The organism is Pseudomaricurvus alkylphenolicus (genome assembly GCF_011683955.1).
GTDB lineage: Bacteria > Pseudomonadota > Gammaproteobacteria > Pseudomonadales > Cellvibrionaceae > Pseudomaricurvus > Pseudomaricurvus alkylphenolicus.
The window spans coordinates 1-56,695 of sequence record NZ_JAAQPI010000016.1; the positions used below are offsets into that span (position 1 = coordinate 1).

Below are 56,695 nucleotides of genomic sequence, written 5' to 3' on the forward strand. Positions count from 1 at the left end.
GTTGTTTATGCGTAGGGCGGATTAGGCGCTTGCGCCGTAATCCGCCGGTTCTGCCGGAGATGTTCGTTGGCTGCGGCCCGGTTTTTAACACCCTTGAATGTGCCTGCAACAGGTGATTTGTACACGGCCGCCGCCAATTTAAACCTTCGGCGGATCGGTGGATTACGAAGCGCAAAGCGCTTCTAATCCACCCTACGTCGTGCGGCCGTTGCGGACATTATCGAACGCCCATGGTGCCCTGAACCAGGATTATGAACTTCCGGTTATGGCACACAGCTGCCAGATTAGGTCAGATAGTCGCAGCCAGACGGGTCCCCTGATCAATTGCACGTTTGGCATCCAGCTCAGCCGCCAGGTCAGCACCGCCAATCAGGTGGTGGGGTTTATTCAGACCTTCAACCAGATCACGCTTGGATTCCTGGCCAGCACAGAGGATGACGTTATCGACGTCGAGCACGCGGGTTTCTTCACCCACTTTGATGTGCAGCCCATCGTCATCGATTTTCAGGTATTCGCAACCGGGAATCATTTTGACACCCTTGTTGATCAGGCCTGTGCGGTGAATCCAGCCAGTGGTTTTGCCAAGGCCACCACCGACTTTGGAGGTCTTGCGTTGCAACAGGAAGACTTCGCGAGGTGATTTCGCCACCTGCGGGGCAACACCCTCAATGCCGCCGCGAGCCTGCAGGCTCATGTCAACGCCCCATTCTTTCATAAAGGCTTCGATATTCTGGCTGGTGGCTTCGCCACTGTGAGTCAGGTATTCGGAGACGTCGAAACCAATACCGCCGGCCCCGATAACGGCGACTTTTTTACCGACGGCTTTTTTGTCTTTCAGTACATCCAGGTATCCAAGGACTTTGTCGTGTTCTACGCCGGGGATCGGTGGTACACGGGGATTGATACCGGTGGCCAGGATGATTTCGTCAAATTCGCTGTTGTTGAGGTCTTCAACGCTGACCGGCGTGTTGAGTTTGACTTCGACTCCTGTCAGTTCGATTTGACGCTGGAAGTAGCGCAGGGTTTCGTAGAATTCTTCTTTGCCCGGCACTTGTTTGGCGACGTTAAATTGACCACCAATTTCGCTGGCGGCGTCAAACAGGGTGACCTGATGACCGCGCTCCGCGGCAGAAGTGGCAAAGGCCAGACCAGCAGGGCCGGCGCCAATGACGGCCAGTTTCTTGATGTTGGTGGTGGGTACCAGATTGAGTTCGGTTTCGTGACAGGCCCGGGGGTTCACCAGACAGCTGGTCATTTTGCCGCTGAAAATGTGATCCAGGCAGGCCTGATTGCAGCCGATACAGGTGTTGATTTCATCGCTCTTGCCTTCGGCGGCTTTGTTGACGAAGTCCGGGTCGGCCAGGAAGGGGCGCGCCATGGAGATCATATCGGCATCGCCACGTTGCAGGACCTCTTCCGCCACTTCGGGTGTGTTGATGCGGTTGGAGGTTACCACCGGGATACTCAGGTCTCGCTTGAACTTGGCGGTTACCCAGGTAAAGGCAGCACGGGGCACTTTGGTGGCGATGGTGGGGATGCGAGCTTCGTGCCAGCCGATGCCGGTGTTGATAATGGTGGCGCCGGCTGTTTCGATGGCCTTGCCAAGTGTGATGATTTCTTCATAGTCGCTGCCGCCTTCCACCAGGTCGAGCATAGACAGGCGATAGATAATGATAAAGTTTTCGCCCACGGCTTCGCGTACGCGGCGAACCACTTCTACTGGCAGGCGCATGCGGTTTTCGTAGGCGCCGCCCCAGTCGTCGTCTCGTTTGTTGGTGCGCTCTGCCAGAAACTGATTGAGGAAGTAACCCTCAGAGCCCATGATCTCAACGCCGTCGTAGCCGGATTTTTGCGCCAGTACGGAGGTGCGAACGAAGTCTTCGATCTGTTGTTCGATTTCTTCTTCGGTAGCGGCCTGGGGCTTGAAGGGATTGATTGGCGCCTGTACTGCTGAGGGTGCGATGGGGTTTTCGTTAAAGGCGTAGCGACCCGTGTGCAGGATCTGCATGGCAATCTTGCCGCCGGCTTCGTGCACGGCGTCGGTGATGATGCGGTGATCAGCACAGTCTTCTTCAGTCCACAGCATCTTGGTGTGCTCGTGGGTGGCGGCACGTTTGTTGGGGCCGAAACCACCGGTGACGATCAGGCCAACGCCGCCGCGGGCGCGCTCTGCAAAGAAGGCTGCCATACGCTCATGGCCGTTGGGGGCTTCTTCCAGGCCGGTGTGCATAGACCCCATCAGGGTACGGTTTCTCAGAGTGGTGAATCCGAGATCCAGGGGCTCGAGCAGTTTGCTGTATTGGCTCATGTGTTTGTCTCCGTTCGCAGGCTAGTGCGTGGTTGTTTCTCTAATTGTCTTTGTGTTTATCGAGTGACTGGATGGTGGTCAATCTTTAGGTATAAATCCGGCGTCCTGCAGGCGGTGGGTCATTTCTGCAAACACCAGGTTAAGGGCATTGAGTGGGCGCAGCATCACTTCGAAGTGGACAATTTGTCCCTGTTCATTCCAGCGAATCAGGTCGATGCCTTTCAGGCTTTTACCTTGGACTTCGGCAGAAAATTCCAGGGCAAAACTGTCGCCGTCCATCCACTCGCGGTGGTAAGTGAAGTTCTCGAAGATGTCTGAGATCATAGAAAGGATGTAATGAACAATCTCTCTGCCCTGTTTGGGTTGCCAAACCGTGGGAGAGTGGAATTCCACATCTTTGTGCAGCAACTCTGCCAAAAGGTCCATGTCTTTTTCCAGCACTGCGCGGTGCCAGCGTTCCAGGTTGTTTGCATTCACAGTCATCGATCCTTTTATTTGATGGGGGCGTCGATGGCGCAGAGTTCGTCAAACTGAGGTTCACGCTTTTCCAGTTTGGCGGTAAAGGTTTCAGCCATGTCAACCTGGGGCTGAAACATGCCGGTTTGCCAAAGCGCCATGGCGTTGAGACCGTCGGCTACGCTGTGGTCGCGGGCGTAGTTGATCATCTCTTTGCAGCCAGTTACCGCCAGGGGAGAACGGCTGGCAATTTCTGCGGCGATCTCCATAACGCCGTCGAGCAGGGCTTGCTGATCGGAGTAAACGCGGTTCACCAGGCCAAATTCCTTGGCTTCGATGGCTTGCATACGGCGGCCGGTGTAGGCCAGTTCCCGCATAAGCCCCTGGGGAATCAGGTGGGGCAGTCGCTGCAAGGTTCCGAGGTCGGCGGTCATGCCCAGTTTGGTTTCTTCGATACTGAAGAAGGCGTCTTCGGTGCAGTAGCGACTGTCGCAGGCAGAGACCATGTCCACGGCGCCGCCGATGCAACCGCCCTGGATGGCCGCCAGCACTGGCATGCGGGCACGTTCCAGGCGGTTAAAAACGTCTTGCAGCTGCAACACAGTGTGGCGCAGGAGCTCGTGTTTGCGTCCGATCTCTACGTCATTGTTGGTCACGTTACCTTCCGTAAATACGGCCAGATCCATGCCGGCACAGAAGTGTTTACCGGTGGAGGAGAGCACAATCACCCGGGCGGCTGCTTCCTGATTGATCTGGTCGACCACCACCGGCAGTTCACGCCAGAAGTCAGGGTTCATGGAGTTGTATTGATTCGGGCGGTTGAGTTGGATATGGGCAATTTTGTCCTGAATATCCAGTTTCAGGCTGTTGTAGCTCATTGGGCTCTGTGCCTCCTTTTTGTCTTCTTCACCGTGCGGTCGCACGCTCAAACTAGACACTGTCAAGTTGGTGTGAGGCTAAGGTATCGTTGTATTTTGACAGTGTCAAGATGGATTGGTACATTGGCTCCCATGACTGATCAGACACTTTCCAACAAGAAGACATATCACCACGGTGATCTGCGAAAAACGCTGCTGGACGAAGCGGCCAAGATGATTTGCGAGGAGGGGGAGGATGCCCTGTCGATGCGCAAGCTGGCGGCGCGGGCGGGTGTGTCTCGTACCGCGCCTTACCATCATTTCGCTGACAAACAGACGTTGTTGTGTGCAATTGCGGAAGAGGGGTTCAGGCTTTTCTCCGAGATGATGCGACGGTCCAGCATCCCTGAAGAGGGGCCCGTCAGTTGTGAAGGTTTGCAGCATTATGTGAATAATTATGTGGGCTTTGCGGTTGAGCATCATCAGTATTATGACTTGATGTTTGGTGGCCGCTTGTGGCGGGATCAGGGGCTGACGGATTCGCTTAAGAGGGTCGCTCATGGGTCGTTTAGGGGATATGTGGAGCGAATTCGGAGTCTGCAGGAGAAGGGTTTGGTGGCCAGGGAAATGGATGCGCTACGCTTTTCGCAGGTGAGCTGGAGTACGATGCATGGTATCAGCCGTCTGATGATTGATGGTATTTATGTGGATTCGGCAGCGATCAAGCCGATTTGTGACAACGCAGGCGCAATGTTTTGGGCGGAGTTGACCGGGGGGCGTTGATTTCGTTTTTGATCGGGATCAACTGAAGGCTAGGTAGTTGGCCTGCTGTGACACACGGGGCGCGGGGGTTGACCGAGATCAAGGTTAGCGTCCGGGCCGGGATTTATCGTATCACTGAATTTTAGAGAAGCCGTTAAGCCAGCGGCTGTAAACACTTAACAGTGAATGATAAGGAAGGTGTGTGATGTATCTCGATAGCTATGTGGTTTCCGGTCTGGTGATTGTCGCGTTGACTTGTGTGGTGTTGGGTTATGTGGGCTACTACGGCTTTCGTCACATTAAGCAGGATATGGCGAAGTCTGAGAAGAAGTAATACTTCTCAATCCGATAGCTTCATGCGGCCCGGAACTGCCTGCGGGCACAGTGGCCGTTTTCGACAGATTGGTCCGTCGTGTTTTGTGCCCTGAAAGGCGGTAACGAATAGGCAAGTTCGGGAAATGGCGGACCGGACGGGACTCGAACCCGCGACCTCCGGCGTGACAGGCCGGCATTCTAACCAACTGAACTACCGGTCCAACGGTAGGATTATCCAAAGATAATCTAAGCTTTGGGCAATTTGCCCAAAAGGGCGTTTCAGTAAAACGCTAGGGAAAAATGGCGGACCGGACGGGACTCGAACCCGCGACCTCCGGCGTGACAGGCCGGCATTCTAACCAACTGAACTACCGGTCCGCTGTACTGACGCTTCACAAAACCTCTCATCACGCTCTGAGGAATTGGTGGGTGGTGAGGGGATCGAACCCCCGACCCTCGCCTTGTAAGGGCGATGCTCTCCCAGCTGAGCTAACCACCCCCGCTGTCAGTGGCGCGTATAATACGGATTAATTTGGCTCCGTCAACGATTTTTTCTAGAAAATTCAAAAAGCTACTGTCATTGTCTGGTTTGTCCTCAAAAAGGTTTCACGCAGGGGACGGGGTTCTAGTGGCGGCCCTGGGCGGTTGTTATAATCCGCGTCATTATTGTTGGAGCGCTCTATCGCTATGGTAAAAATTCCGGGGGCTAAACGCTTGGCCAAATTAGCCGTTTTGTGGCTACCACTGACATTCCTGCTGGCAATGCCCGGGCAGGCGGTTATTGATGCCTATGAGTTTGAAGACGAGGTGATGCGTCAGCGTTATCTGGCCTTTATTGAGGAGATGCGTTGCCCCAAGTGTCAGAATCAGAATCTGGCCGGTTCTGATTCTCCGATCGCTTCCGATCTGCGGCGGGAGTTGCACCGTCTGTTGATGGACGGCAGGAGCGATAAGGAGATCGTCGATTTTATGGTTGATCGATACGGAGACTATGTTCTCTACCGTCCCAAAGTGCAGCGCAATACCCTGGTTCTCTGGGGCTTGCCTTTGTTGTTGCTGGTGTTTGGGGGGCTGCTGGTGGCAGTGACTTTACGGCAGCGGCGCCGGTCCGCGTTGGGTGCCGAGGGGCAGCCTCAGGATGAAAGCCAGCAGGAGGCTCAACAGCAGCGACTGCAGGAGCTGCTGGAACAGGCGCGTCAGCGTGATCAAGAGCAGTCTGACAAGGACTCACAGAATTAAAGCTGCACCTTAATAGATGTAGCTGTCTCAAGTATCTGGAATTTTAATCATGACAATGGAATTTTGGGCTCCTGTAGCTCTGATGGTGCTGCTGGCGCTGGTGTTTCTCGGTTGGCCGTTGTGGCGTCGACAGAAGTTGGTCGGGGAGAGCCGGGACCAGCTGGTGCTGGATCTGTTTAATGAGCATCTTCATAGTCTGGAGGCACAGCGGGCTCAGGGTGAGCTGGATGAGGATCAGTTTGTTCAGCTGAAACAAGAGCTGGAACTGTCTTTGTTGGAGGATGCTCCGGAAGCGGTCAATTCCGGATCTGATCACAGCCGTTGGCCACTCTATCTGCTTTTGCTATGTCTGCCACTGGCATCGGTCATCTTCTATTTTGAGCGCGGCTCTGTGGAAGACATTAAAATTCTCGAGTTGCGCCAGCGTTATTTCGAGCTGCAGGTGCGTGCGGGTGACAATTCCGTGGAAGAGGAGGCTGCTCTGGCTGAGTTGGTCACCCGCCTGGAACAGCGTTTGGAACACAAGCCGGATAACATCGGTAACCGTTATTTGTTGGCTCGTTCATTGATGCAGCAGGGCCTGTTTGTGAAGGCGGTCGCTCAGTACAGTGTTCTGGTGCAGCAGAATGATCCCAACGAAGTCCCTGCCAATATCCTTTCTGAACTGGCCCAGGCTGTGTTCCTGGCGGCGGACAATCGCATTACGCCAGAGGTGGTATTGCTGGTGGAACGGGCGCTGACCAAGGATCCGAACGATACCACGGCATTGGGATTGGCCGGCATTGCTTCGTTTGAGCAATCAGATTATACGGCTGCCATTGAGCACTGGCAGCGGGCAGTGCAGTTGATGGGGCCGATGAGCCCGGGTGCGGGGTCTCTGCAGGCGGGTATTGCCCGCGCGCGGCAGTTGCTGGCGGAGTCGGGTGGTGCGGTGTCTGCCCCGGAATCGCAATCGAACGCAAGCCGCATAGATGTAGAGGTTTCCCTGGCGGATGGCCTGGATGTTCCCGCCGATGCTGTTGTCTTTATATACGCCCGTGCCTGGCAGGGCCCGAAAGCGCCGCTGGCTATTACTCGGTTAAGCGCAGATCAGCTGCCCAGCCGGGTAAGTCTGGATGAATCTATGGCGATGGCACCCAATATGACCATCACCAGTTTTCCCCAGCTGGAATTAGTGGCGAGAGTTTCTCTGAGCGGCCAGCCCGCGCCCAGCAGTGGCGATTGGCAAGTGACCAAAGGTCCGTTGAAATTGGCCGACATTCAGGCTCCAATCTCTCTGGTGGTGGAGCAGCAGTTACCATAGGTGGTTACGGCTGCGGCTTTGATATCCGGGCTAGTTTTGAGCACTTTTTGATCAGTTGGTTGCCATTCAACCAATAGGTCAAAGAGGATGCTTTCCGGCCGCCAATGGGTGTAGAATCCCTGCTTTGGTTTATCCGTTGAGTAGCGGGCAGGATGCCTCAGGTACTCCAAGTAAATTATAAGAAAATCAAACTATTAGGTCTGAGTGAAGCAGTTGTATGCGGCTAAAATGTATTAAGCTGGCGGGGTTCAAATCCTTTGTTGATCCAACCACGGTCAATTTTCCAAGCAACCTCGGCGCGGTGGTAGGGCCGAACGGCTGCGGCAAGTCCAATATCATCGACGCCGTGCGCTGGGTGATGGGGGAATCGTCCGCCAAGAACCTCCGTGGTGAGTCCATGACGGACGTTATTTTTAACGGATCCGGTGGGCGCAAACCCGTAGGGCAGGCCTCTATCGAGCTGGTGTTTGACAACAGTGATGGCTCCTTGGTGGGCGAATACGCCGCGTTTTCGGAGATTTCCGTCAAGCGCAAGGTGACCCGCGACGCGCAGAACAGCTATTACCTTAACGGTTCCAAATGCCGTCGCCGCGATATTACCGATATCTTCCTGGGCACGGGGCTGGGGCCTCGCAGTTATGCGATTATCGAACAGGGCATGATTTCGCGTCTGATCGAAGCCAAACCCGAAGAGCTGCGGGTGTATATTGAAGAGGCGGCGGGCATCTCCAAATATAAGGAGCGCCGCCGCGATACTGAAAACCGTATGCGCCGCACCCATGAAAACCTGGAGCGTCTGACCGATATCCGCGAAGAGCTTGAGCGTCAGCTGTCGCGTTTGCAGCGTCAGGCCCAATCCGCCGAGAAATACACCGAATTCAAGAAAGAAGAGCGCCAGCTGAAGGCCCAGCTGCAGGCGCTGCGCTATCGAATCCTGGACGAAAAATCTACCGCCAAGAAAGCCACGATCAGTGAGTTTGAACTCAAGGTGGAATCCTTTGTTACCGACCAGGTCACCAAAGACACAGCGATCGAAAAATATCGCACGCAGTACACTGAACTCGGCGACAAGTTCAATGATGTTCAGGGCCGTTACTACTCTCTGGGGGCCGATATTGCCCGCATTGAGCAAACTATCCAGCACGCCCAGGAGCGTGGTCGCCAGCTACAGACAGATTTGGACCAGACCGAACGGGACTGGAAGGAATCTGAAGAACATCTGGTCGCCGATCGCGAAAAGTCGGAGCAGTTTGAAACCGAACTGATGGAACTGGAACCCGAGCTGGAAATGGTCAGGGCCGCGGAGGAGGGCTCCGGCGATGAACTGCTGGGCGCCGAAGAGGCCATGCAGGCCTGGCAACAGGATTGGGACAATTTTAACCAGACGGCTGCCGAACCGCGCCAGCGTGCTGAAGTGCAGCAGTCCCGCATCCAGCATTTGGAGACGGTACAGACCCGCTTGCTGGATCGCATCCGCAAGCTGGAGGACGAAAAAACCGATCTGATTCCGGACGCGGGCGAAGACGAAATCGAAGAGCTCACCGAACAGCTGGCCGAGCTGGATATGGGGGTCAGCGAAAAGCGCGAGCGTACCGAAGAGCTGAGCGAACAGGTGGACCAACAGCGCGAGCGCAATAACCAGCTGAGTGACCAACTCAGCGAAGCCCGTGGCGAAGTGCAGACCCTGCGTGGTCGTCACGCCTCCCTGGAGGCCCTGCAACAGGCCGCCATGGGCGAGCAGAGCGGCGCCGTCAGCACCTGGCTGCAGGAACAGAGCCTGAGCGCCAATCCGCGTCTGGCCGAGGGTATCAATGTTCAGGACGGCTGGGACAAGGCGGTTGAGACGGTGTTGGGTGACACCCTGCAGGCCGTTTGCGTCGACAGCCTGGATGCCGTCAGTGATATGGTTTCCAAGCTGACTCAGGGTGAACTGGTGCTGCTCGATTCCAATGCCCAGGTGTCCGCCAATGAGGCGCAAGCGGGGCCGCGCTTGCAGGACAAAATCGATTCCAACGTCAATGTCAGTGGTCTGCTGGGTTCTGTTTATGCGGCTGAAGATCTGGCCGCCGCACTGGCACTGCGTGGTTCACTGCAGGCTCACGAATCCGTCGTTACCCGAGACGGCCTGTGGCTGGGGCCAAACTGGCTGCGGGTTGCCCGCGACAGTGATGCCACCTCCGGTGTGATTGCCCGTCGCCAGGAGCTTGAGGAACTCACCGAAACCCTGGAGCAAACCGAAGCTCGGGTTGAAGAGCTGACCGGACAATTGGAGCGGGGCCGGGAAACGGTCAAATCTCTGGAGCAACAGCGCGAGCAATTGCGCCGCGAAGTCGAAGAGCAGAACCGCCGTCACGGTGAATTGCGCTCCCAGTTGACCGCCAAACAGGTCAAGGTGGAGCAAATAACCGCCCGTCGTGATCGGGTGGACAATGAAATCGCTGACGCCCGCGAGCAGATGGACCAGGAAAGTGAGGCGTTGTCTGAAGCCCGCATGATCCTGGAAGAAGCCATTGAGGCGATGGAGCGGGACACCGAAGCGCGGGAGGCGCTGTTGGCCCGTCGCGACGACATCCGCTCAAAGCTGGACGATGCCCGTCAGCGGGCTCGCCACGACAAGGATCGTGGGCATCAGTTGGCGATGCGTCACCAGGCGTTGAAAACCCAGGTAGACGCCATTCGCGCCGGGCTGGGGCGCCTGCAGGAGCAAACCCAGCGCCTGCAGGAGCGTCGTCAGCAGTTGCGTGAGCAGTTGGAGGATTCGCGGGATCCGGCCGAGGAGCACCAGCTGGAACTGGAAGCACTGCTGGAGAAGCGTCTCTCCGTTGAGGAAGAGCTCAATAAAGCCCGCCAGGCGGTGGAGCAGGTGGAAGTGGACCTGCGCCAGGCGGAGCAGGATCGCAATCGCACCGAACAAGATGTGCAGGCGGTCCGTGCCAAGCTGGAACAGGCTCGCCTGGAAGCCCAGACATTGGAGGTTCAGCGCAAAACCCTGCAGGACCAGCTGACGGAAGACAACTTCCATCTGCCGACATTGATCGAAGCACTGCCCGAAGACGCCACCGAGCAGCCAATGGAGGAAGAGCTGGAGCGCATTGCTGCGCGTATCACCCGTCTCGGCCCCATTAACCTGGCGGCTATTGACGAATATAAAACCGAAGCGGAGCGCAAACACTATCTGGATGCGCAAAACGACGAATTGATGGACGCCCTGGATACCCTGGAAAACGCCATCAAGAAAATTGACCGCGAGACCCGCACTCGCTTTAAAGAGACCTTTGACCAGGTCAACAGTGGTTTGCAGGAGCTGTTTCCGAAGGTGTTCGGCGGTGGTCACGCCTATCTGGAGCTGACCGGCGAAGACCTGCTGGACACCGGGATTGCCATTATGGCGCGCCCACCGGGCAAGCGGAACAGTACTATTCACTTGCTTTCCGGTGGTGAAAAAGCCCTCACGGCGATCGCTTTGGTATTTTCCATCTTCCGGCTGAATCCGGCGCCTTTCTGTATGCTCGATGAGGTGGACGCACCACTGGATGACGCCAACGTGGGTCGTTACGCACGCATGGTGGAGCAAATGTCTGAGCACGTACAATTTATCTACATCACCCACAACAAGATCGCTATGGAAATGGCGCATCAGTTGCTGGGGGTTACCATGCATGAACCGGGCGTGTCGCGTCTGGTGACCGTGGACGTGGAAGAAGCTGCGGAACTCGCAGCCAGTTAAGAATCAAAGAGATCGAGCTATGATCAAACACTCACACAATCCATCAGCTAAGGAGGCACGGTAGCGAATGGAATTCGAAATGCGTGAATGGCTAACGGTCATTATTGTATTGCTGATTCTCGGCGTCCTGCTGGACGGATGGAGGCGCATGCGTCAGTCCCGCCAGCAGTCGATCAAGATGTCGCTGAGTATGCACAATGGTACGGAAAAAGAAGACCTGGAAGGTTACGGCAGCGAACTGCCCAATGGTGGTGCGCGGGTGGTCGGCACTCGCCCGGATGATGACGCCCGCGCCTTGACCCGGGACCTGCAGGCCAGCTTTGAGCAAAACCGCACCACCTCGCAATTCAACCGCATTCCGGAGCAGGTGGCTCTGAATCTGGATGAAGAAGTACCCATGCTGATGGACCCCATTGACGAGGCCATCCACGATACCAGTGGCCGGGTGGAGCCGGTTATCGACAGCGATTTGCCGCTGTCAGAAGAGGTGTCTGAATCCCGTCAGCAGGAGATGGCACCGCAGCCGGAGGAGCAAATCTCAGCCCCACAGCCGCCTGAGCGCCAGCCGGCCAAAGCAGCTGAGCCCGTTCAGGAGCCCGCAGCCAGTGCTGTTGAGGACGAACCGGCGGCTGAAGCGGAAGAGGTTCTGGTCATCAACGTTATGGCGCCAAAGGGTACCTATTTCTATGGCGGTGACCTGCTGCAGGTGATTTTGGAATGCGGTATGCGCTACGGTGACATGCAGATCTTCCATCGCCACCAACAAACCGACGGCGAAGGCCCTCACTACTTCAGTATGGTAAATATGGTGGTGCCAGGAACATTCGACCTCAATACCATGGATCAATTCGAAACACCCGGCGTGAGTCTGTTTATGACGCTGCCTATGAAAGCCAAAAGCCTGGAGGCTTTTAACACCATGGCTTATACCGCCCAGACTCTGGCAGAACGCCTTGGGGGGGAGCTAAAGGACGAAAATCGCAGCGTCATGACCAGCCAGACTCTGGAGCATTGCCGCCAGCGTATTCGCGACTTTGAGCGCAAACAGCTGTCAAGGGCATAACCAAAGACACCCCGGAATCTCTATTTCATGCCTGATACGTTTTTGACTGAATCCCGGTTGCAGGAGTTGCGTCAGCAGCTCAACTACCACAACTACCGCTATTACGTGCTGGATGATCCCAATATTCCCGATGCGGAGTACGATCGTCTGTACGCACAGCTGCAACAGCTCGAGCAACAACATCCGCACCTGATCAGCCCGGATTCCCCGACCCAGAGGGTGGGAGAGGCACCTCTGAGTGCTTTTGATCAGGTGGCCCATGAAGTGCCGATGCTGTCATTGGACAATGCCTTTGATGACGAAGAGCTGGAGGACTTCAATCGCCGCCTTCAGGACCGTTTGAAATCCACCGATGATATTGAGTTTGCCTGTGAACCCAAACTCGACGGCATCGCCATCAGTCTTCTGTATCGAGAGGGTCTGCTGGTAAGGGGGGCCACCCGTGGTGACGGCACCACCGGTGAGGACATCAGTCTCAATGTGCGGACGATTCCTTCGATTCCCTTGCGTCTTCTGGGCGAGGGGTTTCCACCGCTTCTGGAAGTTCGTGGCGAGATCTATATGCCCAAGAAGGGCTTTGACGAGCTTAACGACAAGGCCCGTAGCGCCGGTGAAAAGACCTTTGTGAATCCCCGTAATGCCGCCGCGGGCAGTTTGCGTCAGCTGGACCCAAAGATTACAGCGTCGCGGCCTCTGGAGATGTGTGCCTACAGCGTTGGTTGGAGCGAGGGCGGAGATTTGCCGGAGCGCCATACCGATGTATTGGAAGCGCTTCACGGGTGGGGATTTCTGATTAACCCGGAAATGAAAGCGGTGGCCAATATTCAGGGTTGTATCGACTACTACCGGGCACTGGCGCAGAAACGTGAGCAGTTGGCCTACGATATCGACGGTATTGTGTTTAAGGTCAATCACCGGGGGTTGCAGGAGCGTTTGGGGTTTGTTTCGCGGGCGCCCCGCTGGGCCATTGCCTACAAATTCCCCGCACAGGAAGAAATGACATTGCTCAAGGACGTGGAATTTCAGGTCGGGCGTACTGGTGCCATTACTCCCGTAGCACGCCTTGAGCCGGTGTTTGTAGGTGGTGTGACAGTTTCCAATGCCACTCTGCACAACCGCGACGAGATTGACCGCCTTGGTGTCAAGGTCAAAGACACGGTCATTGTCCGCCGTGCAGGGGATGTGATTCCCCAAGTCGTATCGGTGGTTAAGGCCAAACGCCCGACCGATGCGACCGAGATTGTATTCCCGGATCATTGCCCGGTTTGTGAATCTCCGGTTGAAACCTTGCCGGGCGAGGTGGTGGCCCGCTGCAGCGGCGGGTTGATCTGCGGGGCGCAACGCAAGGAAGCCATAAAACACTTTGTCTCCCGTAAAGCCCTCGATATTGATGGCCTCGGTGACAAACTGGTTGAGCAGCTGGTGGATGAAGGCCTGATCGATTCGGTGGCCGATCTCTATAAACTTGAGGCGGAAACCGTTGCCGGGCTTGAACGTATGGGAGCCAAATCCGCCGATAATCTGATTGCCGCTCTGGAGGCCAGCAAACAAACGTCACTGGACCGCTTTCTCTACGCGCTGGGTATCCGCGAAGTGGGGGAGGCTACTGCCAGGGGGTTGAGCCGTCACTTTGGCTCCCTTCCTGCGCTGATGGATGCCAGTGAAGAGCAGCTGCAAAAAGTTGATGATGTGGGGCCGGTGGTTGCGCATTTTGTCGCGGAATTTTTCCAGCAGCCTCACAATCTTGAGGCGGTGCAGGCGTTGCAGGACGCCGGTGTTTACTGGCCGGATGTCGAAGTTGAAGCTCGGGAAGAGCCTCTGGAAGGCAAGACCTATGTCGTTACGGGATCCTTTTCCACGATCAAACGCAACGACGCTAAAAAAATGCTGCAGGACCTGGGCGCCAAGGTGGCCGGTTCTGTATCCGCCAAGACCCATTGCGTGGTCGTCGGTGGCGGTGCCACCAATAATTCCAAATACGTCAAGGCGCAGGAGCTGGGTATCGATACCATGACCGAAGAACAATTGGTGGAGATGCTCGGGGAGTACGGTGTACTCGAAGTCTAAACGCCTTTTTATCCTTATCGGGTCATTGGCCGGTCTGATGCTGACGGGCTGTGCCAGTGCGCCGCCGCGGCATCTTGACAATATCTGCCATATCTTCGATGAGAAGAACGGTTGGTACGACGACGCCCGTAACGCGGAGAAAAAATGGGGATCTCCGATTTCTGTCATGATGGCCATTATGCATCAGGAATCCCGCTTCCAGTCCAAGGCCAAACCGCCGCGAACCAAAATTCTGTGGGTTATTCCGGGGCCGCGCAAGAGCAGCGCCTATGGTTATTCCCAGGCCAAGGATGCCACCTGGAACTGGTACAAAGACAAAGCAGGTCGCTGGGGCGCCGACCGTGACGAGTTTGACGATGCCATCGATTTTATTGGCTGGTATAACACCCAGAGCCGCAAGCTCAGTGGCATCAAACTCAATGACGCCTACCGCCTGTATCTGGCGTATCATGAAGGCCACGGTGGTTACAACCGGGGCAGCTATGGCTCCAAGGGCTGGCTCAAACAAGTGGCCAAAAAGGTGTCTGCCCGCGCAGCCACTTACCAGCGCCAACTCAAAGGTTGTCAGAAACGCTTGGAAAGCGACGGTTGGTGGTTTTTCTAGAGCCACTCTAAAATCAGTGCTGAGGCAAACTATGGATCAGGAATCAATTGTTTACGGTTGTATCAAGGACGTCTCACTGGTGGATGGAGAGTCCACGCGCCGACGGGTAAACCGCAAAGCCATGTTGGCACTGCCCAAAGCGGATGGCTGGCCATTCCTGTGCCAGGAAATGTTTGCCATTCCACAAATTGAAGTCGATCAGGCCAACTATCAAACCGAAGTCATGCATTTTGGCGCATCCTACAAAGCGGTGGAATACGAGTGGGAGCAGTGGATTCAGAAATTTGAAGAGTTACTGAGCCGTATGTACTGGGTATCCGCTACCGTGCATCTGGAGACGGAGTTGTCCGGTTCCCACACTTTTACCTGGGAATCCAACGGTGACTACCATGAGCCGGGCTCCGGGGATTTGCAGATTCGTTGTGAGTGGAGCCACGACGGTGTGCTGTCACTGTAGGGGCAGATCCAGGTAGAAATGATGCAAACAGTAATCCAATCTCTGTCCGAATACCCGCTGAAGAATATTCGCCTGGCGTTTTTTGATGTGGATGGGACCTTGTTGGGGCTGGATGGTCATTACACGGAACACCTGCGCCGCACAATTTTACACAGCCGTGAGCTGGGTATTAAAACCGCAATAGCTTCCGGGCGTCCAAAATTCGCCAGCGAATATTTGATTGAAGAGCTGCAACTCACCGATGCCGGAATGTTCTACACCGGAGCATTGTTGTTTGACCCCTCCAAGAACCTCACGCTTGAGCAGATTGTACTGGATACTCAGGTGGTTGAAGACGTAGTGGAAACGGCGCGGTCCATGGGGCTATACACCGAGCTATGTACGCGTGATGATTTCTATGTCGAAAGCATGCCGGAGGTGGGGCTGCGCCACAGTGAGCACCTGCGAGTAACACCGAAGATTCACAGCTTCGATTCCATACTGCAAAACGAGCCTGTGATTAAACTCCTGTTTGCAGTGACCTCACGCCCAGAGCACGATTTGCTGTTTAAGCTGGAATCAATGTTTCCTCAGCTGGTGTTTGCCTACGCCAAGCTGGCCGCGGAACCCCATTGGCTGTTTGTAAGTGTGATTGATGCCCATGCCTGCAAGGAGCGCGCGTTTCAGCAGCTACTGGATTACCACGACGTCAGTGCCGACCAGGTGGTGGCTTTTGGAGACGCTCATTCCGACATTCAATTTCTCCGCCAGGCGGGTCTGGGGATTGCCATGGGTAATGCCAATGCGGACGTTCAGGCGGTTGCCGACCTGGTGACATCACCGGTCTGGGAAGATGGTGTGGCGCTGGTGCTTGAAGAAATCAATGCCCGTCAAAGTGACTAATAATCTAACAGAACACCGGTATGTTTGGTAAAAAACGAAAACCTGCTACGGCACTCAGTATTGCCATGTTGTCCAGCGCCGCCTTTATTGCACTGGCAATTTACGGCTGGGATCTGCCCACGGAATCCGCGCTACGGTTCTTCTGGATGTCGGCAATTATGGTTGGCGGCATGATGATCGCGGCAGTGATCATGGTGCTCTTAATCAGATTGTTGCGTCGACTCAGTAGTCGAGATTGAAACCGTCCCAACTTGCGTGGAAAATAGCACCAAGCTTCCCAACCATCCATAATCTGCTGGAGTTGTTGTTCAATGACGGTGTTCGACAGTCACGTTCCGGTCGAGTATGTACGCTCGCTGTTGTCCACAGCGGCGGAGCAGGGCTGTGATGTCGATGGTTTGTTGGCGGATATGCACATCAGTCGTGCAGATATCGACGAGGGACGTTTCTTTTCCTCTGTAAAATACGGTCAGCTCTACCAGCGCATTATGTGGCTGATGCAGGACGAATGCTTCGGCATGATGGCCGGTGGCAAGGTTCGCTGGGGCTCATTCCGACTTATGTGCCTGACCCTGATCCAGACTGAAAACCTGCGCCAGGCCATTGTCAGGGCCGGTGAGTTCAGTGAAATCTGTCGTGGTTTTCAGATCCGCTCATCCCTTCACTACGAAGACGACGATTTGGTCTCTGTAAGAATGGCCGGCATTGAAGGCCTGCCCGAAGCCGATTTCGAGCAGTTGATGTCTCAGCAAAATGCCGACCGTATCCGCACCTCGCTGGCGGTTTGGCATCGCTTCCACTGCTGGCTGATCGGGCAGGAAATCCCCCTGGAGGCCATTAATTTTCGCTTTTGCTGCCCCGAGTCCTTTCGGGCCCTGGCCGAGTCATATCCCGCTCAAGTGCAATTTGATCAGGAATATAATGGGTTCAATTTCCATCGCCGTTACCTGGAAGAGCGTGTGATACAAAACCCTCAGACGCTGGATGAGTTTATCCGCATGGCGCCCTACCATCTGGTGATCAGCGACAGCACCCGCAGTACCCTCAAGTCCAAGGTACGCACGATACTGTCCAAAGATGTCAGCGATTCCATGCCAGGCGCCGAGCAGGTGGCTTCTCAGCTGAACCTGTCGGTCACCACCTTGCGACGTCATCTGCAGCAAGAGGGCACTTCATTCCAGAAGATCAAGGATGAGTGTCGCCTTGAGGCCGCTATCCATTATCTGGGGTGCAGAGATCTGACCAACAGCGTTATTTCGGAGCGGTTGGGATTTGACGAAACCAGTGCATTCTTTCGCGCGTTCAAGAAGTGGACAGGGCTGACGCCGGGCGAATACCGCAAACAAATGGCTGAATAGCCACTCCTTCCAGCATATCTTGCCTCTAAACTACCAGCCAGAACAAATATCCGGCTGTTTATTCTTATCCAATCTGTCGACCGGGCGGTCACTGCACGAAAATGTCCAGATGCTGCGCTATAGTCATATTTGTCATTGAATGTAGTCAAATTTGCCATTGAGGCAAATCGGCGAATTCGGGATTCTAGCGCTCACTCCCAATGGGACCCAAAACAACAGAACAGAGATAGAGGTTATCAGGATGGCTGACTACAAAGCGCCCTTACGTGATATTCAATTCACCATGTACGAACTGCTGGACTATGAGCAGCACTGGCAATCTCTGCCTAAGTTCGCGGAGACTGGCTCCGACATCGCCAACGCAATCGTTGAGGAAAACGCCAAATTCTGCGAAAACGTTCTGGCTCCCCTCAACCAATCTGGTGACGAAGAAGGCTGCAAGTGGGATGACGGTGTCGTGACCACGCCAAAAGGCTTCAAAGAAGCTTATGCGCAGTACGTAGAAGCAGGATGGCCTTCCATGACCAGTGACGTTGAATACGGCGGCCAGGGCCTGCCTCCGTCACTGGGTCTGATCCTCAACGAAATGGTGGGTTCTGCCAACTGGTCCTGGGGAATGTATCCCGGTCTGTCTCACGGTGCCATGAACACCATCGAAGCTCACGGTACCGAAGAGCAGAAGCAGACTTACCTGACCAAGCTGATCAGCGGTGAGTGGACCGGCACCATGTGTCTGACCGAGCCACATTGTGGTACTGACCTGGGCATGCTGCGAACCAAAGCTGAGCCTAACGCCGACGGTTCTTACTCCGTATCCGGCACCAAGATCTTTATTTCCGCTGGTGATCACGACATGGCGGAGAATATTGTTCATATCGTTCTGGCGCGCCTGCCGGATGCTCCAGCCGGCACCAAGGGTATCTCCCTGTTTATCGTGCCCAAGTTCAATGTCGCAGAAGATGGCACTGTGGCCGATCAAAACGGTGTTTCCTGCGGCTCCATCGAGCATAAGATGGGCATTAAGGCCAGCGCCACCTGTGTGATGAACTTCGACAACGCCAAGGGGTATCTGATTGGGCCTCCGAACCGGGGTCTGAACTGCATGTTCACCTTTATGAACACGGCTCGCCTGGGTACAGCCCTTCAGGGTGTTGCTCACGCTGAGCTGGGTTTCCAAAAGTCTCTGGACTACGCCCGTGATCGTCTGCAAATGCGCTCTCTGAGCGGCGTCAAGAATCCTGAAGGCCCTGCCGATCCTATTATCGTTCACCCCGACGTACGTCGCATGCTGTTGACCCAAAAGGCATTTGCCGAAGGTGGCCGTATGCTGATGGCCTACTGCGGCAAGTTGGTTGACGTAATTTCCAGCGCAGACGAAGAAGAAGCCAAGATTGCCGATGACAAACTGGCGTTCCTGACACCTATCGCCAAGGCGTTTCTGACGGAAGTGGGTTTTGAAGCCGCCAACCACGGTGTTCAGTGCTTCGGCGGTCACGGCTTCATCTCCGAGTGGGGCGCTGAGCAGAACGTACGCGACTGCCGTATCTCCATGTTGTATGAAGGCACCACTGGTGTGCAGGCGCTGGATCTTCTGGGTCGTAAAGTACTCATGACTCAGGGCGAAATCATGAAGCCTTTCACTAAAGAGATTCACAAGTTCTGCCAGGCCAATGAAGGCAATCCGTTAGTGTCCAAGCTGGCTGAATTGAATAAGCAGTGGGGCGAGCTGACCATGAAGGTGGGTATGGCCGCCATGGAGAACCCGGATGAGGTAGGTGCTGCATCTGTGGATTACCTGATGTTCTCCGGTTATGTGACTCTGGCGTATTTCTGGGCGCTGGCTGCCATTAAGGCTCAGGCTGCAATTGATGAAGGCCAGGGTGATGCGAACTTCTACACTGCCAAGGTTCAATGTGCGCAGTTCTACTTCGCGCGTCTGCTTCCACGTACTGAGACTCTGGCTACCACTATGACCTCAGGTGCCGATAGCCTGATGGATATGGATGCCGAGCACTTTGCGTTCTAATTGGCTTTGACGTCTGATTTGAACCAATGACTGCGTTAAGGAACGTATTTCTCCAGGCTCGTGACCGCTTTGACCGCAAAGCGGCCGAGGGCCTGGAAGCCTGCATCCAGTTCTCCATCCCCGACGCCGGGGATTGCTACCTGACGATCACCACCAGCAATTGTCAATTGCACGACGGTGTGGCGAAGGCTCCGACGTCAACGCTGGTCATGGATCAACAGACCTTGATTGATATTCTCAATGGTTCTCTTAATGCCATGCAGGCGTTTATGTTTGGCCGTATCCGAGTCGAAGGCAATGTGAAGCATGCGACTCGGTTGGTCGAGTTGTTTCCTATTGATGAGAAGGTTTAGTTTATTTCGGCGATTCATCATTGGCCGATGGGTCAGATTCATAAACTTCTAAGTGAATCGTCGTTTTTTGCACATGAGAGAGTAATATTCCTGCCTGGGAGGGATAATGGATACGAGTAATCTGCACACGGTGCCGGAAGTTTTCCTGGCCGCTTTTAAAACCTACCGCGATCGTCCCGCTTTTACCTGCCTGGGGCAAACTCTGACTTACGGCGATATTGATCAGTACAGCGCCCAGTTCGCCAGTTATCTGCAGCATCATACCAGTCTCAAGCCCGGTGATCGGGTGGCCGTGCAGTTGGCAAACATTCTGCAGTACCCGGTAGCTCTCTACGGCATTTTACGCGCGGGTATGACACTGGTGAACACCAATCCGTTGTATACAGAGCGCGAAGTGGAGCACCAGTTAAATGACTCCGGTGCCAAGGCGCTGGTGGTGATGGCCAATGTTGCCAGCACGGCGGCAGCGGTAATTCGCAATACCAGTGTTGAGCAGGTGATTGTGACGGAAGCGGCGGACCTGCACGGTTTCCCCAAGCGTCCGATCATTAATTTTGTGGCCAAGCACATCAAGAAAATGGTGCCCCCGTTCTCTTTCCCGAATCAGGTTTCTTTCCGCAAGGCACTGAGTCTGGGGGCTGTGGTAGCGCCGACAGATATGATGGCGAAGCCCGAAGACGTTGCAGTGTTGCAATACACCGGTGGTACAACGGGTGTTGCCAAAGGTGCGATGTTGACCCATCACAATCTGGTTTCGAATATGAAGCAGATGGATGATCGTTTGGGAGAGCGTGTGCAGCCGGGGCAGGAGGTGTTTATTGCACCTTTGCCGCTTTACCATATCTACGCCTTTACGCTGCATTGCATGATGATGACGAGTACCGGCAATCACAGTATTTTGATTCCCAATCCGAGGGATCTGGACAGCTTGGTGGCTGCGATTAAACCCTATCAGCTGACAGGCTTTGTCGGGCTGAACACGTTGTTTAATGGCTTGTGTCATCACGAAGGGTTCCGCAACCTGGATTTCTCCAAGCTGAAGACGACGGCTTCCGGTGGCATGGCACTTACCACGGACGTGGGTAATCTGTGGGAAAAAACCACGGGTTGCGTGGCGGCTGAGGGTTACGGAATGACAGAGACGTCTCCGGTGATTTCTACCAGTCCGGCGGATGATATCCGTGCGGGCACCGTAGGTATGCCGGTTAAGGATACTGAGGTCAAGGTGGTGGACGAGGAAGGTAATGCTCTTCCCAATGGCGAGCCTGGTGAGTTGTTGGTTCGCGGGCCACAGGTGATGAAGGGGTATTGGCAGCGTCCTGAGGCGACGGCTGAGGTTCTCTCCGAGGATGGCTGGCTGAATACCGGTGACATGGCGGTCATTGACGACGACGGTTACATTAAGATTGTGGACCGTAAGAAGGATATGATTATTGTCTCCGGTTTTAATGTGTACCCGAATGAGATTGAAGATGAGGTGTGTAAGCATCCCGGTGTTTTAGAGGCAGCCGCCATTGGCGTTGAGGATGCCAAGACCGGTGAGGCGGTTAAGTTGTTTGTGGTTAAGAGTGATGCGGCGTTAACCCGTGAGGATGTGGTGGCGTTCTGTCGCAAGCAGATGACGGCTTATAAGATACCTCGTCAGATTGAGTTCCGTGAGGAATTGCCCAAGTCGAATGTGGGTAAGATTCTGCGTCGGGAGTTGAAGGCTGAAGAGGAAGCCAAGGCAGGTAGTAAAGCGGCCTAAACCTATTGATTTAAGTCGCTCCTGAGATACGATCGAGATTGGATTTATTCTGGCATGCTTGTGCCATTTCCGGAAGTCGCGCACCGGGCCTGACCTTTGAGCTTTGAATTCCGTATGGAGTAAACCCATCGCGCTCAGAGCGCGCTCTTACAGGAGGTTGAAGAACCCTGTAAGAGCCGGCTCTGAGAGCCTGCCCCGCCTTATCGGGTACGGCGATTGCGCTCGAAGAGCGCACACATCTATTTGCGTTTATGGCGCAAAAGAGAAATTCCCAACAGTTCTGTACCCAATTTGCTTCGAAGCGTTCTGAAGCGGCTTTTTATAATCTCTCCACTTCTATTACGCTCAACATATCCCCGGTTCGCCGCCAACGTATATTAAACCCCATTAACTGCATACCGTAGATACGTTCAGGGTCACGATGGTAAGCAGGTTGTGGCTGCTGGCTCAACACCTGTTCAATCAACTCCTTAAGCTGAGGATAGCGCCCGGCCTGTTGGTGTAGCTGGGCTAATGCCGCTTCACTGAAACTGATCTGATTGAGCGTTGCTGGGCTCTCATCAGCATAATCACCGGAAGCGTCCTGGATGGCATCGGCGTAGGGAATATAGGGTTTGATATCGAGAATCGGGGTCTGATCGAGAAGATCAACGCCCTTGACGTGAATCTGCCAACGGGACCCTTTTTTTTCGATACTCTCAAGCTCTACCACAGACAATCCAATAGGATTCGGGCGAAAGGGGCTGCGGCTGGCAAAGACCCCGATGCGCTGATTGCCTCCTAGCCGCGGCGGCCGCACCGTGGGTTTCCACTGTTCTCGCATCGCCTCGTGAAACACGAAGACCAGCCACAGGTGCGAAAAACCATCCAGGCCGCGGAGAATTTCCTCCCGGTTGCAGTCAGCTCTCAGCGAGATCACGCCCCGCGCAGCGGTGACCAGCCCCGGTTGGCGGGGAATGGCAAATTTTTCGGGATAGGGCGTGGCAATTGTGCCAATGGGGTCAAACTGGTAGCTCATGACGCTCGGCTCGCAGCAGGTGCCAACTAAGTAACGGGGGCAATGGGAGCGATAGGTGCCTGATTGAGTTGCAGATTACCGTCTGTTTCTGCCTGCAGCCACCAAAGGTGGTCATGCCAATCGCCCAGTACGATTCTTTCCGCACTTTCACCGGCGATTTGCAATGGATGTCGGTCGGGCCGGTGGGTGTGGCCATGGATCATGAGCCGCACAGAGACCCGCTCCATATTGCCAACAACTTCCTCCTGGGTGACGTCCATGATGTCCTCAGCCTTCATGCTGTTCATGCTCTTGCTTTGGGCCCGGAGCTGACGGGCGATCTCACGTCGCGCTTCAATAGGCTGAGCGAGCAGGTTTTGCTGCCATTCAGGCGAGCGGGCCTGGGCTCGAAAAGCCATATATTCTGTATCTTTGGTGCATAGGCTGTCACCGTGCGTCAACAGGGTGGGGCGGCCATAGAGATCTATCACGGTGGGATCAGCCAGCAATTGGGCACCACATTCGGCGGCGAAATCCTCTCCCATCAGAAAGTCCCGGTTACCCACCATCATAAACAAGTTGCCGCCACTATCCGTGTACTGGCGAAGCTGCCGGACAATCAGTTGGTTGAATTCTGAACGATCATCGTCGCCGATCCAGACTTCAAAAAAATCCCCCAGAATATACAGCGACTCAGCGCCTGGGGCCTGGATTTCCATAAAACGGACAAAGGCGGAGGTAACGTCAGGACGGCTGGCGTCCAAATGGAGGTCGGAGATAAACAGGGTGGTCATGGAACGGCCGGATTGGAAAAAGCGGGTGGCCCTGCGGCGGCATCAGATTACGGCGCCGCAGGCGCCTGATTTGGACACGGAAAAGGGGCTTAGCCTTCAACCGTTACCTTTTCAATGGTCACAGGATCGACCGGAACGTCTTGATGGCCGGCCTTCATGGTGGTTTTGACGCCCTTGATCTGGTCAACCACCTCTGTGCCTTCTACCACTTTACCGAATACGCAGTAACCCCAGCCCTGGCTGTTTTTGCCGGTATGGTTGAGGAAACCATTGTCTTTTACATTGATGAAAAACTGCGCAGTAGCGCTGTGGGGGTCCATGGTACGGGCCATGGCGATGGTGTAGCAATCATTGGTGAGGCCATTGTCGGCCTCGTTTTCAATGGTGTCGCGGGTGTCTTTCTGGTCCATGTCCTCAGTAAAACCACCCCCCTGGATCATAAAACCGTCAATCACGCGGTGGAAAATGGTGCCTGCGTAGAAACCGTCTTCGGCGTACTGCTTGAAGTTGGCGGCAGTTTTCGGGGCCTTGTCAAAGTCCAGCTCCAGTTTGATATCGCCGAAATTGGTGTGCAAAGTGATCATTTTGAACTCCCTGGTTCGTGTTCAGGTACTTTTCGAAAAATAGTGATGTGCCTTGTGGCCCCTGGCAGCGCCAAAAATCTTTGTTTTTTAGGTGCTTAGAGCACGTCGAGGCGGCTATAATACACGATTTTTCAGCCTAAGTATGAAGTATGGACCACTCCCGCCCGGGCCGCGACAATCCGTCGATGAAAGACGCTTTGGGCCGGTTTGTTGGGAAGACACCGTATTTGGGCAAAACACAGTATTAAGCAGCATTAACCGGATTGATCGACCAGCATGAGCGACACACCCTCCAAGCCACTGAATTTTCTCGAACAAATTATCACCAGGGATCTGGACGGCGGTATCACCAGTAAGGTGATCACCCGCTTCCCGCCGGAGCCTAACGGCCACCTTCACATTGGCCACGCCAAGTCCATCTGTCTGAACTTCGGGCTGGCCGAGCGTTTTGGTGGCGAGTGCAACCTGCGCTTTGACGACACCAACCCGGAGAAAGAAGAGCAGGAATATGTGGATGCCATCAAGCGGGATGTCAGCTGGCTGGGATTTAACTGGGCCGGTGAGGTTCGCTACGCCTCGGACTACTTCGACCAGTTTTACGAATGGGCGCTGCACCTGATCCGTGAAGGCAAGGCCTATGTTTGCCATCTCTCGGCGGAAGAGACCAAAGAATATCGTGGCTGGGCCACCAAGCCAGGTAAGGACAGCCCTTATCGCGAACGCTCTGTGGCAGAGAATCTGGCGGAATTTGAAAAAATGCGTGCCGGCGAATACGACGAAGGCCAGTGTGTGTTGCGGGCCAAGATCGATATGGCCAGCCCCAATATGAACATGCGCGACCCTATGCTGTACCGGATTCGCAAGCAGAGCCACCATCAGACGGGTGACAAGTGGTGCATTTACCCCACTTATGACTTCGCTCACGGCCAGGAAGACGCCATTGAGGGCGTCACGCACTCTATCTGTACCCTGGAGTTTGCCGATCACCGTCCGCTCTACGAGTGGTTTATCGATAACCTGCCGGTGCCCGCAGAACCCCGTCAGTACGAATTTGCCCGCCTGGAGCTCAATTATACGGTGACCTCCAAGCGCAAGCTCAAGCAGCTGGTGGACGAAGGCCATGTCGATGGCTGGAATGACCCCCGCATGCCCACCATCTCCGGCATGCGCCGTCGCGGCTATACACCGGCCTCCCTGCGCACCTTCTGTGAGATGATTGGCGTCACCAAATCCGGCAGCACGATTGATGTAGGCCAGCTGGAATACTGCGTGCGTGATGATCTCAACAACAATGCGCCCCGTGCCATGTGCGTGCTGGATCCGATAAAAGTGGTTGTCCAGAATTTTGACGAAGCTGATTTCAGTGGTGCGATGGTGCAGCCGGCGCACCCCAACAAGCCGGAGCTCGGCGAGCGCGAACTGCCATTTGGCCGGGAGCTCTATATCGACCGCGCGGATTTCTCTGAAGACACCACCCTGTCCCGCAAGAAATTCAAGCGACTGGTGATGGGCGAATACGTACGTTTGCGCGGCGCTTATGTGATTAAGGCGGAAGAAGCCGTTAAAGACAGCGATGGCAATATTACCGAGTTGCGAGTCAGCCTGGTACCGGGCACGGTTGGCGAAAACCCGCCAGAAGGCATCAAGCCCCGCGGTGTGATCCACTGGGTAAATGCGGAAGACTGCTTGGATTGTGAAGTGCGGCTGTACGACCGCCTCTTTAACGACGCGGCCCCGGACGCCGGCGACAAAAACTACCTCGATGCCATCAATCCCGAGTCACTGCGTATTCTCAGTGGCTGCAAGGCTGAGAAAGGCCTGGCCCAGGCACAGCCGGAGCAGGGTTTTCAGTTTGAGCGTGAAGGTTACTTTTGCCTCGACAGTCAATACAGCAGCGATGACAAACTGGTGTTTAACCGCACCATCGGATTGAAAGACAATTGGGGCAAGAGCGTATGACACTCCAGGTATATAACACCCAGACCCGCCAGAAAGAGGCGTTTGAACCGCTGGAGCCCGGCAAGGTCAAGATGTACGTCTGTGGCCCCACAGTGTACAACCTGGTACATATCGGCAATGCCCGTCCTGTGGTTGTGTTTGATACGCTGTTCCGGGTATTGCAGAGCGAGTACGACGAGGTTACTTACGCCCGTAACATTACCGATATTGACGATAAAATCATGAAAGCGGCGGCGGAAAACGGTGAGCCCATTTCGCAGCTGGCATCGCGTTATGCGAAGGAGTTCGAGGCCGATATGTCACAGCTGAACAACCTTCAGCCGACCATCGTGCCCTATGCCACCGACCACCTGCCTCAGATGATCAGCATGGTTCAACGGTTGATCGACAAGGGTCACGCCTATGAGGCCGAAGGCCATGTCTTGTTTGCGGTACAGTCCATGGAGGATTACGGCAAACTCTCCAATCGTTCTCTGGAGGACATGCTGGATGGAGCACGTGTCGAAGTGGCGCCCTACAAAAAGTATGCCGGCGATTTCGTGCTGTGGAAACCCTCCACCGGAAACGAACCCGGCTGGGACAGTCCCTGGGGCCGCGGCCGGCCGGGCTGGCATCTGGAGTGTTCGGCCATGATCGAGGCGCACCTGGGTGAGACCATCGATATTCATGGCGGTGGGCGCGATCTGGTGTTCCCGCACCACGAAAACGAAACCGCCCAGAGCTGCTGTGCCCACGATGGCAAACAGTATGTGCGTTACTGGATGCACAACGGCTACATCAATATTGGCGGCGAGAAGATGTCCAAATCCCTGGGCAATTTCCGCACGGTTCGGGAGTTGCTGAGCCAGTACCGTGGCGAGGTGATCCGCTGTGCACTGCTGTCAGCCCAGTACCGCTCCGAGATGGATTTCTCCACCGATCTGCTGGAAGAAACCAAAGCCCGCCTGGATGCCTTTTACGGTGCCCTGCGCGACGCCGGTGACATAGCCACCGTTGATGTGGATATCAAATCAGAACCGTTTTACGCCGCACTGCTCGACGATCTCAATACGCCGGTTGCGTTTGGTGAGCTGCGTCAGATAGCCCGTGATCTGAACAAAGCAGATGACGGGGACAAGCCCAAATACAAGTCGCTGTTGCTGAAAGCCGGCGAACTTCTGGGTTTGTTGCAGCAGGATCCGGAGCAGTGGTTTACCGATGCCGGTGCAGACGGTATCAGCGCGGAAGAGGTTGAAGCCCTGATCGCCGAGCGTGTGCAGGCCAAGCTGGACAAAAACTACGGCCGCGCCGATGAAATCCGGGAAGAATTAAAGGTCCAGGGAGTTGTGCTAGAAGATTCCCGCGAGGGCACCAAGTGGAGACGTGAATAATTCATGAGTATTGAAGACCGCAAACGGGGCGAAGCAGTTCGCCGTGAAGTCATGAGCGATGAGTTTGTCGACCGCGCGTTAAACAACGCCACCGACTTCGACCAACCGCTCCAGGATCTGGTGATGGAAAACGCCTGGGGTGGCCCCTGGACCCGCGACGATCTGCCGCGCAGTACCCGCAGCCTGGTCACCATTGCCATGCTGATTGCGTTAAAAGCGCCCAATGAACTAAAAGGTCATGTTCGCGGCGCGCTTCGCAACGGTGCCACCAAGGAAGAAATCCGCGCGGTAATTTTGCAGGCGACAGCTTATTGTGGTTTTCCCGCGGCTATCGACGCCATGCGTGCCGCACGGGAAGTGATCGACAATTGGGAAGACTGATGCCATGACCGCAACGATTACCCCAGAATTTCGTTTTCGCCGCCTGCGCCGCACGTCAGTGCTTCGGGATTTGGTGCGTCAACATCGCATAACCACTGATGATCTGATTCTGCCGCTGTTTATCGAAGAGGACATTACCGAGCCGGTTCCCATCAGCAGCATGCCAGGCGTTGTTCGCTATCCGGAAAGCCAGCTGACAGAAGTGGTACAGAGGGCCTGGAACAAAGGCATAAAAGCCGTACTCTTGTTTGGGGTTTCCACCCACAAAGACAACGTTGGTTCCGATACCTGGGACGACAACGGACTGATGGCCCGCTGCATCCGCACGGCAAAAGCGGCACAGCCCGAAATGGTGGTGATCAGCGATAATTGTTTCTGTGAATATACCGACCACGGCCATTGTGGCGTGCTCTGTGAAGGCTCCCACGAGGGCATGGATGTCGACAACGATCCGACATTGGCCAATCTGCAAAAACAGGCACTGGTGGCTGCACGTGCCGGTGTGGATATGATTGCACCATCGACCATGATTGACGGCATGGTGGCGGCCATTCGCCAGGCATTGGACGAAGAGGGCTATAACCATCTGCCCATTATGTCCTATTCGACCAAGTTCGCCTCAGCGTTCTACGGGCCATTCCGGGATGCCGTCGACAGCACCTTCAAAGGCACCCGTTCCACCTACCAGATGGACCCCGCCAATGCCCGCGAGGCCCTGGCCGAATCCGTGCTGGATGAATTGGAAGGCGCTGATATCCTGATGGTAAAACCGGGTTTGGCTTATCTGGATGTTATCGCCAGTATTCGAGCCAACTGTGATCGGCCACTGGCCGTGTATCACGTCAGTGGTGAATATGCCATGATCAAGGCTGGCGCGGCAGCCGGTGTTATTGATGAAGAAGCCATCGTTATGGAAACCATGCTGGCTTTCAAACGTGCGGGATGTGATTTGATCATTACGTATTTCGCTGAACAGATTGCCGACTGGCTCAATGCGTGAAAATATTCGATGGAATCGGTGATAAATTTAACAACAACAAGGAAAACCCCATGAAAAAACTGATGTTTGCTGTATCCGCTCTGTTCATGTTGAATGCCTGTGCCCCTGAAGTAGGCAGCGACGCCTGGTGTGCCGACCTCAAGGAAAAGCCCAAAGGTGACTGGACCGCTAACGAAGCCACAGATTTTGCAAAGCACTGCGTGTTCAAATAGAGCACAGTATCCTTAACTATCGATCTGCGTAATTAAATATATTCCATGAAGAAGTATTTGGGTGTCCTCTGTCTGCTGCTCTTTGCCTGCGCCTCCATTTTTGTGGGCTTGTCCATCATCGAGGGTGGCGGTGACACCCAGCTCCAAGGGGAGGCCTGGTGTGATGCCATGGTCGAGAAACCCAACCAGGAATGGACCGACGCTGAAACCCGAAGCTTCGCCAGAACCTGTCTGTACGAATAACGCTCCATGTTTTTTACCCAGGAACGTCAGCAGTTCTTTAAACCGCTGACCGGCAAGTACCGCGAGGTGTTGGTGGAGTGCCTGAGGCTGCTCTACCAGCGCTTGTACACGGACTTGACGGATTTTGGCCATGTGCGCGATCGCGAGCAATTGGTGGAAATCTTCCAGGAAGCCATCGCCCGGGCACCCGTGTTGGATGCCGAGCCGGAAACGGAGGAGGAGGGGCGCTTTAAAAACCAGCGCGAACTGGCTGGCTTCGTTATCAATACGTTGCTGGACTACGGTTGGCTGGAAAAACAGGTGGACGAAGCCAGCTTGCAGAGCACCTTCGCCTTTACCAAGGTCGGTCGACTGTTTACCCAACCATTTATCGAAAACGATCAGGGACGGTTTCGCACCCGAAATCGCAATACCCGTAATACCCGTAACAGTTTACAGGCATTTTTGGAGCAGGGCGAAGTCCACGATCTGTTGGATGCCTATGAATACTCCGAACGTATCATCAGCGACTTTACCGACGTTATTGCTGAGCTGGAGGAGCGTAAGCGATTGCTGGTTCGAGAGGTGGAAGCGCGGGAACTGATCGTGCAGGCCAGCGACGAGTTTTTCGAATTTATGGAAAACACCTTTAAGCCTGATCTCGAAGTGAGACTGTCAGCAGACAGCGTGGAAAAGTACCGCGATCAGATCGAAACCCTGATCCGCCAGATACGGCGAAAACGTAAGTACGGTGGCGAAGCTGAAGACCGGGATCGGGATTGGCGGGCGGTGATGGAACAGCGATTACGACGATTGCTGCCGGGCAGCGTCGTCCAGGGGCAATCGATACTGGAAAACCTGCTGACCGGTATTGAGGAGCGCCTGCGCAGTGCCTGCGAAGGTATGCTGCCGGCGTTGCGTCGATCATTGAATAACTTTACCCAGCGGGCCGATATCATCATGCGTCAGCTGAGTTATATCCACGCCCAAGGCGACGACGGATTGCTAGAGACCTGTCGCTTACTGAGCGAACAACCGCAACAGCAACAAGACCGACGTCTGTGCTTGGCGGGAGAGCAACTGGCCAGTCTCAACATGGGTTATCTGGACCCAAGTCAGATTCAGCTGCGTCAACGCAGTGGTAAACGGGTGGTGAACAGCCGTGTCGAGGATGAACGCCAGGTCGATAAGAATGCCCGGCGAGAGCTGTTTATCCAGCAGGCCCTGGATAACGCCTTCAGCATTCAGTCCGGGGATATTCGCGGATATGTGATTGATGCTTTGAAACAGACCGGTCGCATCAATAGCCGCCACCTGCCGATCAATGATGCCAGGCAGCTACTGGCAGCAGCCCACAGCATCGCAGTCGCCTCGGCTGACAACCGCTCCAGCGAATATCGCCTTATGGTCACGGCGGCGAGCGCGGATAGCAATGGTGCACAATGGCTGCCCCTCGATGCCCGTGTACGGGATGAACTCTTTTTTACCAGTCGCGACGAATTCATCATTGAGTTAGTCGAATCGGAGGCGAGCGCGCTTGACTAAATTGCAACAATTGGTGGCTGAGCATCTGCAAGAAGAAAACCTGCAGCTTGATGACTGGCGGGAATTGATCACGCGCCTGCTGGATTACGGCGTTCTGTGCCGCGATGAAAGTCAGGTTGAGGCCGAGCTTTATGACCGGTTCCTGCGTGTTGAAACACTTGTTGACGATTATCTGTCATTGATGGGGGTCCGCCTCCATCACGACAATCGCTTTCAGTACCTGCGACTCATACCACCCGGCGCGCGGGTTCCGGGGCTTGATGATGAAACTGATACACCTTTCAATGGTGGCCTGCGCACGCGCCTGGGTCAGCATGAAGTGGCTGTATTGTTGGCACTCCGGGCGCAGTACGATAACAGCCTGCGTGAAGGGCAGGTGGATGAAAGCGGGTGCGTGGCACTGTCGCTGGAGTCACTGGCGCTGGGACTAAAAAATCTGTTGGGCCGATCCTTGCCGGAATACCTGCAGGACCGTAAACAGGTATTTAGCCGATTGCGGCAATTGCGGGTTATTCGATTTGGTGGGGATGCCGATCTGGCCAGCGCCGACACCTGGATTAAAGTGCGCCCGATGATCCTGCATCTGGTGGACGCCGAGCTTATCAGTGATCTTGGCGATGACCTTGAAGGAGACGAATTTGAGGGGCGGGCGCCTGTCATTGATGATCCTGTTGCATCGGCAGTCGATCCAGCCGCATCAAATGATCCCGTGGAGGCACTCGTTGCCGAAGCCGGCCCCTCCGTGTTTGATGTTGAATAGAGACGCGAACCTTGTACCTGAAGAAATTTATCTACGTTAATTGGGGCAACATTCCTCACGCGGAGTTTGAATTCGGACCGGTGAACCTGTTTGCAGGTGGCAATGGTTCCGGCAAGACCACGGCGGCCGATGCGCTGCAAACCGTGATGACGGCCGCTCATGATAACCTGTTTCATTTCAATCCCGGTCAGGATGAATCGACCCAAAGGGGCCGAGGTGGTAAGCAGGTGCGTACACTGGCCTCTTATGTATTAGGTTGTGACGACGGGGCCTATGCCCGTCCGGATTCCTGCCAGGGTTATCTGGCCGCCGTATTTGAAGCCACCCCCGGTGAAGACAGCGACGGCTTTACGGCCTTGCTGTCCATGAGCGCTTATGTAGAGGGCAAAAACCAACAGCGGGTGGCACGCCTTAATCAAATGGAATTCTTTGTGCTTCCCGATGTACGCCTGGCCCTGGGTGATTTGGTCAAGGAGGATCGAGGCGGACGCTATGTGATACCGGGTGAACACATTTACAAACAGCTGCGCAGCCAGTTCGGAGCCGCGCAAGTGGAGCGCTACGAAAAGAAAAAGGGTTATCTGAGCCGTCTCTATGGCATTCTGCGCGGACGCCGAGAAGCGGTATCCGAACGGGAGGCGTTAAACGCCGCAAGGGCTTTCTCGCGCTTTATGGCCTATAAACCCATTCAGGGTATCGATGAATTTGTTGCCTCAGAAGTCTTGGAGCCCAAAGATCTCGGTGAGGCTATCCGCGACGTATCGGCGATGCTTAAACGCATTCACTCGATGGAAACCGATGCCCGTAGCCTGCGCGAATCCAGCCAGCGATTGTGGCAGGCCAATCAAAAAGCCAGCCATTTTATTGATCAGTGGCTGGAGCAACAGGTTCTGGATTACAGTCTTGCCAAACGTCGCTACAGCGAAATCCAAAATCATTATCTGCGTGAAAAGCATCAGCAACAGGTGTTGCGGGACCGATTGCAGAGTAACCTGCGAGACAAACAGCTGGCCGAGCAGCGTCGGCGGGAGATGCGGCAGCGGCTGATGGAGCTGGAGCTGGCTCGTCTGCAGGTGCCTGCATTGAGGGATAAAGATCAGCTCGAAAAAGACATCGAAGAGCTTGATGCCTCGATCCGCCATTCAGTGCCTGCGCTGCTCTCCCAGCACCAGCAACTCCAAACCAATAGAAGTGGTGCATCGCAGATACTCCACGCGCTGCAACAGACGTCCCTGTGCCTCTCCATCCCTGCATTGGGGGAGAAAGCGTTACTTAAGGCGGCGCAATCGTTATCCCGGGAAATGCCATCGGTGGATTTTCAGTCCCTGTTCAATCAGGACTGGATCGATATTTCGCCGCTGGAAAACCACCTCGATGAAGCACTGGGTCTGCAACAAAACCATAATCTTTTTGTCGGGTTGTGGTCGCTTACTGAATCCGGCGATCTCTCTTTACGTGATCAACTGGCTCGAGAACGGGATCATCGCAGCCAAAATGCGGATCGCATCAAAAAGCAGCTTCACAGCCTCGACGCAGATGTGCGGCAACTGCGGCAATACAAAGCGGTTTATCCGGGCTATGTACGACAGGCTTTGCAGGCGCTGCAGCAAAAATTACCCGAAGCAGATGCCCGTGTACTTTGTGATTACATCGAGATAGTGGACGAGCGCTGGCAAAATGCGATTGAAGGTTATATTGGTGGATCTCGATTTGGTATTCTCGTGGCCCCGGAATATGAAGCAGAGGCGATCGCCCTGGTTCGCGGCCTTGGCAAGGGTAATCGCGCCCGGGTCATCCAGGGCCAGAAGGCCATGAGGGACGCAGAAAAACTCTCACAACTGCCTGCCGACTCCATTGTCAACGCCATGGAATTCCAACACGCCACTGCCAAGGCCTATATTACCGCCAGTTTTGGTCAGGTACAGAGGGTTGACAGCGCAGAACAGTTGCGCGTAACCCGCCGCGGCATCACTGTAGACGCGATGGGATCGGGCAGTTACGCCATGTTCCGCTGTGATCTTCAGGATACGGATCTGGTTTTTGGTCAGGCGGCGCGAGACAAAGCCCTGGCCGCTACCGAGCAAGAACTCGAGCAGTTGCAGCGGGAATGGCGGGACGCCTCAGATCAGGCCAACGAATGCCAGCTGTTATTACAGGCGGTGGACCAGCTAAAAAGTGTGAATTACGCCGATGAGTTGACTCAACTGTTGACCTGGCAGCGCAAGCTGCTAAATGTTGAACAGAGTCTGAAGCAGCTGGATTTTTCCGATTTTGAGCAATTGGAAGCTGAGCTTGAACAGCTTAAAGACAGCGAGCAGGATCAGGAACAAAAGCTCTCGGAGTTGTCAGATCAGGAAGTCGAGCTGCGTGCCGAACTGAAGCAAGTGGACAAGAAGTGCCTGCAACTGAACGAAGAGCAGGACCTTAATCTGGAACAGGTTGATACAGCCGAAGACAATTTGCGAGGCCTCGCCACACTGTGGGCGGAGTTTGACCCGGAGCAGACTCTTATTCAGGCTGATCAACACATTGACTTACATGGTATCGATTACTTTGAACGCTCAAGCGAAACCCTGAGCGGTGAACTCAACAGTCTGCTGCACAGTTTGAAAGGATTGGTGCTGGAACACAATCAACATTGTAATGGCGCAGATGCACTGGCACTGGAGCTGGACTTCACCAAAAGTCTTGGTCGAACCAATTTCCAGACTGTATGTGACCTGAATCGTCAGTTAGATGGTCTATACAACCGCTACAAGAACAACGTTCTGGCACAAAGGCTCGAACAACTGGAATCCCTAAAGCAGAGTTTTGATAACGCCTTTGTCACCAACCTCTGCCACTCGATCTATCAGGCGATTCAGGACGGTGAACAAACCTTAAAAACGCTTAACCGGGAACTGACAAACCATCGCTTCGGAGCCGATCGGGAAAGCTATGAATTTGGCTGGAACTGGATACCCGAATTCAAGGACTACTGGCAGTTTTTTAAGGCAGTGATCGACAATCCCAGTCTCGGCGATGGAGACACGCTGTTTGAGATGAAACTGTCGAGCAAGCATCAGGACGTACGCACCCGTCTGATGAACCTGTTGCTTGATGAGGATGAAGCCAAAGCGCTGCGGGAGCTGACGCGAATCGCCGACTATCGCAACTACCGTCGCTACGAGATTTACAAAAAGCCGGAAGGCAAACCGCCTATTGCCCTCAGCCAATATGGCACCGGCAGCGGCGGCCAGCTGGAGACGCCGGCCTACATCATTCGCAGTGCCGCCATTACATCCGCCTTTCGATTCAATGAGGGAAAGACTCATTTACGCATGGTGCTGGTGGATGAAGCTTTCTCTAAGATGGATGAGCACCGCTCCAAAGAGGTGATCAACTATTTGACGGAGAGCCTGGGATTGCAGTTGATGTTTATCATGCCGTCGAGCAAATGTGGTCCCTTTATGGATCTGATCAGCAACCAGTTTGTCTTCAGCAAAGTGCCCACCCAGCATCCGGTGGGAGAGCTGAATACCCGCGTACTGGTGGACCGGCAGCAGTGCGACAAGGACAAAATTGCCGAGCTGATGGCCAACCACCGGCGCACAATCAGGCAGCAGGCATCACTCGATTTTCTCGATGAAGTGGAAGCCTGAAACCCTTAACCCCGAAATTGATAGAATTATGACTGAGGTAAATATAACTATGGAACCGGCAACCAGCGACCGTTGGCAGGCGGCATTTTTCAAGCTCCGGTCCAACAAAGCGTTTGAACTGTTTGTTATCGGCATTATTGTTTTTTCCGCTTTGGTCATCGGTGTCAAAACCTATCCGCTGCCGGAGACACTGGTGCAAGTGGTCGGCGTGCTGGACTGGATGATCACTCTGATCTTTCTGGTAGAGATTGTCATTCGATTTCTGGGCGAACCGGAAAAGAAGCGTTTTTTTCGCAGCGGTTGGAACGTGTTTGATACCCTTATCGTGGTGGTCAGTTTGATCCCGATTGAAGATACCGAAATGGCGTTGATCGGGCGCCTGATCCGTATTTTCCGGGTGTTGCGAATGGTTTCGATCATTCCCGAGCTGCGGATGCTGCTCAACTCACTGCTCAAAGCGTTACCCCAGCTCGGTTACGTGATGCTGATGATGTTTATCATTTTCTATATCTACGCAGCCATTGGCAGTACCTTCTTCGCCAGCATCAACTCCGAGCTTTGGGGCGATATAGCGCTGAGCTTGCTGACCCTGTTCCGGGTGATGACGTTTGAAGACTGGACCGACGTCATGTACGAAACCATGGCGGTGTATCCCTTTAGCTGGGCCTACTACCTGACTTTTATCTTTTTTACCGCCTTCGCCTTTCTCAATATGGTGATTGGTATTGTGGTCAACGTACTTGAAGAAGAGCACCAGCGGATGGCCGCAGAGGAGGCAGAGGCCGCAGGGGAGCCAACCCTCAAGGATCTGCAACAGGAAATTCAAGAACTCAAGCAGCTGCTGCAAAGCCAAGCAGCTGCTCAGAAGTAATATCAACGCAAGAAAGAACAGACGGGTAAGAACATCCCCCCGATGCTGCCTTCATGGCAACGACGGGGGGTAAGTTTTTTATTGCGCACGTTTATTAACTGCGTGCGTCTTTGTTGCCCTGGACCCTTGCCAGAGCGCTACTGGGGTTACTGCACCGGAATGGTTCTCGCCGTGCGTAACTGCTCCGTGCCGTCGTAGGGCAGCGAAACGGTCAACACGCCATCCTTGTAGCTGGCATCATTCTCGGTTTTCTTCAGACGGTGGCCGGTCAGAGTGATACGTCGCTCAAATTTGCCAAACGCCATTTCCCGGGTGATATCCCGACTGGCGTGTAACCTTTCTTCCGGCATGCGTTTTTCACCGCTGATAATCAGTTCATTGCCATCGACGGATATACAGATCGATGATGCTTCCATGCCTGGGATTTCCATGGAAACCATCAGTACGTCATCCACTTCGTACATGTCCACGGGGATCAGCCCCCACTGACTGTGCTTAGCCTTGTTATTGCCTTGCGCTTCTTCCTCCGTGGATTCTTCGAAAGGCTCAAAGGGTACAAGTGCGTGATTGTTTCTCTGTTCCAAATGGTGGAGCTGGTCAGCCAAGTGGTGCCAGGCATGTTGGGCTTCATCACGGAAACGTTGGTAAAGTTCCTGTGCCTTCATTGGTATTCCTCCTCAGACTGATTGCGTGAGGCTTACAGCTGCTCATTAAGGATAGCCGCAATAGGAGGAGGGCAGCCCGGCCCCTTTGGACGATATGCTTATTAGCCGGGTCTGGGTTATGGCCGTCAGCGCTAAGAGAAGATGGAGCCAGAAGGATCAGTTTGTTGTATCGACATAAATCCAGCGTTTACCTTGTCGCGTCATACGGTGTTGCGGACCCTGTAGACTCAAGTCTCCAGTGGTGTAGGAGATATCTTCCTTGTAGAGAGTGGTGACCGTACCGTCATGCTTTACCATCAATGGTGAGATATCCGGCATCTCCCGTTGTTTGGCCATGGTGATCGCCTCATCAGCACTCTGACAGCGATTGAGCTCCGTCAGAGTACGATAGGTCGGGGGTAAGACAACCAGTTCGCCGTTATCGTGTTCGGTAAGTGCCTGAGCGGGCGTTAACCAGCGAAATTCCACAATTTCGCCATCATCCACGGTCACCGGTTGGTTTTCTGTTAACTCAGCCAGCAGAAAACGAGTGGAGAAGCGCCGGTTATATTGGGTCGCCGGTGTGGTCCAATGGGAATAGGTGACCAGGTTGTCGGCATCCAGCTGGATGCCCGTTTCTTCGAGGCACTCCCGCAGGGCCGCGCGTCGGGCAGCGCGATTAAAGGCATCGTCACCCTTATCCAGCGAGGACGCGGTTACGCCCGCGTCGGTATCGTCATCATCGATGCGTCCTCCGGGAAATACCCAGGCCCCGCCAGCAAACTTTACTGCTTTGGCACGCAGCAGGAGTAACACCTCAAGTCCCGCAGGGGTGTTACGCAAAAGAATAACGGTAGCCGCAGGCTCCGGGTTTTGAATTGAGGGCTCTTGTTTATGAGCTGAGGGCTCTTGTTTATTAGCTGAGGGCTCTCCAGAATCCGTCATGGTTGATTCTCGGTTGGCTGATTGAGCAGGCGAACCTCGCGCTGCGGGAAGGGTATATCGATTCCGTTCTCGGTCAGAGTCTTGAATACCAGCTGATTGAGCTGGTAGAGGTTCTCATAATATCTTTGGGTGGGCAGCCACAGCCGCATGCCGATATTGATGCTGCTGTCGGCAAAGGTTTCGATGCCGATGGCCGGCTGCTTTTGTTTGTCGAACAAATCTGTTGCGCAAACGGCGTTCTTGATCAGTTCAATCGCTCGCATGGGATCCTCGTGGTAGGCAATTCCGATGCTGATCTCTGCCAGAGTGTTCTTAAATGAGTTGTGAATGATCTCGCCAATGATGTGTTTGTTAGGGATAGTGATGCGAACATCATCTTCATTGCTGAGCACTGTGTATGCCAGGTGTACTTCTTCAACCTGTCCGGAAACCCCTTGCACCTGGATGGTGTCACCAACCACAAACGGCCGTGTAAGAATAATATTCAGACCGGCGCTATAGTTGGAAAGCAGCCCCTGAACCGCCAGGCCCGCACCCAGGGAGATGGCACCCACAGCGGCCAAAAAGGGCGTCACACTAATACCGACTTTACCCAGGGCGATAATCGCCACCATAATCACCACAATAATGCGGGCAGTGGCGGCAATAAAACGGCTCAGTGTGATATCGAGGTTCTTGCGTTCACAAAGCGCCAGCACCATATTGCCCACTTTGCGGGCCACAATGATGCCAATAATCAGAATCAGCAGGGCGCCCAATATCTGGAAGCTGTAGTTTACGAAAAACTCGACCACCATTTGGTAGATGGCGGCGGCTTGTTCTAACTCTTTGCCGATATTCTCTTCCATTGCGAAATTCCTTGGCTTTAGCGGATAGATCTTTTCCTAGAGTTTATCACTGCACCGGGCGATTGCCTGTTTTTTGTTGGGGGCTACTTGCCTCACCGAGCCCTGATTCATGGGCGGTTAGCTGTGTTTAAGCAGGGAACCGAGAATACGGGTCAGGTCCCGTAGCGAATTACAGGATTCCACCCGGGAGCAATAGGGCGCGTACTCGGACATAATGGAATCGCCCGTGTTCCAGCTGTTGCGCCCCTCCGGATTAAGCCACAGCACCCGTTGGCTGCGCGCGTGCACCTGTTGCCAGATATCCGTTCTGCCATCGGTATTGTTGTTGCGAGCATCGCCAAGCATGATGACCGTTGTGCGATTATCGATTTCACTCAGAGCGAGTCGTTCAAAGTCGCTCAAGGCCTGGCCGTAATCGGTGGGGCGATTTGCCCAATGCGCCATGATTTCGGCCAGCGCTTCGTCCATCTCCAAGCGCTCAAACAGATCTGTTACCTCGCCGAGCTCCGAGGCGAAGACAAAAGAGCGTACCCTGGGTAAAACATCCTGCAGACTGTGTAAAAACAGCAGGAGGAAACGTGCAACCCGGGCTACGGAGCCACTGACATCGCAAAGCACCACAACCTTGGGGCGTTCCACGCGGGTGGACTTCCACTTGGTATGAAACAGAAACCCGTCAAAGGCCGCATTGGCGGCAATGGTTTTACGCACATCCAGCAATCCCCGTTTGGTCACCCGACGACGACGGCTGTGGAGTGCCGCCAATTGTTTGGCCGCCTTGCGCACCAATCGACTCATTTGTTGATGGTAGTGGTGATCGACGTTGGTGAGTTTTACTTTCTGCAGATTGGACTCCCGCAAACGGATGCCTCGGGCCTGGGTAAACAGGAGATATTGTTGCTCCACATAGTCCCGTACCCGAGTTCGCAGCTGTTCCCTCCGCTCCAGCAATGCCTGCACCAGCTGTGGTTCTTCATTGTTCGCCTGGAGAGCCTGTATTTCGGCGTTAAGTTCCGGCTCACCCAATTGTTGCAGCATCTGGTAACTGACGCGGGATTTCTGTGTAAACACCTGCATATTGCTGGCGCCGGAACCCGCGGCAGCGCTGGCAATGGCTATAGCCAGAGCGGCGTCATCACCGGACATCAGCTGCTGCCCCAGTGGCGATTGAGGGGGAGCGGTGCTTTCAGCAGGTTGCCCATCAGTGCCTGGTGGTGTTTCCACCGACTGTGGCTCACTGCTCACTTCGTCTGCCGCAGACTCACCATTCTGGTTTTTGTCGCCATCAACGACTTCCGTGGAGTCATCACTGGTACCGAAGGTGAAGAAATCATCAAACAGGGATTCCAGCTGCAGACGATGCTCCGTACTCTTGGCCAGGGTGGTGCCGAGCACCATTTTCAGTCGACCGCGTTCCTCGATCCCCACCAGCTGTGTGGCCCTCAGGGCATCCAGAGTTTCGGCCGGGGAGATGGGCAGGCCCTGCAGGCGCAAGACCTGGATAAAGTCACCGATTAGCTGCTGCACAGGGTTTAGCGCCGCTGTTGCCGGCTATTGCTGAGCAGCTGGTTGATTTCCGGCGAAACCACTTCGATATCATCCTGAAATTTCAGCAGCAGGTTGAGTGTTGTCTCAATCCAGTCCCGATCCAGTTCCTCCACGTTGAGCAACAGCAAAGCTCTCGCCCAGTCGATGCTTTCACTGACCGCAGGCACCTTTTTTAACGCCTGCTGACGCAGTTCATTAACAAAGGCCACCACTTGATCTCGTAGCTGTTCGCCCATCTCGGGTACTTGGGAAGCGATGATCTGCTGTTCCAGAGCAGCCTCAGGGAAGGGGATATGCAGGTGAAGGCAACGTCGTTTGAGGGCGTCACCCAATTCGCGAGTATTGTTACTGGTCAAAATCACGATGGGTTTGGAACGGGCCTTCACTGTGCCAATCTCTGGAATGGATACCTGATAATCGGATAACAATTCCAGCAGGAAAGCCTCAAATTCCTGGTCGGCCTTGTCGATCTCATCGATCAACAGAATGGCACCATCGTCTTCCCGCAGGGCTTGCAGCAAGGGACGGGTTTCAAGAAACTGTTCCGAGTAAAAGATATCGCCAAACTGATGCAAGCGCTCTACGGATTCATTAAGCCCCTTGGCCCCGCGCATCACATCACCCAGTTGGTCCTTAAGCAACTGGGTGTAGAGCAGTTGCTTGCCGTACTTCCACTCATACAGGGCTTTGGCTTCATCCAGTCCCTCATAGCATTGCATGCGGATAAGCGGTGCCTGCAGGTATTCCGATGTTTTCTTGGCCAACTCGGTTTTGCCTACTCCCGGCGGGCCCTCTACCAGAATCGGCTTCTGCAGCTGACAGGCCAGAAATACGGCTGTGGCAATGGATTCGCTGCAAATGTAGCCAAGTTGCTGGAAATTACTACGGATGTGTTCCGGTGAGGCGATTTTATCGCGGTGCTTGATGATCACAAAAACGTCCTGGGTGATGCACTTATTGGAAAACTGAGTGTCTATGCTACTTTGATTTACAACTTTTGCCACTGGCTGTAAGCGCCATCACCTTACCCTAAATGACTGTTTTGGCTGATTTTCCATATCGCAACCGGGAATTTACAAGGTTTTAACACCTTAGACCGATGGCCGATGGCCGATGTGGTCAAAAGCCGTTACTCTTTGGTATGGGCCAATAACAGATTGCAACCAGGCCACTAATGTTAATGTTCGGTTCACAGAACCCCCAGGAAGAACAAAAAGTGATCAAATCCATCGGGCGCCATGGCTTGCTGCTGACCGCCAGGGAATACCGCTGCTTCCAACTTGCTCAAGAGGCTCGGCGCACGGCACGACTGCGGGAGCTGCGGCAGTGGCGACGCTACTTCTGGCCAACCGCGGTCAATCGATTCTGGTACGCAGGTAATACCCACATAAAAGTTGTGCTGACGGCCTTGTTGATACTGATCTCGCCTTTATACGTCGCTATTGGCCTGTTGTTTTATCTGTTCACCCTGATCTGCCTTCCTGTTCGCATGCTACAGACGTACCGGGTTCCCAAGACCCTGAAGGCTCCGGGGGAGAAAACCCTGATCGGTTTACACAACGCCTTTCAGCCAATTATGGACATGGGAGATCAGCTATACGTGGAATGTATGGACAACTGGGTCGAAGAGCTGTTCGGCAACAAAGCTGCCCAGAAGCAGAATCTGAGCCGTTATATGAAGGCCCTCGCGGCCAAACGTCAGGACATTGATCCAGTCACAGGGCAGGTTATGGAAGGAATTCGCAGTAACCTGAGTGTTGCCAGAGAGTATCTGTCCCGGGACCTGGGGCATTATCTCCAGAATCAGAAGAGCCGGCGCTCAGCGGCAGCCTGATTCTTGGACCCTTGCCAATAATACGCAGTTCAGGACTCAGTATCGAAAGGCGATTTGGGCAGATAGGGCAAAATCATTTCGTGACTGTTATCGTATACTTTCTGCACGTTTGGCAGCAGTCCCACTTCCATACGCCGTGACAGCATAGTGATGGGGAACAGACAGTACTCCGTATCAGCAACACAGATCGCCCGGCTGCGACCCACCTTGTCTTCGTACACCACCCACTGCAGTCCCCATTCGGCGACCATCACATTGCCTAATACCGCGCCCAGTGCTTGCAGGGACAAACGTTCGTCCTTCTGAATCAAGCCCCGATGAATGACACGTTGCAGCAATCGCAGGTCTTGAGTGGTTCCAGTGACCTGCATACCCAGTTTGATTCGCGCCATTTCGTCGATTTTTTCGACCTGGCGTTCCAGATGCCGGCGGTCCATCCAGGAAAGCTCTTCAATGGAAACCGCCTTCTTGTCGGTATCCAATACATCCTGAGCAAAGGAGGCATTGAACAGTGACAACAGCAGACAGAGGGACAAAAAGCGTTTCATAGGAGGTTCAGCCCACCTTAGCAGAGCATTTAACGGAGGTTCAAAAAGAGGCGGACATTATAGGCGTTGTTACGGCGCTGTACAGGCTTTCGGGAAACTGATCAATAATTAACCAGAAATGCCCATTGTCGCCAGTCGATGATTTTATGGGGTGGGCTCTTATATAATGCCCTGCCGTTTGACCAGAGATCAGGAAACTCTATGCCCATTACTGAATGTATCGCCCACGCCATCAGTCGCAGCGGAACCGAAGCACCGATTGAACTCAGACTGCGCGAAAACAATCTGCCCGTGGACGGCTATCTGGAAGAGTGGGTCAGGGACTTTAAACAGGCTTATATTGCCAAAGCGGGCAAGGAATATGGCCAATTTCACCCGGAGGCCGCCAAAAGCCAGGTAGCCCAGTGGTTGCGGGAGTATCGGGACAAGAAATTCAGTTTTCAGCGCTTTAGCCACAAAGCCATGGAACACTTTCAAACGCTGCTCCAGGACACGGAAGTGGTGATTGACGGACATCTGGTGTTTGCCCTGGAACAACTGGCCGATGCCGACAGTCTCTACATCTTCCTGGGGCTCCACAGCGAAGGACTTTATCTGGATGGCGACCAAAACCTGCAGACCAGCCGTTATATGGATATCAAAGGACTGTTGCTGGCAGCCAAAATCGATCTGACCACCTGGCAGAGCGATGAAGAAGGCAGTTACTTGTCCGTGATCAGAGCGCGCGGGGAGAAGGACCTGACGGACCAGTTCTGGAACTGGCTGGGCTTTGCCGACCAGCGGGATCTGGCAGCCGAAACCACCAGTTTTCTGGAGGCGGTATCGGCATTCAGTGAAACCCTGGAGGAAGAAGAGGTCCAAGTGTATCGCAACAAGGTGGTGGACTATTGCCTGGACCAGGACAAAAAGGGGCAGGCAGTGGTTATCCGCGACCTCTCAGAGCATATCGACGACGAAAAACCCGATCGCTTTGCCCGTTTTATGGAAGAGAAGCGTTCAGATACCCCACCGGCAATCATGCCGGACCGCCGGCAGCTGAAGCAGTACATTCGCATCAGCGGCCGTAACGATTTGCTCAGCATGAGCTTTGCCGCGGAATGCCTCGGTGAGACTATCGTCTATGATAAAGGGGAGGACAGCTTGATCATCAAGAATATTCCGGCTCCGCTGAAATTGCGTCTGATCAAGCACCTGCAACAGGAAATTGAAGCCGCTGAAGGGTGAACACCGGAGGACATTCCATGCAAAATTTTCTGGCCAGTGTGGTGTTATTGTTAATTCTCGCATTGGGTGGTCTGTATTTTCACAGCCAGCAACAATTACAGCAGGTGCATGCTGATCGTCAGGCATTACTGCAAGAAGTACAGGCGCTACGCAAAGAGGTAGCGCAACTCAATGCCAAGGTGGCCCAGTTGGATGAAAGCAGCGTGCAAGGTATCGTCCGTGAGGCAAACAACGCCATACTCGATGGCTGGGAATCACTGGTCAATACGGTGGAAAAAGAAATCCAGGAAGCTCGTCGCGCCTTCGAAAATGACAATCCTCCCAAATCCGACTCGCCCCGGTATGAATCTCCGGACGGCACTGAACGCATTTAACGCAGGGTTTATGTTGCTCTGTTAGGAAATCTCTACTCTTAGATCTGACATAAGGATATCTCATGAAAGCAGTAAAAATTATCGGTGGGCTGGTGGTTGCCGCCATCGCCGTTGTGGCGATTGTTGTCGTTGTGGGCCTGCAAAACCTCGACCAGATTGTGAAAACCGCCGTTGAACGGGTCGGCCCGCAGGTCGTCGGCACGGAAGTGGGGTTGGCTGACGTCAAGTTGGACCTGCAAAAGGGGCGTGGTGAATTACACGGACTGACAGTCGCTAACCCACAGGGGTTTTCCAACAACAGTGCTTTTTCTCTGGGTGAAATCGCCTTGGATATTGACCCGGCCAGTCTCACCGGTGATGTTATCGTGATCAATGAGGTATTGATCAGCAAGGCGCAGCTACTGGCGGAACACAAAGGATTGGCGGAAACCAATTTACAGGCGCTGCTGGACAATGTGAAGAAGAACTCCGGATCTTCGGGCAGCACAGAATCCCAAACCAGCGAAGCAGGAGCGGACGTCAAGCTGGCCATTGAAAAATTTACCTTCGAAGAAGGCGCCATGAAGTTGCAGTCGGAAGAGTGGGGTGAGCAATCCCTTAAACTGCCGACGATTAGGCTGAAAGACATAGGTTCCAAAGAGCAGGGATTAACACCGGATGAGCTGGCTTCTGCCGTTATCCAACCCATTTTGGCCAGTGCTAAGGAGGCCGTACAAGACCATTTGGAAGATCTGGCAAAAGAGAAAGCCAAAGAAAAACTCAATGAAAAGTTAAAGGAAAAGCTGGGCGAGGACGGTGCTGAGAAGTTAGACCAGTTGAAGTCACTTTTTAGTAAATAGTTTTCAGATCACTCTAAATTATCGAGATTAATATATGACCGTCAGCTGAGTGCCATAACCGGTCTTAGAAATTCGCAGGATTGGTACTCTGACGGCGTTGTTTATGCGTAGGGCGGATTAGGCGCTTGCGCCGTAATCCGCCGGTTCTGCCGGAGATGTTCGTTGGCTGCGGCCCGGTTTTTAACACCCTTGAATATGCCTGCAACAGGTGATTTGTACACGGCCGCCGCCAATTTAAACCTTCGGCGGATCGGTGGATTACGAAGCGCAAAGCGCTTCTAATCCACCCTACGTCGTGCGGTCGTTGCAGACATTATCGAACGCCCATGGTGCCCTGAACCAGGATTATGAACTTCCGCTCCTGGCACAATGCCACCCCCTAAATTCAAAGATAAACCGAGTCTAACCCAAACTCAATCGCTCCCTGGCCGCCTGATACTGTTGCCTTAACTGCGCAATAAACTCCGCCGCTGTCTGTACCTTTTCCACGGCCCCGATACCCTGGCCACAACCCCAAATATCCTTCCAGGCCTTACTGTCCTGATCGCCCCCGGAACCGAAATTCATTTTCGTTGGATCGCTTTCGGGAAGATTGTCGGGGTCCATACCTGCGTCTTTGATGGAGGGCTTGAGATAATTGCCGTGCACACCGGTAAACAGATTGGTATAAACAATATCATCTGCAACACTATCAACAATCATCTGCTTATAGCCATCAACCGCATTGGCTTCCTTGGTAGCGATAAATGCCGAACCAATGTATCCCAGATCCGCACCCATGGCCTGAGCTGCCAAAATAGCATCGCCTGTGGCAATAGAACCGGACAATAGCAGAGGCCCATCAAACCACTGCCGAATTTCCTGAATCAGCGCCAGGGGTGACAATGTGCCTGCATGACCGCCTGCTCCGGTCGCAACCGCCACCAGACCGTCCGCGCCTTTCTCTATTGCCTTGCGAGCAAAGGTGTTATTAATCACATCGTGCAAGGTAATGCCACCATAGGAATGCACGGCATCATTGACATCCTTACGTGCCCCCAGCGACGTAATCACAATGGGCACCTTATATTTCACACACAATTCCAGATCCTCTTCCAGGCGCCCATTGGAGCGGTGCACAATCTGGTTAACGGCATAGGGCGCTGCAGGAGAATCCGGATTTGCCTGATTGTAGGCGTCCAATTCTTCGTTAATTCGAATCAGCCAACGTTCAAACTCTCCCTCACCGCGCGCATTCAAAGCGGGAAAGGAGCCAACCACACCTGCTTTGCACTGTTCGAGCACCAGATTGGGGTTGGAAACAATAAACATGGGAGAGGCCACTGCCGGAATAGACAGACGGCCTTTGAGGATGTCGGGTAACGCCATGGATTGGACTCCGTCAAGACAAACAACTGCAGAATCACTGGAGAATAGCACCAGCATTTGAAACCGAACCAGCGTTATGACCTGCCTAAATCACCCGATTTCGGAAATTACCAAATCAATGGCAGTTTTGGCAGAACTTTGCCATTGCTGACAGGCGTATTTTGCTTTGTTCCCAGTCGCTGGTCGAAAGTGCGCCTGACTCTGTGCTGCTACCGGTTACTCAGGTTTTACCCGCCAACCTATGACTCTGGCTGGATTACCCGCCACCTTGGCCCCGGCAGGCACGTCTTTTGTTACCACACTGCCCATTCCGATAACCGCTTTGTCTCCAATAGTTATGCCATCGACAATGCCCACATTGGCCCCAATCCACACATCTTCGCCTATGCAAACCCCTTTGGACGTGACTGGTTGCTCGGCAACGGTTCTGTCCTCTTCCATACCATGGTTAAAAGCAAAGATGTGAGTATTGGCGGCAATACGGCTGTTGCAGCCCACTTTGATTCCCCGACGACCGCCATCCAGCACCGCGCCCTGATTGATACTGACACCATCACCGAGGACGATCGGACCATGAAGAAACGCATTGGCGGCAATTTGAACGCTATTCCCCAGACGAACTTCTCGTCCGGGTTCGGCAAAGACTTCAGCCTCGGGAGCGACAAAACAGTTGGCCCCGATCACCACAGTTTCCATATCCATTAAATGAGACTGCACTTGCAGCTGCCATTGCCTCGCCCACTCAGCGTTGCGGGGTTTTAACCGGTAATACAGCCAGGGCATATAGCTGAGTCGTTTTTTATGTTGTTCGCGATACTTATCCATAATCCGTCTCGCCCCTATATCAGGCCGCTTTGGCAAAGGCGGGAATTATGGAGGCACACTGAATTATTGTCGATGAATTGCAAAATGGGTGAGACAAAGGAGGCAAGAGGTGTCCGTTTTTCGGCGGGTTATGGTCGTCTGTTATTGAGCTTTCCAGGCAAACGGATCTTGTCGGGATAACCGCCGCAACTCCATAACAGCGGGCACTTCAATAAGCACCCTTGGGAACTCCCCTTGCGCATGCGCGATAAAACGGACACCTGAACAGAGTATAGCAAACGGATTCGCGGCCGCCCGGATTAAATGGAATTTGCGACGGAAAATTCCGCCAGTACCGGACAATGATCCGACAGATTTGGCCAGTAGCCGTCGCTGCAAACCGTACCGCTGTGCCAGTTCAGCCCCTGAAAGTAAATACGATCCATAGCAACTGTGGGCCGACTTGCAGGAAAAGTCGCCTGAGGCGAGCTTTGTCGATAGGAGGTTACCTCCTGCAGTCCCAATTTACGGGTCAGGAAACGATGGATTCGTTGATGCCAGTCGTTAAAGTCTCCCAACAGAATCAAAGGTTCATGACGGTCAAAAGCGGCCAGCCACTGTTGGATCCTCCTGGCTTGGCGGAATTGTTCATACGGAAGAAAACCCAAATGCACACAGGCCAAATGGATCTTGGTGCTATCGATTTCCACCTCACCGCAGAGCAGCCCCCGGCGGGAAAACCACCATTGGCTTATATCGTGGTTGCGGGTAGTGAGAAAGGGGTATTGGCTCAGTAAGACATTACCGTGATGACCATGCTGATAAATGGCGTTTTTGCCGTAGGCGTAGTGAGGCCAAACGCTATCGGCAAGAAACTCGAAATGGGATTCCGGGTGCCAGTTTTCCCACTTTGCCTGATGCCTTCGGTGTTCACCCAACACTTCTTGCAAGCCAACAATATGGCTGTCCGTCTCGCGAATGGCGTCACGGATGTCGGCCAACACATAGTCGCGATTTCTGACGGTAAAGCCTTTGTGGATATTGTAGGAAAGCACGCGAAAACGAGTCATAGGCCGGTCTTTGATTACATCCAGTAACGCAGTAGTAAAGCCAGTTTTCCCAGCAGCCATGATGCGAGATCACGGCGTTCACTCAGCACCTTTTCTGACTGTTTGAATAACTGTGTCATCCAGTGTTGCAGATGAGTCTGGGACTCCTCACACCACAGACGAATATCCAATTCCAGATCGTGCAAAAAACTGCGATGGTTAAAGTTGGTACTGCCAATCAAGTATACCTCATCAATGATCAGTGCCTTGGCGTGGAGAAAACGCGCCTGGTATTCATATACCGCGATGTCACTCGCCAGCAGATCCGCATAATAAGTGGCAGTCAGGAAAGGGAAAATACCAATGTCAGAGTGGCTTGGTACCACGATGCGAACATCCACTCCTTTGCGGCGCGCGCGCTTCAACGCCGTAATCACCCGATGAGAGGGGGCGAAGTAGGCACTGGCAACCCAGACCTGTTGTTTAGCTGCTTCGATGTGTCGTACCAGCAATTGATTTTTGCGCCGACGGGTCCAGACACTCAGGTTATTCCAGTAGAGCGAAAACAAACCGCTGCCAAAGTGTGCCTTTGATCGGTTCCACAGAGAATCAAAGTGTTGACTGATCTCCGTCACGGCGCCACCACATACCCTCACGCCAATATCCTGCCAGCCTTCGCCACCCTGGCCAGGAGGAAGGTGAGTGACACTGATGTTAAAACTGCCGCTCCAAAGAAATCTGTTATCCACCAGGCACAGCTTGCGATGATCCCGTTGATTGACACGACTGACGAGATACAAGAATTTGGTGAGAAAATCGCCCCTCTTCACCGCACGATGGTAGTGGTGAATCTGCCAGGGCAGGGGATGAAAGACTTTGACTTCGATGCCGTTGCATTCCAGTTGATCTGCCAGCTCTGCCGACCCTCGATAGGAGCCCACGGCATCGATTAATACCCGTACCTGAACCCCGCGATCCCGGGCTCGGCACAGGCTGGCGGCCAGGCGTTGCCCAATGGCATCGGGTGAAAAAATGTACACTTCCAGATCGATACTGCGACACGCCTGATCGCAATCCCGGATCAATGCCTCAAAATAGGCGGAGGCATCATCGTAGAGTGCTTCCTGACTCCAGCCGGAGTGGGTTTTGGGGTCAGGCGCCTTGAGAAGGCTCATCGATAATAATCACACCGTCAAGGCAGGTGACTTTGATACCGTCGAGTCGTGGATGATTGTCGCACTTGAGCCTTTCAGCAACATCCGCGGCATCAAGCTGCACAGTGCCCAGATGCAACACCCGTACGGCAATACCTTTACAACCCTGGTGGCCAAGCAAATCCCTCAACTGAAAACTGTTCAGTTGATATCGCCCGACCGGGAACAGTTCGTGTAACTCTACAAAAGTATCATACTGCATAGGTTCTCCTTATCCGGATCAACGAGTTAGAATACGCAGGTGTTTTATGCGCAGATGATCTTAAGACCAGATGATTTTAAGACCAGATGATTTTAAGAATAGCGCAAGCCAACGGAATTCCCTTGATTTGGTTCAAGGTTCCGGACGGAAAATAATAGGTATAGGGTGAACGCGCTGCGTATTATTGATCAAAATAACGACTATGTGATTGTGAATAAGCCGGTTGGGATGACCGTTCAACGGGATGACGGACATCCCGGGGTGTTGGCTGAAACCGCGGAGCTGTTAGGTTTGGAAATACTCTATCCCGTCCACCGGTTGGATCGAGTGACTTCCGGCCTGCTGCTGATGGCAAAGACCACCGCGGCCAATCGCCAATTATCCATGGCATTTGCCGAACATCAGGTACAGAAATACTATCTGGCGCTGAGTGATCGCAAACCCAAAAAGAAGCAGGGATGGGTAAAAGGCGATATGGAAAAGGCTAGAAGAGGCGCCTGGCGTTTACTCAACAGCCACAAAAACCCAGCGGTTACCCAATTTTTTTCCCACTCCCTGGCACCAGGCTGCCGCGCTTTTCTGCTGCGGCCACGAACCGGAAAAACCCACCAGCTGCGGGTCGCCTTAAAATCCCTGGGAGCGCCAATTCTGGGGGATACGCTCTATTCGGGAAGCGCTGCGGATCGGACCTATTTACACGCGTATGGACTTGAATTTATCTGGCGGGGAGAGCACCGGGTTTACCGCTGCTGTCCCCAGCACGGGGAGGCTTTTGCGCAGCCGGCGCTGTTACAACAGCTGGACACGAATTGGGCAGTCCCCTCGGAGCTGCCCTGGCCTTAAACGGCTTGTTCTGTGCTTCTGGCCCTGGTTATTCGTACAGGCAAAGGTAAGAGCTTTCGACTTCGGCCTTAACCTGAAAACTCTGGTTGGCTTCGACGGTAAAGGTTTCACCTTGCTTGAAGGTTTGCCATTCACTGCTGCCCGGCAATTTGACGGTCAAAACACCACTGGTCACCGTCATGTATTCCTTTTGGCTGGTACCGAATTCGTAGTCGCCCTGGGCCATCACACCAACAGTGGCGGGTAACGTTTCAGTTTGGAATGCGATGGATTTAACCTTGCCGTCAAAATATTCGTTGGTTTTGAACATAATATTCTCCCTATAGGGATCCAATAATTTCAGGGGAGGGCGATTATACGGTGGAGCCACAGGCCTGACCAGTGCAAGCGCTTCTGCTACACTGCGCGGCCTTAACCCTTATCGCAACCTCAGGGCTAACCATCAGATGGCAATCCTCTGGCAGAAACGCGTTGGACGCGGCGCCAAGCAAACGCTGTACGAAGTGCGCAGCGCCGGACGTACCCGACGGCTCTACACCAATGGCGTATTTCACAGCCAGTATAATCCCGCCCGTCCGGTGGCAGGCTCCGTTTGGGATCTGTTGTTCCTGCCCGCTATGCTGCACAAACCCGGCGATATAAAGCGGGTACTGGTTCTGGGGGTCGGGGGTGGAGCCGTTATAAAACAGCTGGAATACTTTCTGCAGCCTGAATCGATCACTGGTGTTGAACTTTGTCCAGTGCACCTGCAGGTGGCCAGGCAGCATTTTGATGTCAAGGGCAAACATATTCACCTTCACTGTGGGGATGCGGTTGCCTGGCTTAAGGCGTATTCGGGGCCAGCCTTTGATTTGATTATCGAAGACCTGTTTGGCGAATTCGAGGGGCAACCGCAGCGGGCGGTGGCAGCCGACACATCCTGGTGTCAACTGCTGCAAAAACACCTCGACCAGCAGGGTACTCTGGTAATGAACTTCGACACGCCAAACGCACTGGGGCGAAGCGCCTGGCGTCGGGACCGTACTCTAAAACAGCAGTGGCGCCGGCAGTATCGCTTTTCCACTCCGCTTTACAGTAACGTGATTGCGGCGTTTACCCATCAGAGCACCAACCGCAGGCAACTGACCAGGCATCTGCAACAGTTTCGGGAACTGGACCAGCGTCGCAGCAACTGCGCACTGAAATTCGAAATGCGCAGTTTGCCTCGATAGATTCGATTCCTATTCCAATATTTTCAGGGCCTGATAACGCCAGGCATGAACATTGTCCGGCCAGTGGTCCGGATCCAGGCCGGCCTTGATCTTCAGTTGACGAATAAAACGAGGCGGCTCTTTTAGCTCCTCCCAAACAGAGGGCAGAAATGTCGCTTGATGATGACCGCTGCTGATCGTCAAGCCATCAATTCCCGGCCGCAGCTGCTCCAATACCTGCAGCTCGGTGGTGGCCGCCAAAGGCTGTTCTGGAGAAAGGACGGAAATCTCGATGCGGGTTTGTTCCAGCTCCTCTTCCCTGAGAGGAGTGAAACGATGATCCCGAAACGCAGCGGCATGGGCATGTTCTATCACGTCCTGATAAAGCGGCTGGTGGGGGCGCAAAGACCCTATGCAGCCCCTGAGTTGCCCATCTTTGCGCAAAGTGACAAAACTGCAATGGTGTTGTTTGAGGATATCGGGTAGCCCCTCCAGATCAATAGGGATTCTGCCGTCAAAGTGATTCTGCAGCGTTTGACGAGCTAACAATAACAGCCTGCGTCGATCCTTTTGGGTCAGATTCAAATCGGAATCCTGCCCCTGATTCAGGACAAAGGCGCCATAACCCACCACCTGATCACGTCCACCCGCCGTATCGCCGGAATTTCTCAGATCAATACAGCTCACCCCGAGGTCTGCGGCAAAACGGCTAACCATGAGGCCATTGATGGCCCGACAGCCACAGGCCTCGTCACCTTCCAGTTTATGGCTGTGATCGCAGATCGCTTGTGAGGTGCGCTGGTCTTTATCGCAGGCAAACTGGTAGTCGTGGAAGTGACTTAGATCGGAACTGATGAGCACCAGAATTTCTTCTTCACCTACGCCCTGGGCAAGATAATCCTCAACAACCCGGTCAATCACGTCAGCGACTTGCTGAGAGCTGGCATCGCCCACCAACAACGGCAGCAACTCAAACTCCGACAAGAGTTCCTGCAAAAAGGGCAATTGCACCTCCAGGCTGTGTTCGCGACGGTGTGCCTCCGGTGAGCTGACGATCAGTTTCTGCTGCAACAGAACCTCGGTTTCCGTCTCATCCACGTCAACTGAACCCAGCGGGGTCGCAAAGGCGGAACAATCCGCAGTGGCAATGCCGCGAAACGCCAATCGATGCGCAGGACCCAGCAGCAGGACTTTGCAGATCAATTCCGGCCTCACTACCCGTGCGTAGGCTGAGGCTGCAATCTCACCCGAATAACAATAGCCGGCATGGGGCACGATCAGTGCTTTGGGGTTATGACCGGGTTGCTGTTCGCGGTCCCAGGCTTTATCGAGCATGGCGTCTACCGACATGCGCAGAATATCGCTCTGGGCAGGATAAAACGTGCCAGCGACAGCAGCGGGGCGAATGGATAAAGAAGGGGATAAAGACATGATATCGGCTCCCGGCGGTGATGTGATTAACCGCTATACTCAATGGTGGAAGAACAGTCTTGTCACTGGATCAGTATAGGTGTTAGTTATGCCGTCCAGCCACTTGTTGTTCCAGGCGCCAGGATCATTTCCCACCGAGTATTGGCATACCCTGGACAACGGCAAAACCCAATGTGATCTTTGCCCACGTTACTGTAAGCTCAAAGACGGTCAGCGGGGGTTGTGTTTCGTGCGCGGTTGTGAAAATGGCGAAATTCGGCTTTTCAGCTATGGGCGCTCAAGCGGTTTTTGTATCGATCCCATAGAGAAAAAACCCCTCAATCACTTTTTACCCGGAACTTCCGTCCTATCTTTCGGCACTGCAGGATGTAACCTGGCCTGCAAATTTTGCCAAAACTGGGACATGAGTAAGTCCCGACAAATGGATGCGCTGGCCGATCAGGCATCTCCAACCGCACTGGCAGATGCCGCCAGCTCCCATGACTGTCGCAGTATCGCTTTCACCTACAACGACCCTGTTACATTTTACGAATATGCCATTGATACGGCTCAGGCCTGCCGTGAACGAGGTATCAACAGTGTGGCGGTCACTGCCGGATATATTTGTGAAGCGCCCCGCGAGCGCTTCTTCGCTCACATGGACGCCGTCAATGTCGACCTGAAATCCTTCAATGACGCCTTTTATTACAAGTTGTGTGGGGGACACCTGGAACCGGTCTTGGAGACTCTTCAGTATATTCATCACAAAAGCAGTGCCTGGCTTGAGATCACTACCTTATTAATCCCCGGCGAGAATGACAGTGATCAAGAATTACACCGGCTGTCCGAATGGATTGCCGAACACTTGGGCGCAAACGTACCCCTGCACTTTACCGCGTTTCACCCGGACTGGAAGATGCGTGATATACCACCCACGCCACCGGAAACTCTGAGCCGTGCAAGAGCCATCGCCCTTGAAAAAGGGCTTCATTATGTTTACACCGGCAATGTTCATGATCGGGAAGGGGGCAGCACGTATTGCCCCGTGTGTGAGGAGCTTCTGATTGAGCGGGACTGGTACCAGTTGCGGGAATGGCACCTGGACAACGGCCACTGCAGTTTTTGCGGTGCCCGTATTTCCGGTCATTTTGAATCGCGGCCCGGGCACTGGGGCGCGCAGCGACAACGTGTACGCATAGTTTAAATCAGGGCTTCAGTTCCAGGGCTTCGGCAAGCAATTCATAGGAACGCTTGCGCGCTTCAAAGTCGTAGGTAATGGTCACCACCATGATTTCATCTGCGCCATACTCATCGGCCAATTGAAACAGTTTATCCCGAACCTGTTGCGGAGAGCCAATGGCGGCATTGCTGGAACGGGACAACAGAAACGCTTCTTCGTCGGCGCTTAGCACCTGACGTGCCGCTTCCTCCGGTGGGCAGATGCGACTATCCCCTTTACCCGTGGCAAAGCGCAGATAGGAAATCAGGCGGCTGCGGGCGAGATAGCGCGCCTGCTCTGCGGTATCGGCACAAACCGCATTGACTGTCAGACAGGTGTATGGCCGTTGGAGGGCATCGGAGGGCTGAAAACGACTGCGGTAATAATCCAGAATACGCGTATCCATCTGCGGGTTGATAAACAGCGCAAAGTTGTAGGGTAATCCTCGCTCGGCAGCAAGAATGGCGCTGTCCGGGCTGGAGCCGAGCATCCAAAGTACGGGAGCCATATCCGGACGTGGATTCACGGCAGGCTTGAACGACGTATCCACTAGCATCCGCTGCAGGATTTCCACCTGACGGGGAAACTGCTCGAAGCGAGTGGTGCCGTCTACTGAGAGAGCCTTGGCGGATACCATATCCGTACCTGGTGCACGACCCACACCCAGGTCAATACGATCCGGAAACAGACACGCCAATGTGGATGCCACCTCGGCCACCTTAAAGGGGCTGTAGTGAGGCAGCATAATGCCGCCAGTACCAAGACGCAGGCTTTCGGTTGCCTGCCCAATGGCACCCAGCAACACCTCCGGCGCACTGCCTGCCAATGCATCTGTGCTGTGATGTTCGGATACCCAAAAGCGATGATAACCGAGGTTTTCACAGAAGCGGGCCAGTTCGACGGTTTCGGCAAATGCCTGACTGGCGTCGCCTCCCTGTCGAATTGGTGATTGGTCAAGGACCGAGAGTAACATACCAAATTCCTTCAGAGGTTCAGCGCGAGCACTTTAAACTGGCCGTCACTGGCGATCATTTCCACTTGACCGAAGTAGTGGTCGGCGCGTTTTTCGAGTCCGATAAATTGATTGACGACAAACAGCGCAACGCCGTCTGCTTGCAATAAACGCCGGGTATTGCGCAGAAACTTGTCTGTCAATGCCGACTCGACCTGAAAGCCTTGATGAAAAGGCGGATTGCAAAGCACCAGATCAAAACGCCGATCAATACCGGCTCCCGCATCACCCGCAATAACCTCGACAGAAAGCCCCCATTCACGCGCATTGTGGGCACAGGTTGCGAGGGCGGCGGCATTGTTGTCCGTTGCCCATCGGGTGTCTATGCCCGGCCAGTCGGCCGTACGCAGTGTCAGATAACCATAACCACAACCGAGGTCCAGGATCGATGCCGGATTCAGCGACCTTTGCTGCAGATAGTCAACCGCCGTGTCGATCAACAACGCGCTGCCCTGATCTCTCTTTTCCCAACCGAATTGGCCGGGTTTACTGAACACCTCGCGGCCTGCGATTTCAAAAACCGGACGAAGTTGATTGTATTGTTTGGTGTCCAGGCAAGAATCAGGATCGAATGCCTGATGTTTGCAAATGATGCCCAGATACCCATTGCCAAGCTTCTGCGCATTGACCTTTTTGCCAAACAGTTTTGATGCCTTATCGACAAAGGATTTCGCGCCTTCGTTCTTGGCACCGCTCAGAATCAGATGCCCGCCCGGTTTGAGAATTCTCCACGCCTGGTTGATCACCTGATGAACCACCGGTTTTTCTTTTGAAACCCGGTAGACCACACGATCCAGACTAGTATCGTTGAACTCACTGAAATCGTAATCGCTGAATACCGCCTCCAGTCCCGCCTTACAGGAACCTTGCCAGACATCGTAACGATTACTGATGACTCGAAGTTGGCTGTGAGCACGCATATGCTCCACCTGTGCCAACAGGTTTTCATCAGCGATCCAGAGGGTATCGCCATCAGGCTTTTGCAGATAGGGGAGCAGGGGAGTAAAGCAGGGATCGACCATGGCTGTTTTCTCGATCATGGTTGTAACAATACGCTGTTAGCCTCTTCCTCGGTGAGCTCGCGATATTCTCCCGGCGTCAGGTCCGGATCGAGAATAATCTCGCCAATCTGTTCCCGGTGCAATTCTTCGACCCGGTTACCCACTGCGGCAAACATGCGCTTGACCTGGTGATACTTGCCCTCGCTGATGGTAAGGCGTGCTTCGTTGCTGAACAGAACTTCCAAGTTTGCCGGCTTGGTGATCTTAAGCTCCCCCTCCAGCAAAACGCCTTCCTGAAAGCGTGCTTCAGTGTCTTCAGCGATGTCATTTGCCAGAGTAACCAAGTAGGTTTTACGGCAATCACGCTTGGGAGAGGTCACCGCGTGATTCCATTGGCCGTCGTCGGTCAGTAACACCAGCCCGGTGGTGTCGATATCCAGACGGCCGGCAATCTGCAGTTTTTCTTTATTGGGTTCGTCCAGCAACTCCAATACCGTGGGATGATCCCTGTCTTTGGTGACGCAAACATAACCCTGGGGCTTGTTAAGCATAAAATAGCGGGAGCGGGGTGCCTGCAGGGGTTCGCCGTCTATACTGACCTCCATGGTGTCTTCAATGTGCATGCCGGCGTCTTTAACAGTCTCGCCATCGACACTGATATACCCGGCGCGAAGCAGGCGTTTGACTTCCTTGCGAGACAGGTCACTGACCTGACTGAC

54 protein-coding genes and 3 tRNA genes (1 of these 57 cut by a window edge) are annotated in these 56,695 nt (G+C 53.9%); 32 read left to right on the plus strand and 25 right to left on the minus strand.

Going from position 1 to position 56,695, the window contains the following annotated elements; translation table 11 throughout:
• Positions 1-289: 289 nt before the first annotated feature.
• The 3 genes from HBA55_RS29080 to HBA55_RS29090 form a co-directional block, all read right to left on the minus strand.
• On the minus strand, positions 290-2,308 hold the full coding sequence (locus HBA55_RS29080; protein WP_166998764.1) for an NADPH-dependent 2,4-dienoyl-CoA reductase: 2,019 nt from the start codon (positions 2,306-2,308) through the stop codon (positions 290-292).
• Positions 2,309-2,386: 78 nt separating this feature from the next.
• Positions 2,387-2,785 carry a nuclear transport factor 2 family protein gene (locus HBA55_RS29085; protein WP_206020025.1) on the minus strand — a complete coding sequence of 133 codons (399 nt, stop codon included), beginning with the start codon at positions 2,783-2,785 and terminating at the stop codon, positions 2,387-2,389.
• Positions 2,786-2,799: 14 nt separating this feature from the next.
• Positions 2,800-3,642: a crotonase/enoyl-CoA hydratase family protein gene (locus tag HBA55_RS29090; protein ID WP_166998768.1), complete on the minus strand. Its 843-nt coding sequence runs from the start codon at positions 3,640-3,642 to the stop codon at positions 2,800-2,802.
• Positions 3,643-3,774: 132 nt separating this feature from the next.
• Between HBA55_RS29090 and HBA55_RS29095 the strand changes: the two genes are divergently transcribed.
• Entirely contained in the window at positions 3,775-4,404 is a 630-nt protein-coding gene (locus tag HBA55_RS29095) for a TetR/AcrR family transcriptional regulator (protein ID WP_166998770.1), read from the plus strand.
• A 184-nt stretch (positions 4,405-4,588) separates the two neighbouring features.
• The gene (locus HBA55_RS37915) at positions 4,589-4,717 is read left to right on the plus strand and encodes a hypothetical protein (RefSeq protein WP_277345739.1); all 129 of its coding nucleotides are present in this window, start codon (positions 4,589-4,591) and stop codon (positions 4,715-4,717) included.
• A 125-nt stretch (positions 4,718-4,842) separates the two neighbouring features.
• On the opposite strand, the gene HBA55_RS29100 is transcribed toward HBA55_RS37915, so the two are convergent.
• The 3 genes from HBA55_RS29100 to HBA55_RS29110 form a co-directional block, all read right to left on the minus strand.
• Positions 4,843-4,919 (minus strand) — tRNA-Asp (locus tag HBA55_RS29100).
• A gap of 80 nt (positions 4,920-4,999) precedes the next feature.
• A tRNA-Asp gene (locus tag HBA55_RS29105) sits at positions 5,000-5,076 on the minus strand.
• Positions 5,077-5,121: 45 nt separating this feature from the next.
• Positions 5,122-5,197: transfer RNA gene (locus tag HBA55_RS29110), tRNA-Val, on the minus strand.
• Positions 5,198-5,385: 188 nt separating this feature from the next.
• On the opposite strand from HBA55_RS29110, the gene HBA55_RS29115 reads away from it, so the two are divergent.
• The 13 genes from HBA55_RS29115 to HBA55_RS29175 all read left to right on the plus strand — a co-directional run bounded on the left by HBA55_RS29115 (position 5,386) and on the right by HBA55_RS29175 (position 21,524).
• Positions 5,386-5,937 carry a cytochrome c-type biogenesis protein gene (locus HBA55_RS29115; protein ID WP_166998772.1) on the plus strand — a complete coding sequence of 184 codons (552 nt, stop codon included), beginning with the start codon at positions 5,386-5,388 and terminating at the stop codon, positions 5,935-5,937.
• Between the two features lie 49 nt (positions 5,938-5,986).
• On the plus strand, positions 5,987-7,240 hold the full coding sequence (ccmI, locus tag HBA55_RS29120) for a c-type cytochrome biogenesis protein CcmI (protein WP_166998773.1): 1,254 nt from the start codon (positions 5,987-5,989) through the stop codon (positions 7,238-7,240).
• A gap of 217 nt (positions 7,241-7,457) precedes the next feature.
• The gene (gene smc, locus HBA55_RS29125; RefSeq protein WP_166998774.1) at positions 7,458-10,967 is read left to right on the plus strand and encodes a chromosome segregation protein SMC; all 3,510 of its coding nucleotides are present in this window, start codon (positions 7,458-7,460) and stop codon (positions 10,965-10,967) included.
• Between the two features lie 67 nt (positions 10,968-11,034).
• Entirely contained in the window at positions 11,035-12,030 is a 996-nt protein-coding gene (gene zipA, locus HBA55_RS29130) for a cell division protein ZipA (protein WP_240946356.1), read from the plus strand.
• 27 nt (positions 12,031-12,057) lie between these two features.
• Complete coding sequence (gene ligA, locus HBA55_RS29135; protein ID WP_166998775.1) at positions 12,058-14,097, plus strand: NAD-dependent DNA ligase LigA; 2,040 nt, start codon at positions 12,058-12,060, stop codon at positions 14,095-14,097.
• A 37-nt stretch (positions 14,098-14,134) separates the two neighbouring features.
• A complete protein-coding gene (locus HBA55_RS29140) occupies positions 14,135-14,701 on the plus strand; it encodes a transglycosylase SLT domain-containing protein (RefSeq protein ID WP_166999150.1) in 567 nt (188 codons plus the stop codon).
• Positions 14,702-14,732: 31 nt separating this feature from the next.
• Entirely contained in the window at positions 14,733-15,158 is a 426-nt protein-coding gene (locus tag HBA55_RS29145) for a hypothetical protein (RefSeq protein ID WP_166998776.1), read from the plus strand.
• A 21-nt stretch (positions 15,159-15,179) separates the two neighbouring features.
• Positions 15,180-16,040, plus strand: a complete 861-nt coding sequence (locus tag HBA55_RS29150) for an HAD family hydrolase (RefSeq protein WP_166998778.1) — start codon at positions 15,180-15,182, stop codon at positions 16,038-16,040.
• A gap of 20 nt (positions 16,041-16,060) precedes the next feature.
• Entirely contained in the window at positions 16,061-16,279 is a 219-nt protein-coding gene (locus HBA55_RS29155) for a hypothetical protein (RefSeq protein ID WP_166998780.1), read from the plus strand.
• A gap of 72 nt (positions 16,280-16,351) precedes the next feature.
• On the plus strand, positions 16,352-17,398 hold the full coding sequence (locus tag HBA55_RS29160; RefSeq protein WP_166998782.1) for a helix-turn-helix domain-containing protein: 1,047 nt from the start codon (positions 16,352-16,354) through the stop codon (positions 17,396-17,398).
• 241 nt (positions 17,399-17,639) lie between these two features.
• Positions 17,640-19,424: an acyl-CoA dehydrogenase C-terminal domain-containing protein gene (locus HBA55_RS29165; RefSeq protein WP_166998784.1), complete on the plus strand. Its 1,785-nt coding sequence runs from the start codon at positions 17,640-17,642 to the stop codon at positions 19,422-19,424.
• 26 nt (positions 19,425-19,450) lie between these two features.
• Positions 19,451-19,777: an SCP2 sterol-binding domain-containing protein gene (locus HBA55_RS29170; RefSeq protein ID WP_166998786.1), complete on the plus strand. Its 327-nt coding sequence runs from the start codon at positions 19,451-19,453 to the stop codon at positions 19,775-19,777.
• 106 nt (positions 19,778-19,883) lie between these two features.
• On the plus strand, positions 19,884-21,524 hold the full coding sequence (locus tag HBA55_RS29175; protein WP_166998788.1) for an AMP-binding protein: 1,641 nt from the start codon (positions 19,884-19,886) through the stop codon (positions 21,522-21,524).
• A 319-nt stretch (positions 21,525-21,843) separates the two neighbouring features.
• Here the strand turns inward: HBA55_RS29175 and tsaA are convergent, their stop codons facing one another.
• The 3 genes from tsaA to HBA55_RS29190 all read right to left on the minus strand — a co-directional run bounded on the left by tsaA (position 21,844) and on the right by HBA55_RS29190 (position 23,899).
• A complete protein-coding gene (gene tsaA / locus HBA55_RS29180; protein ID WP_166998790.1) occupies positions 21,844-22,542 on the minus strand; it encodes a tRNA (N6-threonylcarbamoyladenosine(37)-N6)-methyltransferase TrmO in 699 nt (232 codons plus the stop codon).
• 26 nt (positions 22,543-22,568) lie between these two features.
• Positions 22,569-23,315: a UDP-2,3-diacylglucosamine diphosphatase gene (locus HBA55_RS29185; RefSeq protein ID WP_166998795.1), complete on the minus strand. Its 747-nt coding sequence runs from the start codon at positions 23,313-23,315 to the stop codon at positions 22,569-22,571.
• Positions 23,316-23,404: 89 nt separating this feature from the next.
• On the minus strand, positions 23,405-23,899 hold the full coding sequence (locus tag HBA55_RS29190; RefSeq protein WP_166998797.1) for a peptidylprolyl isomerase: 495 nt from the start codon (positions 23,897-23,899) through the stop codon (positions 23,405-23,407).
• A 276-nt stretch (positions 23,900-24,175) separates the two neighbouring features.
• Here HBA55_RS29190 and HBA55_RS29195 point away from each other — a divergent pair, with 276 nt between their 5' ends.
• From HBA55_RS29195 to HBA55_RS29240, 10 genes are read left to right on the plus strand one after another with little or no spacing between them, the layout of a single operon-like run.
• Positions 24,176-25,858, plus strand: a complete 1,683-nt coding sequence (locus tag HBA55_RS29195; protein WP_166998799.1) for a glutamine--tRNA ligase/YqeY domain fusion protein — start codon at positions 24,176-24,178, stop codon at positions 25,856-25,858.
• Positions 25,855-27,228: a cysteine--tRNA ligase gene (gene cysS / locus HBA55_RS29200; protein WP_166998801.1), complete on the plus strand. Its 1,374-nt coding sequence runs from the start codon at positions 25,855-25,857 to the stop codon at positions 27,226-27,228. Before HBA55_RS29195 ends, cysS begins: the two co-directional genes overlap by 4 nt.
• Positions 27,229-27,231: 3 nt before the next feature.
• Entirely contained in the window at positions 27,232-27,609 is a 378-nt protein-coding gene (locus HBA55_RS29205; protein WP_166998803.1) for a carboxymuconolactone decarboxylase family protein, read from the plus strand.
• A 4-nt stretch (positions 27,610-27,613) separates the two neighbouring features.
• Entirely contained in the window at positions 27,614-28,609 is a 996-nt protein-coding gene (gene hemB, locus HBA55_RS29210; RefSeq protein WP_166998814.1) for a porphobilinogen synthase, read from the plus strand.
• Positions 28,610-28,659: 50 nt separating this feature from the next.
• Complete coding sequence (locus tag HBA55_RS29215; RefSeq protein ID WP_166998816.1) at positions 28,660-28,821, plus strand: DUF3012 domain-containing protein; 162 nt, start codon at positions 28,660-28,662, stop codon at positions 28,819-28,821.
• Between the two features lie 45 nt (positions 28,822-28,866).
• Positions 28,867-29,064 (plus strand): DUF3012 domain-containing protein, encoded by a 198-nt coding sequence (locus tag HBA55_RS29220; RefSeq protein WP_166998819.1) that lies wholly within the window; start codon positions 28,867-28,869, stop codon positions 29,062-29,064.
• Between the two features lie 6 nt (positions 29,065-29,070).
• Positions 29,071-30,588, plus strand: coding sequence for a Wadjet anti-phage system protein JetA family protein (locus HBA55_RS29225; RefSeq protein WP_166998820.1), 1,518 nt, complete (start codon positions 29,071-29,073; stop codon positions 30,586-30,588).
• Positions 30,581-31,348 carry a DUF4194 domain-containing protein gene (locus HBA55_RS29230; RefSeq protein WP_206020026.1) on the plus strand — a complete coding sequence of 256 codons (768 nt, stop codon included), beginning with the start codon at positions 30,581-30,583 and terminating at the stop codon, positions 31,346-31,348. The genes HBA55_RS29225 and HBA55_RS29230 overlap by 8 nt, the downstream gene beginning before the upstream one ends.
• Before the next feature lie 11 nt (positions 31,349-31,359).
• On the plus strand, positions 31,360-34,989 hold the full coding sequence (locus tag HBA55_RS29235; RefSeq protein ID WP_166998822.1) for an ATP-binding protein: 3,630 nt from the start codon (positions 31,360-31,362) through the stop codon (positions 34,987-34,989).
• A gap of 49 nt (positions 34,990-35,038) precedes the next feature.
• Positions 35,039-35,860, plus strand: a complete 822-nt coding sequence (locus tag HBA55_RS29240) for an ion transporter (RefSeq protein WP_206020027.1) — start codon at positions 35,039-35,041, stop codon at positions 35,858-35,860.
• 146 nt (positions 35,861-36,006) lie between these two features.
• Here HBA55_RS29240 and HBA55_RS29245 read toward each other — a convergent pair whose 3' ends face one another.
• The 5 genes from HBA55_RS29245 to HBA55_RS29265 all read right to left on the minus strand — a co-directional run bounded on the left by HBA55_RS29245 (position 36,007) and on the right by HBA55_RS29265 (position 40,777).
• A complete protein-coding gene (locus HBA55_RS29245; protein ID WP_166998826.1) occupies positions 36,007-36,525 on the minus strand; it encodes an Hsp20/alpha crystallin family protein in 519 nt (172 codons plus the stop codon).
• 156 nt (positions 36,526-36,681) lie between these two features.
• Positions 36,682-37,449: an NUDIX hydrolase gene (locus HBA55_RS29250; RefSeq protein WP_166998828.1), complete on the minus strand. Its 768-nt coding sequence runs from the start codon at positions 37,447-37,449 to the stop codon at positions 36,682-36,684.
• Positions 37,446-38,297, minus strand: coding sequence for a mechanosensitive ion channel family protein (locus tag HBA55_RS29255; RefSeq protein ID WP_166998830.1), 852 nt, complete (start codon positions 38,295-38,297; stop codon positions 37,446-37,448). The genes HBA55_RS29250 and HBA55_RS29255 overlap by 4 nt, the downstream gene beginning before the upstream one ends.
• A 117-nt stretch (positions 38,298-38,414) precedes the next feature.
• Complete coding sequence (locus HBA55_RS38095) at positions 38,415-39,824, minus strand: VWA domain-containing protein (RefSeq protein WP_166998832.1); 1,410 nt, start codon at positions 39,822-39,824, stop codon at positions 38,415-38,417.
• A 5-nt stretch (positions 39,825-39,829) separates the two neighbouring features.
• Positions 39,830-40,777, minus strand: coding sequence for an AAA family ATPase (locus HBA55_RS29265; RefSeq protein WP_166998834.1), 948 nt, complete (start codon positions 40,775-40,777; stop codon positions 39,830-39,832).
• 248 nt (positions 40,778-41,025) lie between these two features.
• On the opposite strand from HBA55_RS29265, the gene HBA55_RS29270 reads away from it, so the two are divergent.
• A complete protein-coding gene (locus HBA55_RS29270; RefSeq protein ID WP_166998836.1) occupies positions 41,026-41,679 on the plus strand; it encodes a hypothetical protein in 654 nt (217 codons plus the stop codon).
• A gap of 29 nt (positions 41,680-41,708) precedes the next feature.
• Here HBA55_RS29270 and HBA55_RS29275 read toward each other — a convergent pair whose 3' ends face one another.
• On the minus strand, positions 41,709-42,227 hold the full coding sequence (locus HBA55_RS29275; protein WP_166998838.1) for a DUF3806 domain-containing protein: 519 nt from the start codon (positions 42,225-42,227) through the stop codon (positions 41,709-41,711).
• A 201-nt stretch (positions 42,228-42,428) separates the two neighbouring features.
• On the opposite strand from HBA55_RS29275, the gene HBA55_RS29280 reads away from it, so the two are divergent.
• The 3 genes from HBA55_RS29280 (at position 42,429) to HBA55_RS29290 (ending at position 44,664) form a co-directional block, all read left to right on the plus strand.
• A complete protein-coding gene (locus HBA55_RS29280) occupies positions 42,429-43,451 on the plus strand; it encodes a nucleoid-associated protein (RefSeq protein ID WP_166998840.1) in 1,023 nt (340 codons plus the stop codon).
• Positions 43,452-43,468: 17 nt separating this feature from the next.
• Positions 43,469-43,825, plus strand: a complete 357-nt coding sequence (locus HBA55_RS29285) for a hypothetical protein (RefSeq protein ID WP_166998842.1) — start codon at positions 43,469-43,471, stop codon at positions 43,823-43,825.
• 62 nt (positions 43,826-43,887) lie between these two features.
• On the plus strand, positions 43,888-44,664 hold the full coding sequence (locus tag HBA55_RS29290) for an AsmA family protein (protein WP_166998844.1): 777 nt from the start codon (positions 43,888-43,890) through the stop codon (positions 44,662-44,664).
• Between the two features lie 402 nt (positions 44,665-45,066).
• Here HBA55_RS29290 and HBA55_RS29295 read toward each other — a convergent pair whose 3' ends face one another.
• The 5 genes from HBA55_RS29295 to HBA55_RS29315 all read right to left on the minus strand — a co-directional run bounded on the left by HBA55_RS29295 (position 45,067) and on the right by HBA55_RS29315 (position 49,301).
• A complete protein-coding gene (locus tag HBA55_RS29295) occupies positions 45,067-46,032 on the minus strand; it encodes an NAD(P)H-dependent flavin oxidoreductase (protein ID WP_166998846.1) in 966 nt (321 codons plus the stop codon).
• A 216-nt stretch (positions 46,033-46,248) separates the two neighbouring features.
• Positions 46,249-46,857, minus strand: coding sequence for an acyltransferase (locus tag HBA55_RS29300; RefSeq protein WP_206020028.1), 609 nt, complete (start codon positions 46,855-46,857; stop codon positions 46,249-46,251).
• A gap of 299 nt (positions 46,858-47,156) precedes the next feature.
• Complete coding sequence (locus HBA55_RS29305) at positions 47,157-47,906, minus strand: endonuclease/exonuclease/phosphatase family protein (protein ID WP_166998848.1); 750 nt, start codon at positions 47,904-47,906, stop codon at positions 47,157-47,159.
• 14 nt (positions 47,907-47,920) lie between these two features.
• Positions 47,921-49,060, minus strand: a complete 1,140-nt coding sequence (locus HBA55_RS29310; protein WP_166998850.1) for a phospholipase D-like domain-containing protein — start codon at positions 49,058-49,060, stop codon at positions 47,921-47,923.
• The gene (locus HBA55_RS29315) at positions 49,038-49,301 is read right to left on the minus strand and encodes a hypothetical protein (RefSeq protein WP_166998852.1); all 264 of its coding nucleotides are present in this window, start codon (positions 49,299-49,301) and stop codon (positions 49,038-49,040) included. The genes HBA55_RS29310 and HBA55_RS29315 overlap by 23 nt, the downstream gene beginning before the upstream one ends.
• A 165-nt stretch (positions 49,302-49,466) precedes the next feature.
• Between HBA55_RS29315 and HBA55_RS29320 the strand changes: the two genes are divergently transcribed.
• Positions 49,467-50,144, plus strand: a complete 678-nt coding sequence (locus HBA55_RS29320; protein WP_166998854.1) for a TIGR01621 family pseudouridine synthase — start codon at positions 49,467-49,469, stop codon at positions 50,142-50,144.
• Between the two features lie 28 nt (positions 50,145-50,172).
• Here the strand turns inward: HBA55_RS29320 and ppnP are convergent, their stop codons facing one another.
• Positions 50,173-50,454, minus strand: coding sequence for a pyrimidine/purine nucleoside phosphorylase (gene ppnP, locus HBA55_RS29325; RefSeq protein ID WP_166998856.1), 282 nt, complete (start codon positions 50,452-50,454; stop codon positions 50,173-50,175).
• A 136-nt stretch (positions 50,455-50,590) separates the two neighbouring features.
• Between ppnP and HBA55_RS29330 the strand changes: the two genes are divergently transcribed.
• The gene (locus HBA55_RS29330) at positions 50,591-51,355 is read left to right on the plus strand and encodes a spermidine synthase (protein ID WP_166998858.1); all 765 of its coding nucleotides are present in this window, start codon (positions 50,591-50,593) and stop codon (positions 51,353-51,355) included.
• Between the two features lie 9 nt (positions 51,356-51,364).
• On the opposite strand, the gene amrB is transcribed toward HBA55_RS29330, so the two are convergent.
• Positions 51,365-52,765, minus strand: coding sequence for an AmmeMemoRadiSam system protein B (gene amrB / locus HBA55_RS29335; protein ID WP_166998860.1), 1,401 nt, complete (start codon positions 52,763-52,765; stop codon positions 51,365-51,367).
• An 88-nt stretch (positions 52,766-52,853) separates the two neighbouring features.
• Here amrB and amrS point away from each other — a divergent pair, with 88 nt between their 5' ends.
• Entirely contained in the window at positions 52,854-53,948 is a 1,095-nt protein-coding gene (amrS, locus tag HBA55_RS29340) for an AmmeMemoRadiSam system radical SAM enzyme (protein ID WP_166998862.1), read from the plus strand.
• 1 nt (position 53,949) lies between these two features.
• Here amrS and HBA55_RS29345 read toward each other — a convergent pair whose 3' ends face one another.
• The 3 genes in view from HBA55_RS29345 to rsuA are tightly spaced (at most 11 nt apart) and all read right to left on the minus strand, a layout consistent with a single transcriptional unit that may run on beyond the window.
• Positions 53,950-54,936, minus strand: a complete 987-nt coding sequence (locus HBA55_RS29345) for an LLM class flavin-dependent oxidoreductase (RefSeq protein WP_166998864.1) — start codon at positions 54,934-54,936, stop codon at positions 53,950-53,952.
• 11 nt (positions 54,937-54,947) lie between these two features.
• The gene (locus HBA55_RS29350) at positions 54,948-56,015 is read right to left on the minus strand and encodes a class I SAM-dependent methyltransferase (RefSeq protein WP_166998866.1); all 1,068 of its coding nucleotides are present in this window, start codon (positions 56,013-56,015) and stop codon (positions 54,948-54,950) included.
• Positions 56,012-56,695, minus strand: partial view of a 16S rRNA pseudouridine(516) synthase RsuA gene (gene rsuA / locus HBA55_RS29355; RefSeq protein ID WP_166998868.1) — the 3' portion only. Its footprint extends 18 nt past the window's final position; the window shows 684 of its 702 coding nt (coding positions 19-702); the start codon falls outside the window, past its right edge; it ends in the stop codon at positions 56,012-56,014. Before rsuA ends, HBA55_RS29350 begins: the two co-directional genes overlap by 4 nt.

Excerpts from the sequence above, each read along its gene's own strand:
- HBA55_RS29195 (WP_166998799.1), top strand. The coding sequence starts at position 24,176 with ATGAGCGACACACCCTCCAAGCCACTGAATTTTCTCGAACAAATTATC.
- amrS (WP_166998862.1), top strand. The coding sequence starts at position 52,854 with ATGCCGTCCAGCCACTTGTTGTTCCAGGCGCCAGGATCATTTCCCACC.
- HBA55_RS29225 (WP_166998820.1), top strand. The coding sequence starts at position 29,071 with ATGTTTTTTACCCAGGAACGTCAGCAGTTCTTTAAACCGCTGACCGGC.
- HBA55_RS29300 (WP_206020028.1), bottom strand. The coding sequence starts at position 46,857 with ATGGATAAGTATCGCGAACAACATAAAAAACGACTCAGCTATATGCCC.
- HBA55_RS29275 (WP_166998838.1), bottom strand. The coding sequence starts at position 42,227 with ATGAAACGCTTTTTGTCCCTCTGTCTGCTGTTGTCACTGTTCAATGCC.
- HBA55_RS29145 (WP_166998776.1), top strand. The coding sequence starts at position 14,733 with ATGGATCAGGAATCAATTGTTTACGGTTGTATCAAGGACGTCTCACTG.
- HBA55_RS29250 (WP_166998828.1), bottom strand. The coding sequence starts at position 37,449 with ATGACGGATTCTGGAGAGCCCTCAGCTAATAAACAAGAGCCCTCAGCT.
- HBA55_RS29115 (WP_166998772.1), top strand. The coding sequence starts at position 5,386 with ATGGTAAAAATTCCGGGGGCTAAACGCTTGGCCAAATTAGCCGTTTTG.
- hemB (WP_166998814.1), top strand. The coding sequence starts at position 27,614 with ATGACCGCAACGATTACCCCAGAATTTCGTTTTCGCCGCCTGCGCCGC.
- HBA55_RS29190 (WP_166998797.1), bottom strand. The coding sequence starts at position 23,899 with ATGATCACTTTGCACACCAATTTCGGCGATATCAAACTGGAGCTGGAC.
- HBA55_RS29220 (WP_166998819.1), top strand. The coding sequence starts at position 28,867 with ATGAAGAAGTATTTGGGTGTCCTCTGTCTGCTGCTCTTTGCCTGCGCC.
- HBA55_RS37915 (WP_277345739.1), top strand. The coding sequence starts at position 4,589 with ATGTATCTCGATAGCTATGTGGTTTCCGGTCTGGTGATTGTCGCGTTG.
- HBA55_RS29160 (WP_166998782.1), top strand. The coding sequence starts at position 16,352 with ATGACGGTGTTCGACAGTCACGTTCCGGTCGAGTATGTACGCTCGCTG.
- HBA55_RS29095 (WP_166998770.1), top strand. The coding sequence starts at position 3,775 with ATGACTGATCAGACACTTTCCAACAAGAAGACATATCACCACGGTGAT.
- HBA55_RS29315 (WP_166998852.1), bottom strand. The coding sequence starts at position 49,301 with ATGCAGTATGATACTTTTGTAGAGTTACACGAACTGTTCCCGGTCGGG.
- HBA55_RS29155 (WP_166998780.1), top strand. The coding sequence starts at position 16,061 with ATGTTTGGTAAAAAACGAAAACCTGCTACGGCACTCAGTATTGCCATG.
- zipA (WP_240946356.1), top strand. The coding sequence starts at position 11,035 with ATGGAATTCGAAATGCGTGAATGGCTAACGGTCATTATTGTATTGCTG.
- HBA55_RS29245 (WP_166998826.1), bottom strand. The coding sequence starts at position 36,525 with ATGAAGGCACAGGAACTTTACCAACGTTTCCGTGATGAAGCCCAACAT.
- amrB (WP_166998860.1), bottom strand. The coding sequence starts at position 52,765 with ATGTCTTTATCCCCTTCTTTATCCATTCGCCCCGCTGCTGTCGCTGGC.
- HBA55_RS29280 (WP_166998840.1), top strand. The coding sequence starts at position 42,429 with ATGCCCATTACTGAATGTATCGCCCACGCCATCAGTCGCAGCGGAACC.
- HBA55_RS29185 (WP_166998795.1), bottom strand. The coding sequence starts at position 23,315 with ATGACCACCCTGTTTATCTCCGACCTCCATTTGGACGCCAGCCGTCCT.
- HBA55_RS29090 (WP_166998768.1), bottom strand. The coding sequence starts at position 3,642 with ATGAGCTACAACAGCCTGAAACTGGATATTCAGGACAAAATTGCCCAT.
- HBA55_RS29170 (WP_166998786.1), top strand. The coding sequence starts at position 19,451 with ATGACTGCGTTAAGGAACGTATTTCTCCAGGCTCGTGACCGCTTTGAC.
- HBA55_RS29175 (WP_166998788.1), top strand. The coding sequence starts at position 19,884 with ATGGATACGAGTAATCTGCACACGGTGCCGGAAGTTTTCCTGGCCGCT.
- HBA55_RS29285 (WP_166998842.1), top strand. The coding sequence starts at position 43,469 with ATGCAAAATTTTCTGGCCAGTGTGGTGTTATTGTTAATTCTCGCATTG.
- HBA55_RS29295 (WP_166998846.1), bottom strand. The coding sequence starts at position 46,032 with ATGGCGTTACCCGACATCCTCAAAGGCCGTCTGTCTATTCCGGCAGTG.
- HBA55_RS29345 (WP_166998864.1), bottom strand. The coding sequence starts at position 54,936 with ATGTTACTCTCGGTCCTTGACCAATCACCAATTCGACAGGGAGGCGAC.
- HBA55_RS29310 (WP_166998850.1), bottom strand. The coding sequence starts at position 49,060 with ATGAGCCTTCTCAAGGCGCCTGACCCCAAAACCCACTCCGGCTGGAGT.
- ligA (WP_166998775.1), top strand. The coding sequence starts at position 12,058 with ATGCCTGATACGTTTTTGACTGAATCCCGGTTGCAGGAGTTGCGTCAG.
- HBA55_RS29270 (WP_166998836.1), top strand. The coding sequence starts at position 41,026 with ATGTTCGGTTCACAGAACCCCCAGGAAGAACAAAAAGTGATCAAATCC.
- HBA55_RS29150 (WP_166998778.1), top strand. The coding sequence starts at position 15,180 with ATGCAAACAGTAATCCAATCTCTGTCCGAATACCCGCTGAAGAATATT.
- HBA55_RS29165 (WP_166998784.1), top strand. The coding sequence starts at position 17,640 with ATGGCTGACTACAAAGCGCCCTTACGTGATATTCAATTCACCATGTAC.
- HBA55_RS29205 (WP_166998803.1), top strand. The coding sequence starts at position 27,232 with ATGAGTATTGAAGACCGCAAACGGGGCGAAGCAGTTCGCCGTGAAGTC.
- HBA55_RS29140 (WP_166999150.1), top strand. The coding sequence starts at position 14,135 with ATGCTGACGGGCTGTGCCAGTGCGCCGCCGCGGCATCTTGACAATATC.
- smc (WP_166998774.1), top strand. The coding sequence starts at position 7,458 with ATGCGGCTAAAATGTATTAAGCTGGCGGGGTTCAAATCCTTTGTTGAT.
- HBA55_RS29305 (WP_166998848.1), bottom strand. The coding sequence starts at position 47,906 with ATGACTCGTTTTCGCGTGCTTTCCTACAATATCCACAAAGGCTTTACC.
- cysS (WP_166998801.1), top strand. The coding sequence starts at position 25,855 with ATGACACTCCAGGTATATAACACCCAGACCCGCCAGAAAGAGGCGTTT.
- HBA55_RS29215 (WP_166998816.1), top strand. The coding sequence starts at position 28,660 with ATGAAAAAACTGATGTTTGCTGTATCCGCTCTGTTCATGTTGAATGCC.
- HBA55_RS29240 (WP_206020027.1), top strand. The coding sequence starts at position 35,039 with ATGGAACCGGCAACCAGCGACCGTTGGCAGGCGGCATTTTTCAAGCTC.
- HBA55_RS29290 (WP_166998844.1), top strand. The coding sequence starts at position 43,888 with ATGAAAGCAGTAAAAATTATCGGTGGGCTGGTGGTTGCCGCCATCGCC.
- tsaA (WP_166998790.1), bottom strand. The coding sequence starts at position 22,542 with ATGAGCTACCAGTTTGACCCCATTGGCACAATTGCCACGCCCTATCCC.
- ccmI (WP_166998773.1), top strand. The coding sequence starts at position 5,987 with ATGACAATGGAATTTTGGGCTCCTGTAGCTCTGATGGTGCTGCTGGCG.
- ppnP (WP_166998856.1), bottom strand. The coding sequence starts at position 50,454 with ATGTTCAAAACCAACGAATATTTTGACGGCAAGGTTAAATCCATCGCA.
- HBA55_RS29255 (WP_166998830.1), bottom strand. The coding sequence starts at position 38,297 with ATGGAAGAGAATATCGGCAAAGAGTTAGAACAAGCCGCCGCCATCTAC.
- HBA55_RS29080 (WP_166998764.1), bottom strand. The coding sequence starts at position 2,308 with ATGAGCCAATACAGCAAACTGCTCGAGCCCCTGGATCTCGGATTCACC.
- HBA55_RS29350 (WP_166998866.1), bottom strand. The coding sequence starts at position 56,015 with ATGATCGAGAAAACAGCCATGGTCGATCCCTGCTTTACTCCCCTGCTC.
- HBA55_RS29330 (WP_166998858.1), top strand. The coding sequence starts at position 50,591 with ATGGCAATCCTCTGGCAGAAACGCGTTGGACGCGGCGCCAAGCAAACG.